We start from the raw sequence: 57671 nt of genomic DNA, 5'->3' as shown, positions 1-57671 counted from the left end.
AGATAGTTTTTGTCGCTTCTTAATAAAGTGAATTTGTTCTTTGAAAACTAAACAAACAAAAACGTCAACAAACAAAAATTATTAGTTTTTTATGAAACTAAGCCAACGTAACAAAATGAGCTAATCAACTTTCTTGGAGAGTTTGATCCTGGCTCAGGACGAACGCTGGCGGCGTGCCTAATACATGCAAGTCGAGCGAACCACTTCGGTGGTTAGCGGCGGACGGGTGAGTAACACGTGGGCAACCTGCCTGTAAGACTGGGATAACTTCGGGAAACCGGAGCTAATACCGGATAATCCTTTTCCTCTCATGAGGAAAAGCTGAAAGTCGGTTTCGGCTGACACTTACAGATGGGCCCGCGGCGCATTAGCTAGTTGGTGAGGTAACGGCTCACCAAGGCGACGATGCGTAGCCGACCTGAGAGGGTGATCGGCCACACTGGGACTGAGACACGGCCCAGACTCCTACGGGAGGCAGCAGTAGGGAATCTTCCACAATGGACGAAAGTCTGATGGAGCAACGCCGCGTGAGCGATGAAGGCCTTCGGGTCGTAAAGCTCTGTTGTTAGGGAAGAACAAGTACCGGAGTAACTGCCGGTACCTTGACGGTACCTAACCAGAAAGCCACGGCTAACTACGTGCCAGCAGCCGCGGTAATACGTAGGTGGCAAGCGTTGTCCGGAATTATTGGGCGTAAAGCGCGCGCAGGCGGTCCTTTAAGTCTGATGTGAAAGCCCACGGCTCAACCGTGGAGGGTCATTGGAAACTGGGGACTTGAGTGCAGAAGAGGAAAGCGGAATTCCACGTGTAGCGGTGAAATGCGTAGAGATGTGGAGGAACACCAGTGGCGAAGGCGGCTTTCTGGTCTGTAACTGACGCTGAGGCGCGAAAGCGTGGGGAGCAAACAGGATTAGATACCCTGGTAGTCCACGCCGTAAACGATGAGTGCTAAGTGTTAGGGGGTTTCCGCCCCTTAGTGCTGCAGCTAACGCATTAAGCACTCCGCCTGGGGAGTACGGCCGCAAGGCTGAAACTCAAAGGAATTGACGGGGGCCCGCACAAGCGGTGGAGCATGTGGTTTAATTCGAAGCAACGCGAAGAACCTTACCAGGTCTTGACATCCTCTGACACTCCTAGAGATAGGACGTTCCCCTTCGGGGGACAGAGTGACAGGTGGTGCATGGTTGTCGTCAGCTCGTGTCGTGAGATGTTGGGTTAAGTCCCGCAACGAGCGCAACCCTTGATCTTAGTTGCCAGCATTCAGTTGGGCACTCTAAGGTGACTGCCGGTGACAAACCGGAGGAAGGTGGGGATGACGTCAAATCATCATGCCCCTTATGACCTGGGCTACACACGTGCTACAATGGATGGTACAAAGGGCTGCAAGACCGCGAGGTTTAGCCAATCCCATAAAACCATTCTCAGTTCGGATTGTAGGCTGCAACTCGCCTACATGAAGCCGGAATCGCTAGTAATCGCGGATCAGCATGCCGCGGTGAATACGTTCCCGGGCCTTGTACACACCGCCCGTCACACCACGAGAGTTTGTAACACCCGAAGTCGGTGGGGTAACCGCAAGGAGCCAGCCGCCTAAGGTGGGACAGATGATTGGGGTGAAGTCGTAACAAGGTAGCCGTATCGGAAGGTGCGGCTGGATCACCTCCTTTCTAAGGATATAAGCTGGACATATGAGCCAGACAAAACATGTTTGTTTGATTGTTTCTTGTTTGTTTAGTTTTGAGAGTGCAATTTCTCTCAAAACATCGTTCTTTGAAAACTAGATAATCGTAATGAAGAAGTCAAGTAAATACATCGAGTAATCGCCATTTTAGTTTTCTCTCTTATTAAATTAAGAGAAACAAACCTTTCAGGTTAAGTTAGAAAGGGCGCACGGTGAATGCCTTGGCACTAGGAGCCGATGAAGGACGGGACTAACACCGATATGCTTCGGGAGCTGTAAGTAAGCTTTGATCCGGAGATTTCCGAATGGGGGAACCCACTGTTCGTAATGGAACAGTATCTTTACCTGAATACATAGGGTATTGAAGGCATACCCGGGGAACTGAAACATCTAAGTACCCGGAGGAAGAGAAAGCAAACGCGATTCCCTGAGTAGCGGCGAGCGAAACGGGACATAGCCCAAACCAAGAGGCTTGCCTCTTGGGGTTGTAGGACACTCAACATGGAGTTACAAAGGAACGGGGTAGATGAAGCGGCCTGGAAAGGCCCGTCAGAGAAGGTAAAAACCCTGTAGTCGAAACTTCGTTCCCTCCTGAGTGGATCCTGAGTACGGCCGGACACGAGAAATCCGGTCGGAAGCAGGGAGGACCATCTCCCAAGGCTAAATACTCCCTAGTGACCGATAGTGAACCAGTACCGTGAGGGAAAGGTGAAAAGCACCCGGAAGGGGAGTGAAATAGTTCCTGAAACCGTGTGCCTACAAGTAGTTAGAGCCCGTTAATGGGTGATAGCGTGCCTTTTGTAGAATGAACCGGCGAGTTACGATCCCATGCAAGGTTAAGTTGAAGAGACGGAGCCGCAGCGAAAGCGAGTCTGAATAGGGCGATTGAGTATGTGGTCGTAGACCCGAAACCAGGTGATCTACCCATGTCCAGGGTGAAGTCCAGGTAACACTGGATGGAGGCCCGAACCCACGCACGTTGAAAAGTGCGGGGATGAGGTGTGGGTAGCGGAGAAATTCCAATCGAACTTGGAGATAGCTGGTTCTCTCCGAAATAGCTTTAGGGCTAGCCTCACGTAGTTAGAGTCTTGGAGGTAGAGCACTGTTTGGACTAGGGGCCCTCATCGGGTTACCGAATTCAGACAAACTCCGAATGCCAAAGACTTATCCGTGGGAGTCAGACTGCGAGTGATAAGATCCGTAGTCAAAAGGGAAACAGCCCAGACCACCAGCTAAGGTCCCAAAGTTTACGTTAAGTGGAAAAGGATGTGGAGTTGCTTAGACAACCAGGATGTTGGCTTAGAAGCAGCCACCATTTAAAGAGTGCGTAATAGCTCACTGGTCGAGTGACTCTGCGCCGAAAATGTACCGGGGCTAAACGTAACACCGAAGCTGTGGATTGACATCTTAGATGTCAGTGGTAGGAGAGCGTTCTAAGGGCGTTGAAGCTAGACCGTAAGGACTGGTGGAGCGCTTAGAAGTGAGAATGCCGGTATGAGTAGCGAAAGATGAGTGAGAATCTCATCCACCGTATGCCTAAGGTTTCCTGAGGAAGGCTCGTCCGCTCAGGGTTAGTCGGGACCTAAGCCGAGGCCGAAAGGCGTAGGCGATGGACAACAGGTTGATATTCCTGTACCACCTCTTTATCGTTTGAGTGATGGGGGACGCAGGAGGATAGGGTAAGCGCGCTGTTGGATATGCGCGTCTAAGCAGTTAGGCTGGAAAGTAGGAAAATCCGCTTTCCGTAAAGGCTGAGCTGTGATAGCGAGGGAAATTTAGTACCGAAGTTCCTGATTCCACACTGCCAAGAAAAGCCTCTAGCGAGATAAAAGGTGCCCGTACCGCAAACCGACACAGGTAGGCGAGGAGAGAATCCTAAGGTGAGCGAGAGAACTCTCGTTAAGGAACTCGGCAAAATGACCCCGTAACTTCGGGAGAAGGGGTGCTTTTTGAGGTGAATAGCCTCGAAGAGCCGCAGTGAATAGGCCCAGGCGACTGTTTAGCAAAAACACAGGTCTCTGCGAAGCCGCAAGGCGAAGTATAGGGGCTGACGCCTGCCCGGTGCTGGAAGGTTAAGAGGAGGGGTTAGCGCGAGCGAAGCTCTGAATCGAAGCCCCAGTAAACGGCGGCCGTAACTATAACGGTCCTAAGGTAGCGAAATTCCTTGTCGGGTAAGTTCCGACCCGCACGAAAGGCGTAACGATCTGGGCACTGTCTCAACGAGAGACTCGGTGAAATTATAGTACCTGTGAAGATGCAGGTTACCCGCGACAGGACGGAAAGACCCCGTGGAGCTTTACTGTAGCCTGATATTGAATTTTGGTACAGCTTGTACAGGATAGGTAGGAGCCTGAGAAACCGGAGCGCTAGCTTCGGTGGAGGCGTCGGTGGGATACTACCCTGGCTGTATTGAAATTCTAACCCGCACCCCTTATCGGGGTGGGAGACAGTGTCAGGTGGGCAGTTTGACTGGGGCGGTCGCCTCCTAAAGAGTAACGGAGGCGCCCAAAGGTTCCCTCAGAATGGTTGGAAATCATTCGTAGAGTGTAAAGGCACAAGGGAGCTTGACTGCGAGACCTACAAGTCGAGCAGGGACGAAAGTCGGGCTTAGTGATCCGGTGGTTCCGCATGGAAGGGCCATCGCTCAACGGATAAAAGCTACCCCGGGGATAACAGGCTTATCTCCCCAAGAGTCCACATCGACGGGGAGGTTTGGCACCTCGATGTCGGCTCATCGCATCCTGGGGCTGTAGTCGGTCCCAAGGGTTGGGCTGTTCGCCCATTAAAGCGGTACGCGAGCTGGGTTCAGAACGTCGTGAGACAGTTCGGTCCCTATCCGTCGTGGGCGCAGGAAATTTGAGAGGAGCTGTCCTTAGTACGAGAGGACCGGGATGGACGCACCGCTGGTGTACCAGTTGTCTTGCCAAAGGCATCGCTGGGTAGCTATGTGCGGACGGGATAAGTGCTGAAAGCATCTAAGCATGAAGCCCCCCTCAAGATGAGATTTCCCATAGCGTCAAGCTAGTAAGAACCCTGAAAGATGATCAGGTTGATAGGTCAGAGGTGGAAGCGTGGTAACATGTGGAGCTGACTGATACTAATCGTTCGAGGACTTAACCAATTTTTAAAGCGAACTCGTAGTTTACAAACACTTCTTCTACATTATCTAGTTTTGAGGGAACGATACCTCAAAGTAAATAGTCTGGTAGCAATAGCGAGAAGGTCACACCCGTTCCCATACCGAACACGGAAGTTAAGCTTCTCAGCGCCGATGGTAGTTGGGACGAAAGTCCCTGTGAGAGTAGGACGTTGCCAGGCTAAACTTTATTTTTTGGCGATTAAGGCGTCAAGATTTAAAGTGGCCCCTTGGTCAAGCGGTTAAGACACCGCCCTTTCACGGCGGTAACACGGGTTCGAATCCCGTAGGGGTCACCATTATTGGAGGATTAGCTCAGCTGGGAGAGCATCTGCCTTACAAGCAGAGGGTCGGCGGTTCGATCCCGTCATCCTCCACCATATATTTTTCTTAAAATACATGCCGGGGTAGCTCAATTGGTAGAGCAACTGACTTGTAATCAGTAGGTTGGGGGTTCAAGTCCTCTCGCCGGCACCACTTTACTTTTCATTTATTCGCGCCCTTAGCTCAGCTGGATAGAGTGTTTGACTACGAATCAAAAGGTCGGGAGTTCGAATCTCTCAGGGCGCACTTTAACGGGAAGTAGCTCAGCTTGGTAGAGCACTTGGTTTGGGACCAAGGGGTCGCAGGTTCGAATCCTGTCTTCCCGACCAGTCCTAACTATTTAATAATTTTGGGGCCTTAGCTCAGCTGGGAGAGCGCCTGCCTTGCACGCAGGAGGTCAGCGGTTCGATCCCGCTAGGCTCCACCTTAATTAAATTTTATATTTGGCGGTGTAGCTCAGCTGGCTAGAGCGTACGGTTCATACCCGTAAGGTCGGGGGTTCGATCCCCTCCGCCGCTACCATATATGTACGGAGGAATACCCAAGTTTGGCTGAAGGGATCGGTCTTGAAAACCGACAGGCGGGTCATACCGCGCGGGGGTTCGAATCCCTCTTCCTCCTCCATTATATTTTTACAAAACAATATTCTATTGTCGCGGGGTGGAGCACGTTCGAATAAGCTTCTTCGAATGATCTACAGCGCAACGATTGAGCCACAGCTTGAATATGCTTTCCGAAATCGGGGCGGTCTTCAAACTAAGGGTATGCACAAAATGTAATATTTTTATTGTCGCGGGGTGGAGCAGTCCGGTAGCTCGTCGGGCTCATAACCCGAAGGTCGCAGGTTCAAATCCTGTCCCCGCAATATGGTCTGGTAGTTCAGTTGGTTAGAATGCCTGCCTGTCACGCAGGAGGTCGCGGGTTCGAGTCCCGTCCAGACCGCCATTTTTCTAGATATATTAAATCTAAATATGCGGGTGTAGTTTACTGGTAAAACCTCAGCCTTCCAAGCTGATGTAGTGGGTTCGATTCCCATCACCCGCTCCATTTAGGGGCCTATAGCTCAGCTGGTTAGAGCGCACGCCTGATAAGCGTGAGGTCGATGGTTCGAGTCCATTTAGGCCCACTAGAAAAGGAAAAAGCGATTGCTATTAAGCAGTCGCTTTTTTTGTGTTTATTTCAATTCAAATTTTAAGCTGCCTCGAGTAGTTCCTTTTCTCTTTCCACTTCTAATGCTGATACAATGTAAGCAAACCCATTCATTAAAAAGTAAATAACATTGGACTGTACCCGTTCAGTTTCTCCTAAATAGGTATTTACGATAATGGTAACAGAGTATAATATGACAAAAAATAAAGCAATTTTATTGAAAATATTCATTCAACCGACCCCTTTTTTAGGATTCTTATTTTAATCATATTTGTTATTAGCGTATCTTATGCAAGCCACATTCCAATTGCCTATTCAACAGCTCAATTTTAATTAAGAAGAAAGGAGCTATTCCAGATGTCATTTTCCTTCGATCACTTAGTGGTATTTCTAAAAAAGCCAGAGGAGGCACTAGTACCTTTATACGAGAAAGGAATTCATGCGATTAATGGGGGTCATCATCAATGGTGGGGAACCTATAACTCTTTATCCTATTTTGGGTTAAGCTATATTGAATTTTTAGGAATTGAAGATTTATCAATTGCGGTGAAACAAAGAAATAATCGATTGATTACAGAAATTGTGGAGAAACTCTCAAAACAAGGGCATGAGGGTCCTGCTAAAATAGCGATTCGAACAAGAGAGATTCAACAATTAGCTACAAAGCTCAAAGCAGAGGGACGTACAGTGTATGGTCCATTCCCTGGTGAACGGGTTCGAGTTGATGGGCAAATAATTAAGTGGTCACTTTTATTTTTAGAAAATAACCCCAATGAACTTACCATGCCATTTTTCATCGAATGGGAAAAGTCTGATGAAGAGAGGTTTTTAGATTTAAAAGAGCAAGAATTAATAGGTAACCCAGCTTTTAAAAGTGTAGGCTTTGTGGTTCATAACTTAGAAAATACCATAACCAAGTGGGGGGAATTATTAAAGCTTCAGCCGTGTGAGGAATTTATTGATGCTGCCATGAATGCTAGATGCCAAAAACTAGACCTTTCAGGCACAAGTCTATTGTTCTGTACACCACTTGGAGAGGGACCAGCCAAAAAGGTATTAGAGGAAAAAGGAGAGACTCCTTTCCTATTAAATCTTGAGGGAACAAGTCAGACTGGTATGTTTGAGATGTTCGGTGGAGTATGGAGGGTGCAATAACCTAGAGGGAGTGTAGAAGGTAAACTAGTATGGTTTGCCTTTTTTGTATGTCCTTTTTTCAAAGGATGGTTTACTTTTTCACAGGAGATACTACAAGCATTCGAGTTGAATTTGAAGGAGTGTCTAAATGGACTTACAAAGTGGAAAGTTTTATTGGGAAACAACCTTACCAAATACCACTACATATCCTGTTTTAGAGGAAGACATATGCTGCGATGTTCTTATCATAGGAGGCGGAAGTTCTGGGGCGCAATGTGCCTACTATCTAAGTGAGACAGACCTAGATGTTGTAGTGGTCGATAAACGTATTATTGGTACGGGAAGTACAAGTGTAAATACGGCTCTTATTCAGTATTTGGGAGATAAAATGCTATTTGAATTAGTAAATACCTTTGGAGAGGAAACTGCAATTCATCATACAAAGCTGTGCGAAGAAGCGATTAATGATATAGAACGAACGTCTCAAAGGATGGATATGGACCCTGAATTTTATAGGAGGGATAGTCTCTATTATGCGAGTGATCGGGCAGGGATAGATAAACTTAATAAAGAGTTCTATTACTTGCAAAAACATAAATTTAAAGTGGATTACCTAACAGAGAGGCAGATTAGTGAACGCTACCCCTTCAAAAAAGAAGCGGCTCTATATTTATATCATGATGGTGAAATTAATCCACTTAAGTATAATCATGGACTCCTTTTAGAAGCTCAGAAAAAGGGAGTTCGGATCTTTGAGAAAACAAGAATCAATGGGAAACAATTTCAAAAAGATGGTGCCACCTTTTTTACTGAAAATGGCTATTCCATAAAGGCGCGACACGTCATTATTGCTGCAGGATACGAGGGATTGGAATTTATGAAAGATAAAAATGCGGTTATATCAAGCTCGTTTGCAGTTGTTACTAATCAGGTAGAGAGCTTTACAGATTGGTATAAGCAAACTCTTATTTGGGAGACAGCACGCCCCTATATTTATATGCGAACGACGGGAGATAACCGAGTGATTATTGGTGGATTAGATGACAATACCACCTATGCTGATGATCGCGATTCTAAGATTATGCATAAGAAAGATAAGTTAATTGAGGAGTTTAACAAACTTTTTCCTACTATCGAGGTATATCCAGAATACTATTTAGGAGCCTTTTACGGTGGGACACATGATGGCTTGCCTATGATTGGGCAATATGATGAGTTCCCCAATTGTTATTTTGTATTTGCAATGGAGATAATGGACTTGTATACAGCGGGGGAATGGCAAAAATTTTGAGAGATGTTATAGCAAAAGGGGCCCATTCTGCTATGAGTCTGTATCATCAGAGTCGATCTGCGGCTGCATTTAATAAAAAATAGCTGTTTTTTCGTAGTTTTAGGTTAGTTTCTCTGTGATAGTTAGTGTAAAATTACACCATATCGGCGAATTTCATAGGTTTATCGGCGAATTCAGGCTGTTTATCAGCGAATCCAATTTAACACCACAAATTTTAAAGGCGAACAGAATACAACTGTTCGCCTAACTCAGCTTCTTACTTTATTTTCGCTACAATCTTCCCCTTCACATGTCGTTCGGAGAGACGGGATAGTGCTTCAGGTACTTGTTCAAGTGTGACTACTTCTTTTAACATAGAAGAAATTTTTCCTTCTGCCAATAATGCCAGCATTTCGTTCCCCATCACTCCTAAATCCTCTTGTGCCTTTCGATCACCGGATTGATGGGCAGGTCCAAGCGCAATCTCATGAAAAGAAATTGCTTTGGTAAAAGGCTTCACCTGTGTGTAATCAGGGGCACCAGAAATATGAACGATATGTCCTAAAAAGGCGAGCATTTCCAATGAATCGGTGGCACTTTGACGGCTAACTGCATCAATAACGGCATCTACCCCACGGCCATTGGTGACTTCCATTACCTGCGCCTTCACATCTTCTTCCCGATAATCGATAACATAGTCCGCACCAAGTGATTGCACATACTCGTGATTATGGCGAGAAGCCGTTGAGATAACTGTTTTACCGGCCCACTTCGCTAATTGAACTGCAAAACCACCTACACCACCAGCACCGCCGTGAATCAGAAGGGTATCAATGTGGTTCATTGGAAGCTTACGGAATAAGGATTGATAAGCAGTATATCCGGCTGTCGGCAAAGCCGCAGCATCTTCGAATGTTACTTGATCTGGAATCCGTGAAACGGTATGAGCAGTTGTCACTGCGTATTCAGCAAATCCGCCTTTTTTCGTCAGGTCACCATGATAGACTACTCGATCGCCTTTTGCCCAACTAGTTACACCTTCGCCTACTTCTGCAACTACCCCAGCAACATCTAATCCTAGAATATGAGGGTATGTCCAATTTGGATTACCGCCTGTTGCCGTTTTATAATCAACCGGATTGAGTCCTACTGCATGAACCTCAATCAATAACTCACCTGCACTTGGTTTCGGAATAACTATTTCTTCTACCTTCATCTCTTTCCAAAGACCTTTTTCATGTATAAGCAATGCTTTCATCAAGATCATCCTTTGTTAAAAATTGTTAATCTAATTTTTCCAACATAGTTAATAATATATACTGTCACAAGAAAACTGAACTTTTCTTAGTTGACTAAAATGATAATCCATGTTAATTTGTATATGCAAATGAAAAGAGGGACTGAGCAATAATGAATGAAGAAGAACAAATATTAATTCATTGTTTATATTTTACAGCAAGCCGTTTTGCTCGTAATATTTCAAAATTGGCAGAGAAGACGTTCGATTTCGGGGAACTTGCACCTTCTTATTTATACATGATTATGATTGTAAAATTCCATCCCGAGATCAATCAAAAAGATTTATGCCATAAGCTTTCCATTGCTCCTTCGACCAGTACGCGGTTTATAGATAAACTAGAAAAACTTAAGCTGGTTACACGAAAAATGGATGGAAAACAAACGCATATCTCTTTAACAGATGAAGGAGAAAAAGTATACCATCAATTCCGTGTTTCATTAAAAGAATTGTTCTTGGGTTATTCCGACATTTTAGGACGAGAATTCAGTATGGATTTAAGCAAGATGCTTCATGAAGCAAGCAATAAGTTAGAAAAAGAACTATAATTTTTTTGCCCTATGATTTGCATATACAAATATAGCTGGTTTAGAAACTTGAATATGGAGGCCATTTTATGAAAGAAAAAGTATTGTTGATTGTCGGTGCAGGGCCTGGAATTAGCTTAAGTACTGCAAAGAAATTCGGCAAGGAAGGCTTTAAAATTGCCCTTGTATCACGACGTATAGATGCTTTACAGAAGTACGAAGAAGAGCTACGAGCTGAAGGAATTACGGCAAATGTCTTTCCGGGGGATGTTTCATCAGAAGTATCTTTAAAAGCAGCAATAGACTCAGTGATTAAAGTTTACGGAAAAATTGATGTTCTATTATACAACGCGGCAGCAGTTAGACTAGGTAAGCCGACAACATTAAGCATAGATGACTTAGTTAAAGATTTTAAAATCAATGTGGCTGGGGCCCTTTCAAGTGTAAAAGAAGTCCTTCCTTACCTTGAAAACGGAACGATCCTTTTAACTGGCGGAGGGTTGGCGATTCATCCATTTGCTGATTATGCATCCTTAGCGATTGGCAAAGCAGGCATTCGCAGCTTAGCACATAGCTTACATCAAGAATTAAGTGTCAAAGGTGTTTATGTCGGAACTCTAACAATTAAAGGGTTTGTTAAAGAAGGAACGTACTACTCACCTGAAAATATTGCAGATACTTTTTATAGCATGTATGAAACAAAAAAAGAAGTGGAAGTAATTTTTGAAGAAAAGTAATATTTTTTTAACCATTCATTTGTATATACAAACATACTGCTAACTAAAACATTGTAAAGAAAGACAAACTAAATTATTCGGATGATAACGGAGACTAAATGATGAAAACACTTGTAATTATTACTCACCCTAATCTTGAGCAATCTAGAATTAATCGTGCATGGATGGAAGAGTTGGAAAAGCATGAAGAGTTAACCATCCATACACTTTATGAAGCATACCCTGATGGAAAAATAAATGTTGAAAATGAGCAAAAACTATTAGAGGCGCATGATCGTATTATTCTTCAATTTCCATTCTACTGGTACAGCACACCACCGTTGTTAAAGCAATTGCTGGATGAAGTGCTTTCCTATGGATGGGCATATGGAGAAGGCGGCGACAAGCTTCACGGAAAAGAACTAGGACTTGCGATTTCTACCTTTGGTCCAGCAGATTCTTATCAGCCGACAGGATACAATCATTTTACGATGGAGACATTAACCACACCTTTACAACAAACAAGTAATTTAATTGGTACACGATTTATGCCGTTATTCGTGTTGAATGGTGTTGCCTATGTTACAGATGAACAGCTGGCACAAAGCGCAAAAGAATACGTAGAATACGTTCTTCAACCGTCATTAATTGAAGCTTAGACCATTTTAATAGAGGTGTTTTGATAAAAAATACCTCACCTATATTTTTTAAACAATCACTTGTATATACAAATATAAAGGAGAATTCATCATGAAGACATTAGTTATTGTCGCACATCCAAACTTAAAAAACTCAGTCATAAACAAAATGTGGGCTGATCGATTACATCAAGAAAAAGATATTACGGTGCATGAATTATACGCAGCCTACCCTGATGGAAAAATTGACGCCGCTCATGAACAAAAACTATTGCTTGATCACGACAGAATTGTCTTCCAGTTCCCATTCTACTGGTACAGCAGTCCTTCTCTATTAAAGGAGTGGCAGGATGTTGTTCTCACTTACGGATGGGCATATGGCTCAGAAGGAACAAAATTACGTGGAAAAGAATTTATGCTGGCGATTTCTACTGGCGGACCGGAAGCAGCCTATCAAGCAGGAGGCTACAATCACTACAGCATGAGTGAGTTAACGAAGCCATTCCAAGCCACTGCAAACCTGACAGGAATGCGCTTTTTACCAACATATACAGCACAAGGTGTCCGTTTCCTAACTAGCGAGCAAGTTCGAGAAAGCGCGGAAAAATTAGTAGAACAGTTAAAAGCTTCATATTAATCTTTTGGCTGTTTTCGCGAAGTTTGTTGTTATTAATATTAGATTCATCAACCCTGTCAGAAGTTGGCTCATGTTCTGATAGAGTTGACCAAAAAATTCATTAACCCAGTCAGAAGTTGGCTCATGTTCTGACAGTGTTGATCAAAAATTTATCAACCTTGTCAGAAGTTACTTTTAAATGAGGAACAAAAATTGATAGAGAGCAACAACGTATACGAAAAGAGGGCTGTTTCATGAAGTATAAATTACTAGGCAAAAGCGGATTAAGAGTATCAGAGTTAGCATTAGGTACAATGACGTTTGGGGAAGATTGGGGTTTTGGTGCGTCAAAGGAAGAAAGTCAAAAAATCTTTCAAGCATTCGTAGAAGCAGGTGGGAATTTTATCGATACGGCAGTAAATTATACGAATGGAACCAGTGAGAAATATGTGGGAGAGTTTATCCGCGAACAACGAGAGCAATATGTAGTGGCAACAAAATATACACTCAACACTCGTCCAAACGATCCGAATGGGGGCGGAAACCATCGGAAAAATCTTGTCCAATCCGTTGAAAAGAGCTTAAAGCAGCTTCAGACAGATTACATTGATTTACTATGGCTCCATGCATGGGATTTCATGACTCCTGTAGAAGAAGTAATGAGAGCACTTGATGATTTAGTTCGTTCAGGAAAAATCCTTTATATCGGAATCTCAGATACGCCTGCTTGGATTGTTTCTCAAGCCAATATGTTAGCCTCCTTACGTGGATGGACTCCATTTATCGGCTTGCAGGTAGAATACAATTTATTGCAACGGACTCCAGAAAGAGATTTATTACCTATGGCGCGAGCACTTGATATAGGTGTGACTGCTTGGGCGCCGATGGCAGGTGGTGCATTAACAGGAAAATATAATAACCCTTCCGCTGAAAACGGTAGATTATCTCCGCAAAGTACACGATTAAATGAAAGAAACCGAGCGATTGCTGCAGTCGTGGAAGAAGTGGCGAAGGAACTTAACGTTTCACCTGCCCAAGTAGCATTAAACTGGGTGCACCAGCAGTCAGGAACTGTGATTCCACTAATTGGGGCAAAACGCGAAAAACAAATGAAAGATAATTTGGGAAGTTTATCCTTCCAGCTTTCAGATGAACATCTTAGCCAACTAAGTGACGCAAGCAAAATTGAACTAGGGTTTCCTCATGATTTCCTTGCATCCGAACCTGTGTTAAATGCGATTCATGGCAAAACGTATGGGAAAATTGAAAAAAGAACTTACTAATTAGAATAGTTTAAGGGGAGAATTCCATGAAGGGGAAAACTTGTTTAATTACAGGCGGTAACTCAGGGATAGGCAAAGCAACAGCAATGGAATTAGCAAAAAAAGGGGCAACGATTGTTCTGTTGTGCCGAAATGAAGAACGAGGACAAAAAGCGCGCCAAGAAATCCTTGAAAATACAGGCAACAGCCATGTAGACCTGCTTTTTGCAGATTTATCCTCTCAACTTTCAGTTAAACAAGCTGCAGAAGATTTTAAGAAAAAGTATAACAAGCTAGATGTACTCATCAACAATGCTGCTGTCTTTTTATCAAAGCGTTCTGAAACAGAAGATGGGATTGAAACGACCTTTGCCACGAATTATTTATCCCATTTCATCCTCACACATCTATTACTAGATTCGCTTGAAGCAAGCGGTGAGGGGCGCATTATTAATGTAGCATCTAAACATAATGGGATTAAAATGAACTTTGATGACCTCATGACCAAGCAAAACTATGCATTTTTCAGAGCGGTCGGTCCGACAAAGTTAGGATTAATCTTGTTTACAAACGAGCTTTCGAAACGCCTTGCAGGAAAGCCTATTACCGTCAACAGCCTGCACCCTGGAATTATTCGATCCAATCTTATGCATGACATGCCATGGGGTCTTCGGACATTATTCAAGACACTCTCAGCTAGAGCTGAAAAAGGTGCAGTGACACCTGTCTATCTTGCTTCCTCTCCCGCTGTTGAAGGTGTAAGTGGAAAGTTCTTTTTCAACTGTAAAGAAGCAGAAACCACTGATGCTGCAAAAGACCAAGAATCAGCACGGAAACTGTGGGACATTAGCATGAGCTTAATCAAGCCTGGAATTCTCTAAAATAGGAATTGTTTATTTCAAATGTTGTCCTTTTGGGAGTTTTTATAAGTATTGGTATTCGGACAGAGCAAGCAGAAAACAACCAAGGATAGTCTGAATGCAAGGGTTATTTGGACAGGGCAAGTGGAATGAGTAAGATAAACTAGAGAAAGTGACATCGAGAAAAAAATTCTGATGGCACTTTCTCTTTACATATCACTTTACAATCCCAGAAAGAATCAAATTCCAAACAATCTCAAATTCCTGCTCAATGGTAGGTGAGGCCCATTCTTTTGCAAGGGCAGGATGATGGAAACGAGCCGTTGCCATAAAGACACCATTAGCTGTGCCTGCAGCATCCGATGATTTAAATTCTCCACTAGCAATTCCAGCTTCGACAATGGGAATGATTTGTCCAATCAATTCTTGAATATGGGTATCGACGGCTTCCACCGACTCTTCCACAAGCATCGAGTACATGGCAAATAACGCCGGGTCTTCCTTCACCTTGGAATGTTTAATCTGAATCAGCGTCTTTACCCATAAATATAAACGCTCGGTTGCAGAGCAATTCTGTTTAAAAACAGCCGCTAATGGTTCCGAAATACTATGAAGCCATCTTTCCGCCACCGCTTCCTTTAATGCTGCCTTACTAGGATAATGACGATAAATAGTTCCGTGACTAACATTTAATGCCCGAGCAACATCAACCACACTGGTTTTCTCAGGACCAAATCGGCGAAGGACTTCCTCCGCCGTATCTAGGATCGTTTCTTTGGTTAAGATTTGATCAGCCACTTTATTCTACTCCGAGTTGGTTCATTTGTTCTGCAGCATAACGAGTGCCAGCAACGGCTTCTGGTGGAACAGCCGCTTTAATTCTTTCGAGGTCAGCAGGACTTAACTTTAAGTTCACCGCATCAAGGGCATCTTGAAGCTGAGACTGTTTACGCGCACCAATTAACGGAATGACATCCTCTCCGCGTGAAAGAACCCAAGCGATCGCAAGCTGTGCTACGTTGGTTTGTTTTTCCTCAGCGATTACACGCAACGCCTCAACTAATGCTAAATTCTTATCTAAATTTTCACCCATAAAGCGTGGGGCGAAAGAACGGAAGTCAGGTGCTCCCTGGCGCTCCTTCGACCATTTTCCACTTAATAATCCTCGTGACAAGACACCATATGCGGAAAGACTGATCCCTAGTTCACGTAAGGTTGGTAGTATTTCTTTTTCAATACCACGGCTAAATAGGGAATATTCAATTTGGAGCCAACTAATTGGATGAACAGCATGTGCACGACGAATTGTGTCTGCATTTGCCTCTGAAAGACCAATGTTTCTCACATAGCCCGCTTTCACCATGTCAGCAATTGCACCTACAGTTTCTTCAATAGGAACATTCGGATCGACACGTGCTGGTTGATACAAGTCAATATAATCCACGCCTAAACGTTGTAACGTATAGGATAAGAAGTTCTTTACGGCCTGCGGACGGGTATCAACGCCAACCCAACCTCCATCCGGAGAACGCATGGCACCAAACTTAACCGCAATAAAGGCATTATCGCGTTTTGTTCCTTTTAGTGCTTCGTTTAAAAGTAATTCGTTGTGACCCACCCCATAGAAATCCCCAGTATCAAACAGGGTGACTCCGGCTTCAAGTGCAGCGTGAATCGTAGCGATACTTTCTTTCCGGTTAGCTTTCCCATAAAGGTCGGACATTCCCATACAGCCTAGTCCTATAGCAGAAACGGTTGGACCATTTTTTCCAAGTTGTTTATTTTGCATAAGTTACATACCTCCACTGATAAGTTGAATTTATTCTAGCAAAATCAATGACAATAATCAAATGACAAATTATGTTTTTTGTCATTTTTTTATTAGGGATTGAAACATTTATTTTTCAAAACAAGCAAATCTTATCTATTTTTCGTTCAAAGTGTAAGAAAATACAATGTATAATAAATCCCCTTTGAATGGAACAAGATAATTGATAAGTAAAGGAAATAAGCAAACATCGAAGGGGTCAACTTGAATGGTTTTATTCTTTTATATCGTCTTAAATGTGCTTGCTATATTTCTTTTTATCAAAAAAAAGAAGATGCTCCATATACTTGAAATCATCGTGTATTGGATGATCAGCACCTATCTCTATCAAAACTTCTCCGCGATATGTTTTATGAATTTTAAAACATTGATTGTCCCTGAAAAACAGAGCCTGGAGTTTTCCCATTTTATTAACCGTACAGTTCTTTTTCCTCTACTCATGGTCATCTTTCTTCACTACTTTCTTTTTTTAACAACATATTGGAAAAAGTTTCTGTTATTCGGTAGCTTCGTCTTCTTTTTAACAGGATTGGAATACTTATCAGACCTATTGGGTGTTCTGATTCATAAGAACTGGCGGGTTTGGTGGTCATTTGCTTATTGGGTGGCAACTCTATCGGTGTTACTTGTTTGTATGAAGGTCTTTCGCAGGATTCTTTATAAAGGGGGTAACCATCTATGAATTTTACCTTCGATTGGAATGATTGGTATTTCATTTTAACCACAGCTGCTATTATTGCTTTATTTTTACCTATTCGTAAATACTTTCCTACTGTTATTATCATTATTATTTGGGTATTCAATATTGGCTTTGTATCAACCATTGACTATTTCCTTTTAGCTACTCCCTTCAAACTATATATTTATGGTGATAATCCTACCTATGAGGCATCAGGTGCACTGTTTCATCTTTTTATGTATCCATGTGCCTCGTTACTCTTTTTATATGGCTATGACAAGTTTCAACTCTATGGAAAGAAGACATTTATGTATATTATAGGCTGGACTGGATTTTCACTGTTATTTGAATGGATTACTGTTAAAAATCATGCCCTAACCTATACAGGCTGGAAGCTCTATTATTCCATTCCTTTCTACCCGATAACAGCTGTTCTATTAATTCTTCTTTTTCGCTTTACAAAAAAGAAACTATTGGTGCTTCCGCTTCAAAATGATAATTAGTTGCAATCCTTTTTATTATTCTATTTAATATAGGCGTAATGAAAAATTCTACAGAATGAGGTAATACAATTGAAAGCACTTGTGTTTAATACATTTGGAGGGCCAGAAGTTCTGGAGTATGCGGAAATCCCTAATCCGGTCATCGGCCCTAATGAAATTTTGGTGAGAATGAAAGCTATTGGCTTGAACTTTGCTGATATATATAGAAGAAAAGGAAATTACCATCTTGCGGGAGAACCTCCCTATATTCTAGGGTATGAAGGAGCAGGCATCGTTGAAGAAATCGGGGCGAATGTTCAAGGAATTCAGGTTGGCGATCGGATTGCTTTTGCGGATGTGCCTTATGCGAACGGTGAGTTAGTAGCGGTACCATTTGAAAAAGCAATACCAGTACCTGAATCGATTTCATTTAATGAAGCGGCATCCGTCATGCTACAAGGCTTAACTGCCCACTATTTAACACGTGATAGCTATGTCGTGAAAAAGAATGATGTGGTTCTAGTCCATGCGGCAGCAGGTGGGGTTGGACAACTACTTATACAAATGGTCAATTTGCTCGGAGGAAAGGTCATTGGCTTAACATCTTCTGCTGAAAAAGTAGTTGTAGCAAAAGAAGCTGGAGCCTCCAAGGTTTTCTTGTACAAGGATGATTGGAAGAAGCAAATACTTGAGGCAACAAACGGTAAAGGTGTAGATGTAGTCTATGAATCAGTCGGATCGACGCTTCAAGATAGTTTTGAAGTGACACGTATTGGTGGGACGGTAGTATTTTACGGAATGGCAGGGGGAGACCCAGCTTTGGTTGACCCAAGAATGTTAATGGATACATCAAAAACCTTGACCGGTGGGGATCTATGGAATGTCCTTACTTCTCGTGAAGAGCGGGTAGCTCGTTCAAGTGAGCTGTTCAGCTGGATGCACGTTGGAAAAGTACGATTAGCAGAGCCAACAACCTTTGCACTAAGCGATGCCCAAGAAGCACACCGTTATCTAGAGAGCCGAAAAAGCACCGGCAAAATTGTATTAATTCCTTAGGGAAAGAGGAGAAGCAATGATTCAATTTAAAAATGAACACATCACTGTGTTTCAAAGTGCACTCTACCAGACGACATGTACAGTTGTAGATACGAAGGATTTTATTCTCGTGGTAGACCCAAATTGGCTGCCTCTGGAAATTGAAGAAATACAAAGACATGTTGTTAGCATTCAAGGGGAAAAAGAGCTTTACCTTTTATTTACACATGGAGATTTTGACCATGTCATTGGGTACCTCGCTTTCCAAGGGGCTAAGGTCATCGGTAGCAAAGGACTACAAGAGCATCCTGATAAAGAGAAAAAAGTAGATATGATTCGTCAGTTCTATAATGACTATTACATACACAACCCTTATCCGATTGCCTTTCCAGAGGTGGATATTGTAATTGGTGAAAATGGGCAGAAGCTTGTCATTGGAGAGTCAACGCTCACCTTTTATCTGGCGCAGGGACATACGCATGATGGGTTATTTACAGTGATCGAACCGCTTGGTCTTTGGATTGCGGGGGATTATCTTTCTGATTTTGAATTGCCGTTTATTTATGATAGTGCTAAAGCATACGAAGAAACTCTTCAAAAAGCAGAGCAAATTCTCGTAAACCATAAGATTTCTGTATTGGTTCCAGGTCATGGTAAAACGACAACAAATCACCAAGAGATTCAGCGCCGGATTCAAGTATCTCAAGATTACCTAGAGCGATTGATTACGTCTGTGACGAAAGAAGATGTAGAGGCAATGACAGCCTTAGAAGAGGAAATGGCTTTTCCATCTAACTTTACGAAGCAATGCCATAATGACAACATAGCGATTGTTCGGAAGGAATACTTGTAAGAGGGGTATCATATTTTGGTAGACGTTTTTACAGAGATAATCATCGACTGCCCCGTTGGGCAAGTTTCACAGTATGCAATGGATCCTGACAATGCCCCCGAATGGTATGTTAATATTCAGTCCTCTGAATGGAAAACGGAAAAACCCCTGGCCATGGGTTCACGAGTGGCCTTTAAGGCTCAATTTCTTGGGCGAGAGCTTGCCTATATATATGAAATTATTGAGCTTGAGCAGGAGAAAAAGCTGGTGATGAGAACCTCACAGGGTCCCTTTCCAATGGAGACGACCTATACATGGGAAACTCTAGAGGGCAATCGAACACGAATGACATTAAGGAACAAAGGAATTCCAACAGGCTTTTCCAAAATCTTTGCACCGTTTATGGCTCCTATGATGAAAAAGGCTAACGAGAAAGATTTACAAAAAATAAAAGAGATACTTGAATCGTGTAGTAAGTAATAGAATGAAAGGGGTACCCGTAAAAAGTGGGTGCCCTTTTTGTGTCCGAAAAAACTAATCAAACGTTTGATTAGTTTTCTGAATTTTTAGATCGGAACAAAGATACATTTGGCGAGTAAAATGGAGTTATTGACGAGTAAAGTATGAAGGTTGACGAGAAAAATAGAAAATAGACGAGTAAATCAAATATTTGACGAGTAAATCATCGAAAGTGACGAGTAAGAAAGGAAATCATATTAAAAAGGTAATTTTAAAAGTACTTCAAGAGGTGATCAACAAATAATTTGAAAGGAATATACTTGGGCCAGGCTAAACGCCTGGCTTTTTTAAATAAAAAGGAGAACAACGTACAATACGTAGTTCTTCCTGCTTAATTAATATTGCCTCATCATTACATTATAGCTCTTTTCTAAAAGTGCATGATAAAGCTGTTCAATATGTTCGTGATTTTTTGTTTCTATCGAAATCTCGATTTGGGCAAAACCAGGATAGATATTTTTCCCCATCCGATGGAGATTAACAGATTGAACATTGGCGTCGAGATCAGTAATCGTGCTAAGGACTCTTTGAAGCTCACCAGGTTTATCTTTTAAGGTAATGGTAAAATCAGCATACCTGCCTGCCTCGACCATACCACGTTCTATGATTCTTGAGATAAAACTCATATCCACGTTTCCGCCGCTCAAAATGGCGACCACTTTTTTCTCTTTCAGCTTTACTTTTTCGAAAAGCAGGGAGGAGAGGGAAGTAGCCCCGGAACCTTCTACCAGCAACTTGTTTCTCTCTAAAAGCATCAACATCGTTCGGGCAATTTCCATTTCATCGACACAATAAATATCGTCCACGTACTTCTGAACAATCTCAAAGGTTTTCTCACCTGGTTTTTTAACAGCAATTCCATCGGCCATCGTGGGTGACGACTGAACCATTACAGGTTTATTCGCTAATATGGACTCTTTCATGCTGGGGCAGGCAACTGTTTGAACACCATAGACAGATACATGAGGATTCTTCTCCTTCACTGCCATCGCAACCCCGGCTATTAGTCCGCCGCCGCCAATAGGACAAATAATGGCCTCAACTTCTGGTAGTTGTTCAAGGATTTCTAATCCGACTGTTCCTTGTCCGGTAATAATGGCTTCATCATCAAAAGCATGAATAAATGTGGTTTTCAGTTGGTCCTTCAGTTGTAGTGCATACGCGAGGGCATCATCAAAAACCGCACCTTCTAAAATAACCTCGGCCCCATATTGCTTAGTGGCTTCTATCTTACTAAGAGGAGCGCCTTTAGGCATGACAATTTTACAAGGAACGCCTAGCATCTGACTAGAATAGGCAACGCCCTGAGCATGGTTCCCAGCTGACGCTGCGACGACCCCATTTTTTAATTCATCTTTTGAAAGGGAGGTCAGCTTATTGTAAGAGCCTCTCACTTTAAAGGATCCTGTTTTTTGAAGATTCTCTAGCTTTAAATAGACTTCATTATGCGAGAGCCGGCTAAATGTCTTGGAATAGTCAAGGGGAGTGGTGTGGACAATTCCCTTCATCTTCTCCCGAGCAATGATAATATCATCTAGATTCACAAGTACAACCTCCTGTTTACTCTACTGATGAAAGAGATCTTTCATGGATTGATTTTATTAAGTGGAAAAATAGTATCGTGCATGGCTGGACTATTAAATAAATAGGTAGGGAATAAATGGGTTTCCAGCTGCTATATTTTAAATATCCAATGTAGCTTGAACCTGTGAGCCATTCGAATCCAATACTTCCAATCGATAGTATGACTATAAATAAAAGAAGGATAACCCCGTTCAATTGGAATTTGTCATAGAGATAGATAAAGACATATCCAAACGGGGCATAAGGCACATAGCACAACAAATCAAAAAGCTCAAAGTCCCCCGAGTCCATGATATCGTAAAGATCAACATGTGGACCTGCGATCACATGGTCAACAACCCTTGCTACTGTTACCGTAAACATTAGTAATAAGATAGTGATAGAGGTTGGAAATCTCTTTGGCAGTTTATATAATAAGATCACTAAAGCCAGGATATGAAAGAGAATAAACCATTCATTTGCATCGAATTTTTCCGGTAATGGTAAAATTGTCATTTACTAATCCCCTCTTTAAAAAGGATCCGGCAAAAAAGACCTTGCAGGATTTGGAGGAAAGATAGAAAGGTGAACCATACGATAATGGAACCCCAAACCTTCCACTTTTCATAGGTGAAAATATGAACATGGCTTAAAATCGCCTCTACTCCAACTAAAACACCTACCCAAAAAACACTTATCATCAGTTTTTTTGAGATGGAAGACCCTCTTTTAACCAATTCTATGTACCAAAGTAGCAATAAGGGAAAAACCACAACCTCTGTTACACGAAACATAATAAGGTATCTAGTACTCTGTGTGACAGTCCATAGCTTGGCATTGTCTACAATAACAGAGATAAAACTGGTGAAGAAGAACTCTATTACCATCAATAGAAAAATAAGCGTTAAGGTATGAGTAGCTTTTTTTATCGTAAAAAATGAAATAATACCGATTAAGGTGAAAGAAAAGAAGAGTGAAACGGCTATCATATTGACCTCATTTTAACCGACATATATTCTTTTTAGCTTTATCTTTAACATGGAGTCCTATTCAAATGAATACTACGAAAAGCCCCAACCAGCAAAAGGTTAGGGCTAAATCTTTTATAGGATTAAAGCTTACGTTCCCAGAAACGAGCCTGGGCAATGCCTTCGATAAATGGTTGGATATCTGTTTTTGTTAAATCAAAGACACCAGCTTCATCTAATTGAATGCGGCTGTACTCAAATCCAATAGGTTCACTGACAGAAATCGCCAATGGTTTAAAGTGTTTGTAGGTTGTTTCAATGAACTCCAAAGCAGGTGTAGGAAGGTTGGATTCACTGCTAACTAATAATGCGGCATCAAAAAGGCTTGAGTCGACTGTATCAAAGGTGTCCGTTATTTTAAGAACAGCATTTAATGGTTGGACCTTATTAGCAACGATACTATAATTCAGGTTATGCTGTGCTAATACTTTAATCCATTCAGTTAATTGGTCTGTGTTAGGTGCGCCAGTTACTAGAATAGCTACACTTTTGGTATCTGTTTTCTTGATTGTGTTAGCCATGCTTAGTGCCGCTGATTTCTTATCAGATTTGACTTCGAGATTCTCTTCTGGCAATACCGCCCCTATATTTTCAGCCACTTCTTGGGCCATGTTTCGATCAATACGGTTAAGAAGGGCAACCGCATTATTTTTTACCAAATCGGAATGACACTTGCCAAGTTCAAAGCTAAGAGCGTCTTTTATATGCTGCTGTTCATAGGGAGCCTGACTGTTATAAAATAATTTCGCTTGCGAGTAAAAGTCTAAGAAGCTTTCACTCCGACCTCTGATTTTACGTCCATCCACTTTTTCTTGATAATGCTCAAATCCTCCTTGCTCGACAGGCACTGGCTCCGGTTGATTGGCATTTAAACCGTTTCGATGATAGCTTGTTTGACCACGGTGAATGGCCATTTGGTGCATACCATCACGCTGGTTGTTATGGAAAGGACACACCGGTTTGTTGATCGGAATCTGATGGAAGTTAGGACCGCCTAATCGAGAAAGCTGGGTATCTGTATAGGAAAATAATCGACCTTGTAAAAGTGGGTCATTTGAAAAATCAATCCCAGGTACCAAATGGCCAGGGTGAAAAGCCACTTGTTCGGTTTCGGCAAAGAAGTTGTCGACATTGCGGTTTAATGTCATTTTACCGACGATTTTTACAGGGACCACTTCTTCAGGCCATAATTTAGTGGGGTCTAAGACGTCAAAATCAAATTTAAATTCATCCTCTTCGGAAATTAACTGGACACCAAGTTCCCATTCCGGATAATCGCCTTTTTCAATGGCTTCATATAGGTCTTGACGATGGAAGTCAGGGTTTTTACCGGCAATTCTCTGTGCTTCATCCCAGACAAGAGAATGCATACCAAGGACAGGCTTCCAGTGGAATTTGACAAAATGTGCTTTCCCCTGTGCGTTGACAAGACGGAAGGTATGGACACCGAATCCCTCCATCATACGTAGGCTACGTGGAATCGCTCGGTCACTCATTGCCCACATGACCATATGGGCAGATTCAGGATTTTGCCCGATAAAATCCCAAAAGGTATCGTGTGCACTGGCTCCTTGCGGGATTTCAGTATGTGGTTCAGGTTTAAGTGCATGGACAAAGTCAGGGAATTTAATCGCATCCTGGATAAAGAAAACAGGCATGTTGTTTCCAACTAAATCAAAGTTTCCTTCATCTGTATAAAATTTGGTCGCAAATCCACGAACATCGCGAACGGTATCACTTGATCCTCTCGAACCCTGTACGGTCGAGATTCGTACAAATACCGGTGTTGTTTTCGAGGTGTCAGTAAGAAAATCCGCTTTTGTGTACTCTTGTAAGGATTCATAGAGCTGAAAGACACCGTGAGCTCCTGTGCCGCGTGCATGAACAATACGTTCAGGAATCCGTTCGTGGTCAAAATGGGTCATTTTTTCGCGAAAGTGAAAATCCTCCATAAGAGTAGGACCGCGTAGTCCTGCTTTTAAAGAAATCTCATCTTCCGCCATTTTCAATCCTTGGTTAGTAGTCAAACCAGCCTTTTGCTCGTTGTCGATTTTTGATTGCTGTAATTGCGCCATCTTCTTATTTTCCATACGTTTCCCTCCTATGTAAATGTTATCTACCTACTGCTCTCGATACCCCATTTATTAGATGGCGAAACGAATTTTGAGATACAAATCTTTTATCGTATGAAATTCGTTGTTTGTTATTCAAACTGTTGTACAATAGGTAGTATCATGACATCTAGGAGAAATCGAAATGGATATAAAAGAGCAATCATTACTGAATTACTACTATAGAAAATTGACAGAAGGTACCTTTGATGAGAAGGATATCTATGGATTTTTACTTTTAATCAAAAATCAAGGTAAGGAAATACGCTGGATTAATGAGGTCACTGAATTTGTCTTAAACCGTGGCAAGTATAATGGGGTTATGAAGGAGTACCTTTATGAGACAAGGAAAAAGTTTGAAAGTCTTGGTCGGACGAAAGCTGCGCTTAGAATCGAAGATGTGTTTTCCTTCAAGGAAATTAGAGCGGGGTTGAATAAAGTTCTGGCAGATTGTCATCTGGAGGGGGTAGCTAATGAGAAAATCAATCATTTTGTTACCTGCCTAATTTCAATTTTACAGCAGATTTCCATTACGGATGAAAATGATAGTGAGATAGGAAAGCTTTTCTTTGCAATCTCCAATAAAGAAATTATTTTGATGGCCGAGATCGAGGTTGCTCAAAATCTATTCAAAAAGACCAATGCAGTTTTCCCAGTGCTAACTGCTAATAATAGTTATGCGGATATCAAAAAGCAAGATAGGTTCGATACGCCATATTTGTTTGTGGACAAGGTGGTCGAAGTGACCAGTAAAGAAGGAAAGCTGGAGATTATCATTCCTTAATCATTGGGGACAGTCCCTCACTGCTTTAACGCAGCGGGGGGCTGTCCCCTTGATTTTGCGGAATCATCGACCCAATGACACTCTTAAACGTTTTTTGGGTGGCAAAAAACAGGGAGAATCCCATTAAGGCCAATACAGGAATTAATAGGGAACCGTAAGCATTGTTAACCCCATGATGTTCAGCAATCCATCCTAGAAGCGGAGCCCCGATGGTTACGGCCCCTTGATTAATGGTTTGTCTCATGGCTGCCATCCGCCCGTAATAGCCGGGTTCTGTATACACCTGTTGAACGGATTGCATCAATACTCGGACCCAAGTGGTACCCAATCCAATCAAGAGGATTGCGATAAAAGCAGCGATATTATTTCGAGTAAACATCATCAATAACAAACCAACGGAAGTGATCCCGAAAGACAGACCAGTAACATAGTTTTTGCTTTTATATAATATGGAGGTTGCTGTTACACCGGCAATAATGGCTCCAATGGAAGTTGCACATTCTAAAATTCCATAAAGAGTACTTGTGCCATGTAAGTGAGAGCTTGTGTACACGGATAACATACCTGCACAAGTATGAACAACAAGCTGACCAACAAACATAATTAATAATAAGGAATACATTAGGCGATTTTTATGAACATAGACAAAACTGTCCTTTAGGTCGGTCCAACCTGACTTTAAACTATTGTTTGAATGATTTTCTCTAGGAACATATTTAATTAGCATCATACACACGGTGCCAACAGCAAAGGTAAGGCAAACAAATAACATCACAATACTGGCTGGAAAAATAGTTAACATAGCGCCGCATAATGAGGTACCAATTAAACCACCGACAGAAACAGCCGAACCCGTTTCACTGAAGATACGAGGAATGTCTTCTTTCTTATAAAGTTCTGTGATGAAGGCTTGTTGAGCTGTTCTAAACAGTGATGAAAAGGTCTGAACAATCATGTGTACAAGGATAATCATCCATGGTCTGAGGATATTTCCAGTCATGGCTAATAGAAGCATGATCATGGCAATGGTGACAATACCAAGTGATATGACCGTCAGTTTCTTACGATTTTGTTTGTCTACTATTACTCCGAAGACTAAATTGAGCACTACTCCAGGCAGGAACCCCATGCCGACCATCAACCCTGTATAGGTTGCATTGGAGGTCATCTTATATAAAATCCAGGCAACGGCGATAAAATACATAGAGCTGCCAAGTGAAGATAAAGTGGAAGAAATCATTATATTCCAGTACTTACTGTCTCTCATGTGATAACCTTCTTTTTTTTAATTCCTATTTCGTCTTAATCATAACCTGAAGGGTCGTTTAATAAAATTTACATTTTTTTATGTTTTGGTATAAGATTTTCTTATGTGTGAATTTTAATAGGCATGGTTACCTGTCCACTTTTGTCGGTTTAGGTAGAATTATTTTTTCTTGAATTTAACAAAATGTGTAACAAATTTCCTGTTTTATAGTAAAATTAGCATATGAAAAAGGGGGTGCTAGATGAGATATTCGGGGAGAATTAGTATTGTTATCATTTATATCACTCTAGTTTTAGGCTGGCATTCTTTTTATTTTTTAATAGACTATGAAGGTTCCTATGTGTTTATGATAGAGAATGGTCAATATAAATGGGACTTAGTCTTTATTCCCTTGCTTTCTCCGTTTTTTTGGTGGTTAGGATTTCAATATGATAAAGCGAAATTTCTTTCGCAAAAAGATGCTTTGACAGGTCTATATAACCGGCGTTTTATCTCACAAAGTGCCCCAAAGCTTTTAGCAAAAATGGATAAAAAAATAGGTAACTTAACGATTTCAGTAATTGACTGCAATAACTTTAAACAAATAAACGATCAGCATGGGCATAAAATCGGGGATTTGATTCTCACGAGGATTACCAAAGTTCTTTTAAACAGCACCACTGAGCAAGATATTGTCGCTAGATGGGGCGGAGATGAGTTCCTTATTGTATCGCCGTATTCAGACTCGAAAAGAACGAGAGGCATTTCGAAAAAGATTGAAGCGGGTTTGTTTCAATTATCTAAAGAAATGGGAATGGATATTTCTGTTTCCATCGGAACAGCCGTTTATCCAAGTGATGCTTGTGAAATGAAGGAACTATTGATTATTGCGGATCGAAATATGTATAAACGCAAAAGCGGAGTAAAGACACAAGTACAAGGCTAAAGTAGCGTGATAGACCTTCAATAACTGAAGGTCTATTTTATTTTATTATCTGGGACAAAGTGGTTACGAGAAAGAGGGGGATGGTCGCATAGGAAACAAGTCCGAAAAAAATAGCGAACAGTACGGCACTGTTCGCTAAAGGTCTTATATACCAATCGTATCCAAGGATAGGCGTAGTCCTTCCATCGCAAAGCCCCCAATATAGCGATAAACAAATAAGGCAATGATCGGTGAAAAGTCAATCGGTCCTAGAGGCGGGATAAACCGTCTGAAGAGACCTAAATATGGTTCAACTAGCTTGTAAACCCACCCACCAATTTTTGAAGTTTGAAATTGAGGAAACCAGGAACCAAAGATTGATATGAGAATAAGCCAATAATATGCTTCAAAAGCATAACTTCCTATAAGTAAAATCGTAGAACCCACTATAAATCACCCATCTATTATTATTTTTATTATCAGATAAACATTAGTGCCTATATGAACATACGTATGAAGCCACTTTAAGGTTTCAAGATAATCAAAGTTTTTATGTGAAATACCCTAAATAAAATATCTATTTTTCTTGTAGCTCATTTACAGTTACAAAGGTATACCCTTGATCTGTAAGTGCTTTTAATATTCCCTCAATTGCTATGAGTTCTTCACCAGTTTGATCATACATCGGATGCATCAGAATAATCGAGCCCGGGGTTATATTTTTTTTTACATAATTTATTTTATCAGTTGCTGAGGAGAAATAGCTATCTGGTTCAAGATTCCACATGATGGTGTCTCTATGATGCTTGCTAAGGTAATAAGGGAATCCAATCAGCTTTTTACCATTCGGCGGGCGAACATCAATTTCATCCTTATATCCTGCTTCACGGATTAGTGAATCTGTTGTTTCTATCTCTTTCTTAATATAGGACGGTGTTTTGAACACCATTCGATTATGCGAAAATGTGTGATTTCCTAGCTGGTGCCCCGCTGCAGCTATTTTCGCCGCTTCCTCTGGATACTGTTCCATATCTTGACCAATGAGGAAAAAAGTAGCCTTTGCCTTGTATTGTTCCAATAATGGAAGAATCGAATTCGCATTTTTCGATGGTCCGTCGTCAAAGGTTAAAGCAACTACCTTCTGATTGGTCTCCACTTTATCCGTAAGTCCGCCAAACACCTGGAAACTTCTCGAATTCATTAACTTATATGTACCAAATAATACAAGGAAAATAATCAAAATTCCAGTCGCTACAAATAGTAATCTTTTTTTCATAATAAAATGCCTTTCAATTCATAATATAAGCCCTCTGTCATTCTAATTATAGCAAATAGAATGCTGTTTAATTCCATCTAAACAGTTCTACAATGAACTTTTGTTATCGGTATATTTATATGGATTTATTAATAAGAATAGGACGAATGCAGTTTTTTCTGGGGGGATACGTATTGATTGGGGATGAGAACGTATTACATGCTGACACGGGTGTAACATCTGTATTGTTTGTTGAGCGATCGTTAAATGAAATACGATTTTGGTCTAGAATTATGAAAGAGCATTCTTTATTTCTTCGTTTAGGTTTTAGAGCAGAGGATACTCAATTAATTCAAGAGGCTAATCAATTTTACCGGTTGTTTGAACACATTGAACAAACTGCACATGCCTTTACTAATCAAACTGATCCAGAACAAATAAGAAGATTTAATTCAGAAGTACAACAAGCTGCAACCAATATTTTTGTTTTTAAACGAAAAGTACTAGAACTGATTCTCACATGTAAATTGCCAGGGGCAAATAATTTTCCACTGCTAGTTGACCATACAAGTAGGGAGGCTAACTATTTTAGAAAACGATTATTTGAATTAAATGAAGGTAAATTAAACGCTCTTCCGGATGCTATTATTAAAGAAAATGTTTTCTTCTTAAGGATTATGGCAGACCACGCTAAATTTATTGGTCATCTGTTGGATCCATCAGAACGGAAACTAATTGATGTAGCCAGAAATTTCAGCAATGACTTTGATCAATTGTTGTATCAAGCAAGGGACTTGGAATCTATGAAGCCACAATCTCAAACCGTACCTCTTTTAGATCAATTCCTGGATCAAAATCGTGTGTCAGTCTCTTCTCTTCGTGATTTCAAGAAAACGGCTCGTGATCTAATTGAGCAATGTAAAATTAAGAGTATCATTCATCCGCTTTTAGCTGATCATGTCTTCCGTGAAGCTGATAGATTCCTTGAAATTATTGATATGTTTGATGCGCATCTTACGAGTGGTAATCCACAACCTAGATAGTAGACAATTTTAGAATATAGAGTAAATGGACCATTACACAATGTGGTCTTTTTTTTATGAATCTCTCTAAAAATATTTTTCCCTCGTGAAACATTCTTATCTAAAGCCTACTTATATAAGTCCGCGCAAAAAGGTTGCTCTAGACCCACCCATAACATGGTTGATATGATATGGAAGGAATTTGTGGGGAGGTCAGGAAAATGGATGACCAGAAATATAAAGACCTTAAATTAGGGGAACGAGGCGCAATGGTTAGTATTGTTGCCTATCTTATTTTATCAGCCGTAAAACTAGTTATCGGATATATGAGTGATTCAGCTGCCTTAAGAGCTGATGGACTTAACAATACAACAGACATTATTGCATCGATTGCTGTCCTTATCGGGTTAAAAATATCGCAACGACCGCCTGATAACGATCATGGATATGGCCACTGGAAGAGTGAAACCATTGCCTCCATGGTGGCTTCATTTATTATGATTGCGGTTGGTATCCAGGTGCTGACGGATGCCATTCCCTCAATGTTCCTGGGGAGGAATGAGTCTCCTGATATGATTGCTGCTTATGTAGGGGTAGCTTCCGCGATCGTCATGGCTGGTGTTTATTTTTATAATAAAAAATTAGCAATAAGAATTAATAGCAAAGCCGTGATGGCCGCTGCCAAAGATAATCTTTCCGATGCATGGGTAAGTATAGGAACGGCTGTGGGGATCATAGGGTCACAATTACATATGCCTTGGCTTGATACATTAACGGCAATTATTGTCGGCGTTTTGATTTGTAAAACAGCTTGGGGCATTTTTTTGCAAGCTTCTCATGAACTTTCAGATGGATTCGATGAACAGAAGATTCAACTCTACCAGGAGGTCATTACAAAACTAGACGGCGTGAAAGGCATTAAAGAATTGAAAGGGAGAAACTACGGCAATAATGAAGTCATAGATGTGGTCATCCTCGTTCAGTCAACATTAGATATTCGAGCCGCACATGACATTGCCACCCGTGTAGAAAAAGTTTTGATGAGAGACCATGGTGTCTATGATGTTCATGTCCATGTAGAGCCAGATTATGAAAAGGTTCGGGGATAAAGGGCGAGCAGTGAAAGATACTGTTCGCCCAATTCTATTTTACTTACAATAGCGCGCAGCTTTCTTGAATATGCATAACCCAAAGAGAAGAAAAGCAAGGAAGCCGATTAACGCAATAAGGATATTTAAAATATGACCAAAATATCCTAGTTTAAGTAATTCGAAGAAATCAGAAATGACCCCTAAAACTGCAAGTAGCAACCATATCGCACCAGTTAAAAATCCAAGAAAAACACCAAAAATACTACAGTGAGAATGACATTTACCATGATCCTGTCCCATAGTGACTCACCTCCTGTCAATGGTTGTTCAACATTATCGTATGCGTGACATTAAGTGCTTGTTTATAAGAACAATAAAATGAGGCTTGTATACTTTTAGGGATTCTTTATTATCATCTCAGGAATATCTAAAGTTGCCTTAAGATTGTTATAAGTATAATAATTACAACATTAATGAAACCTATTGAAGCAAAACACAACCTGAATTAGAATGATATCTATTCCTTAAATATTTATAACATTGTTATCCTTGTATAATATCAGTGTCGTTGGTCTGATAGTTTCTACCTGGCAGCCGCAAAATGCCGGACTACAAGGAAGTATGAAGAAACGTAGTCTTATGTCAGGTTGGCTTAGATGAATGGGTTCTGTAAAAAAAACAGTCCTTACTTTTTCATGCTTTCTGTCTGGTGGCGGAAGGTATGAAAAGGGAAGGACTTTTTCTATTGGAAATAAACGTTTTGGGAAATGATAAACAAAAGGAGTGAGTAGCGTGTATTTTTTGTTGAATGTAGTTGGAGTACTAGTTGTTATGGGCCTCGTTTATTTATGCTCACCTAATAAAAGAAACGTAAAATGGAAGTCCATTTTGACCTTGTTGGTTGCTGAATTGGCGATTACGTGGTTTATGTTATCTACGAAAATTGGGTCATGGATTATTAATAAAATAGCTTCTTTCTTTACCTGGTTAATTTCTTGTGCAAACGAAGGGATTTCTTTTGTTTTCCCATCTGTCATGGCGAATGAACATGTAGATTTCTTTTTTAGTGCGCTAATGCCGATTATTTTCATTATTACGTTCTTTGATATTTTAACTTATTTCGGAATCTTAACCTGGATTATTGATAAGGTGGGCTGGGTCATATCAAAAATATCCGGCTTGCCAAAGCTTGAGAGTTTCTTCTCCATCCAAATGATGTTTCTTGGAAATACGGAGGCACTGGCTGTCATCCGTCAACAAATGACTGTTTTAAAAGAACATCGCCTATTAACATTTGGAATCATGAGTATGAGCAGCATCAGCGGATCGATTATCGGGGCGTACTTAACGATGGTTCCAGCCACCTATGTATTCGTGGCCATTCCGTTGAATTGCTTCAATGCGCTTTTGATAGCAAACATGCTGAATCCTGTTGAAGTGAGTAAAGAGGAAGACATCGTGTATGTTCCTTCTAAGGAAGAGCGGAAAGATTTCTTTTCAACCATCTCTAACAGTATGCTTGTCGGAATCAAAATGGTTATTGTTATTATGGCGATGGTCATTGGTTACGTGGCCTTAACCGCTGGTGTAAATGGAATATTAGGATTTATTGTGAAGGGCTTAACCATTCAAAAAATATTCTCGGTTATCTTTAGTCCATTTGCCTTCTTGCTTGGTTTAGGGGGAGATGATGCGATGTATGTGGCACAGTTAATGGGAATCAAGCTTGCTACTAATGAGTTTGTTGCAATGATGGACTTAAAGGGTAAGCTAAGTGGATTGGCTCCGCATACGGTGGCGGTGGCGGTCACGTTCCTAACATCATTTGCAAACTTTAGCACAGTCGGTATGATCTATGGTACGTTTAACTCCATTCTGGGTGAAGATAAATCAAATATCATTGGGAAGAATGTGTGGAAGCTACTAGTAAGCGGTGTAGGCGTATCCTTACTAAGTGCAATGATTGTTGGATTATTCGTTTGGTAATAAGGATTTTGGGGACAGTCCCCTACTGCGTTAACGCAGTGGGGGACTGTCCCCTTTTTTTATGTTATGATTCAAGGATAGACGCTATAATGATGCAAGTTTGTTTGTGTCTAAGGCAAGGATAAATATGATTACACCTTATTTTTATGTGGAGGATTTTTCTTGATTACTCTCATCAAACCACTGATTGTTAACATTACGATATTATTATCTTTTACTTTTAATATGAATTTGTTTTTTCCGTTTCAATCGAAAGCTCCTCTATCACTAAAACAAAAAGTCATTTATGGGTTGGTGGGTGCCTTAGGAGCACTTTTCTGTATGTTTTATCCCATTCGTACCTTAGGTGAGACGCATTTTGATCTCAGGATGGTTGCCATCATCATCCTTACTTTATATGCTGGCTGGCTACCTGGTAGCCTTATTTTAGTTAGCACCTGTTTGATCCGTTATTTCATTGGTGGAAAGTTTTTTTTCACGGGTATCCTAGTATGTGTTGTCGCTTTTTTCTGTGCGTTAGTATTTAGGTGGATGTTTTTAAAAGCAAAGGCTAGACTTGCGGCGGGATCAATTGTCATTGTTTGCTATCTTGTTGTTTATATTACCATTCTGTATTTTAGTGTTCATTTTTTAGAATTACACTTTTATTTAACTTACTTTACTGCCTTTTATTTAACCACCATAGCCCTAATCTTTGTGATTGAAAGTCTGATAAAAATTAATAAGCAGTTTGAAGAAATGGTGTATATGGATAAGCTGACTATGGTTGGCCAGCTTACGGCTTCGATTGCACACGAAATTCGAAATCCACTGACAACCGTTCGAGGTTTTATACAATTTTTAAGTACAGATACAAAGGATGAGCAATTGAAGAAATACTCCCCCTTAATTCTTGAAGAACTTGACCGGACGAACAGTATAATTACTAACTATTTGAAAGTGGCGAAGCCTGAACCCTTTCAATTAACTGTTGTCTCCTTACAAGATGTCTTAAGTGATTGTGTCCAACTATTGAGACCCCTTGCTTCGTATTCAAATGTCATCATCGACTATGAAAATACACAGCGATTCTATATCAATGGAGATGAACCGCATTTAAAGCAAGCGCTTATGAATGTCATCAAAAATGCAATTGAGTCCATCGTTAACCAAGGAAAGATTAAGATTGTGCTTCAAGCAGATTACATGAAGAATCAAGTGGAAGTTAGAATTGAAGACAACGGAAGAGGGATGACACCAGAGCAGTTAAAACAAATCGGGCTACCTTTTTATACAACCAAAACAAAAGGAACAGGCCTTGGCAGTATGGTAACCAACAAACTCATTCGCGAAATGAACGGCTCCATCGAGTATAAAAGTGAACTCAACAAAGGAACTACCGTTACAATCGTCTTTCCATTACATAAATAAAAAAAAGGTGCCTGTCCCCCATCGCTTTAAAGCGTTGGGGGACAGGCACGTTTTTATAATATTGGCGACAGTTTGTGGAGGATGTCTTTCACCATGCAGTGTATTTCTTTGTGATTTATGTTTATTAATAATTCGGGTCGTAGCACTTGGAAGCATTTCGCCAAGAAGTAATCATATAGAGCACGTTCTAAGGTCAGTTCCTCATCCATTAAAAACGAGGTATTGATTAGCTTATTTAAGACGGTTTCGTCTTGCATCATAAGAAGGGTAGGATTTAATTCATTAAAGAATCCTGCCTCCATTCCATTTTGATAAAACGTATGAATGGTGGCCATTTGTTCTTTTCGCGCCTGCTTCTTTTTTTCATAAAGTGACATGCAACTAATCTGAAGGTCTTTCAAAAAAATCTCAGATGAAAAGGCAGCTGACAAAACGGCATGTTCGAAGACCTTTTGAAGACGTTGGGAATAGGAAAGCTCTGTATTTGAAATCATTTGACCTGCTTCATAAATATAGGAAATGCAAAAATCATTTAACTCCATAAGGATGTCTTCTTTTGAAGAGAAATAGTTATACAGAGAGGCTCGACTCATGTTCATCAACTGAGCAATTTCTTGGATAGATAAAGATAAAAATCCCTGAGTACGAATCACTTTTAGTATCTTCTTAATATGGGATTGTCTCATTAGTAATCGATCTTCAGTTGATATTTTTCTCATAGTCCACACTCTCTTTCCATCAAGAATTATAACATAAACCAATTGGGAAATTCTTTACATCGAAGCCGAGTTTTTTTAGTTTACAAAAATGAAAAAGAGGAGTAAAGTATTCCATTGTTAACACTTTAGACGTTAAGTGATTATTTTGTCTAAAATAAAATCAGTAAAATACTTTAAACCCATGGAAGTTAGAGAGCTTGGGCAAGATAAGAATAGATTATATTACATTCACATGAACAGAAGAGGAGAATACACCTATGACTACAGCTACAGCATCAAGACAACTCATAAATGACTTTAACCAAATTCTTAAAGGTCGCCGGTCTATTAAAAATTATGATAAATCAGTAAAAATTAGCCATGAGGAAATGACTGAAATCATAACGTTAGCTACACTGGCTCCATCTTCTGTAAATATGCAGCCATGGCGCTTCCTTGTAATTGAAAGTCCTGAGGCAAAAGCTACACTGGCACCACTTGCTAAATTCAATCAAACACAGGTTGAGAGTTCATCAGCTATCATTGCTGTATTTGGTGATTTGAACAATTTTGAAAAGGCGGAAGCTATCTACGGAGCAGCGGTAGAAAAGGGATTCATGCCACAAGATGTAAAAGAGCAAATCCTAACATCTTTCGCCGGGTATTATGAAAACATTTCACGTGAAGATATGAAGGACGTCGTGTTAGTTGATGGTGGCCTTGTCTCCATGCAGTTAATGCTAGCAGCTCGTGCGTTTGGATATGATACAAACCCTATTGGCGGTTATGAAAAAGACCAAATTGCAGAAGCATTCGGTTTAGATAAAGATCGTTATGTTCCAGTTATGCTTATTTCCATCGGAAAAGCAGCAGATACTGGGTATCCATCCGTACGTCTCCCAGTCGATCAAGTCGCACAATGGAAGTAAGGAAAGAGACTAGACCATTAATAAATGAGAGGATGACCTAACGATGATTATTATTCATGCTACATTTCATATTAATCCGTCTATGCAGGATCAATTTTTAGAAGAAATTCAACTGTTAATTGCTGCATCAAGAGCAGAAGCGGGAAACATCTCCTACCGTCTTCAAAAGGATGTAGAAAGTGAAAACATCTTTACCATGGTGGAAGTGTGGCAGGATAAAGAGGCCGTAGCAAGTCATAACGCAAGTGAGCCGTTCACCACATTTGTGGCAACGGTAAAAAAATACCTCACTGCACCACTAGATGTAAAAGCATTCGAAGGGCAACCACTAAAATAAAAAAAGGTGCCTGACCCCCGCCGCGTTAACGCATTACCACGCTGGGGGTCAGGCACCTTTTGTCATATCTAATCATCTTCTGTATAGGCTTCAGTAGTCGTGTCCATGCATTCCCAACATTCACATCTGTTCCTCTCAAATTTAGACAATTCCTTTCCACATGAAATACAAACATCCATATCCATCGGCATATCTCCTTTCTAGTGTTTTCTATCTCTATATACCCATTTATATTCATTTGAAAGCTTGTTAGAGAACTTGTTTACGCAATAGCTGTTAATTAATTTATAAAGCTGTCTGAAATAAGCACAGCTTTAAGTATAAATATCTATAGATACCGTTCAGTTGAAATTAACCAGTCATAGTAACTTTTGAAAGGGATACGCTATAGAAAAGAACTTTAACTGTTAGGGGCAAATAAAATGAAGGTTCTATCGATGATCCAACCATGGGCAAGTCTTTTTGTACTTAGAGAGAACCAATACGAAACCAGGTCATGGAAGACAAATTATCGTGGCCCAATGGCCATTCACACTAGTTTAAAAATAGATAAGGCTGTGTGCAAACATATTGCCATTCAGAAGTTGCTTGGTAAACATGGATACACAACTGAAAATCTTCCAACCGGAAAAATTATTGCTATATGTGAACTCGTCAATTGCATAAAAGTAACGGAGAATAACCAAACATGGGCCGTCCTGGAGGATGGACGAATCGTAGAAGGAAATGACTTTTTTCTCGGGGACTTTCGAGTAGGTGGATATGCCTGGGAAGTGAAAGAGATGAAACTACTAGAAGAGTGGATCCCAGCAAAGGGAAAACTAGGATTATGGGAGCATCCAATTTAGGCTGCCTGTCCCCCGCCGCTTTAACACATTAATAGGCCGGGGGACAGGCACCTTTTTTGGGCCAAGTTGGAACTTATTTTGTTTTCATTCGTATAAATAGTACAAAGATTAAAGGGAGTTGTGGAATTTTGTTCTTAGCAGAACTGAAGCCTGAGGAGAAAGAGGCGTTTCTTGAACTTGCTACGCTGATATCAACCATTGATGGCAAATTATCTATATATGAACATACAGTTCTAAAAAAGTTTAAGAAGGAAGTTGGGCTTGAGGATTATAAAATAAAAGGTCAGGAAATTGAGGACGTTTTAGCGATATTTCAATCCGAACGATCTAAAAACATCGTCTTAACAGAACTCTTGAAATTGATTTATTCAGATGGAGTATTTCATGAACATGAAAGTGAATCTGTCCGCATCATTAAGGAGTACTTCGGCTTCGATCCACATGAATTTGGAAGCTTTAAGGATTGGATTGGTAAAATTAATGAGCTATCTGGTAAAGATCCTCATTCAGTGTAATTAACACTCTAGCTTATATCCATATAAATGAAACGCTCAGAGCAAAATTTCTCTCTGAGCGTTTTATTCTATTTTTCCTGAATTGAAGCTTATACGAAACCTATACGCTGCCCTTTCGTTAGGGATGCAGTGTATTAGGGTGAATCATGGTTTGCCCTGATTTGTATCTACGGTCATGGATGAGTCAGCAGGTCTCTCCCCATTCTGTAAGTCGGCAACTGTCAAACCGAAATCCATCTGTAAATGAGGATAATCTTTAAATTGAGCCCAATCACCGCCCCAATCAAACCCTAAAGCTTTTGCCATTACTACAACCTCAGTCCAATCGGCTTTCCCATTCTTATTTCCATCATAGTTCATATCCCAAATGACATTCCCTGAAGGATCCTTTAGCGCAAAATCAATGGCAAGACCAAAATTGTGATAAGACTCTCCTCCTTTTGCATACGTTACAATAGTTCCTTCGGTCGATCGGCCTTGCTCATATAGCCGATCCTGATCTTCCGCACTTCGAAAACCATCCGTAATCACGACCCTAATTCTTTTACGTGCCGATTTTTGAATTAATTGATCGCTGCGTTCCTTTACAATTGGATGGAGTTCAGTTGGAAAAGAAACAGACTGGTTTGTATTCAAATCGGATATAGGATTCTCTTCCATAAAGAGAAGGATGATAATAAGAGCAAAAGAAATGATAAACAATAAACTTCCTATTCGTTTTAATTTCAAAACTGTATTCCTCTCGTATATAAAATGTCTTCATATCTAAGACGTAAAGCACAGCACCATTGTTTCATGTTTTTATTTACCAACTTTTGGGATCGGTCCCCCGATGCATTAAAGCGTTGGTGGGGAACTGTATTTTTACTTAGTGATAGATGATTTAGTATACTAATTCTCAACGATTAACAGAGGGGAATGATGTCCATTTCCTGAATGAATGTAGAGATTACTTATAAAGGAGAAATATATGGAGGTTGATGATGGGCTATATTGAGGAGTTACGAGAAATAATTGGAACCCGGCCGCTCATTTTAGTTGGCGCTGTTGTGGGTGTAGTTGATGAGGATGGAAAAATTCTTTTGCAAAAAAGACCTGAAGGCGTCTGGGGTCTTCCAGGTGGTTTGTTAGAATTAGGGGAGTCTGTTGAGGATGCTGGACGAAGGGAAGTTTTTGAAGAAACAGGCGTTGAAATTGGGCAACTTAAGTTAGTGGAAGTTTTTTCGGGTGAGCAGTATTTCCGAAGGCTTGCTAATGGCGATGAATTCTACCCAGTGACGATTGCTTATATATCAAAAGATATTAAAAGTAGTACTATTAAAATTGATGGGGAAGAGTCGATTGATGCTGGATTTTTCCCTTTACACCAATTACCGGACAGTACAACTCCTTTAGTTAGGATGATGATTGAAAATTTTCTACGATCCTCTAATGGACCTTTCGAATAGGAAGGTCTTTTTTCATGGCTGAAAAACCTAATCAAACGTTTGATTAAATCGCTGGAGGCCATGGTACGCAAGGGCTGAGAAAACTAATCAAACGTTTGATTAAATCGTCGGAGTCCATGGTACGTCGTTTGATTAAATTGCAGGAAGTTATGGTGCGTATGGGCTGAAAAAACTAATCAAACGTTTAATTAAATGAATGGAGACCTTGAGGCTGGTAGGACTTATCAATTACAAACAATCCTTCTCGAATAAATAGACTTTTCTTAGCAACAGCTCAACAAAATATCGGATATTCGCTAAACAAAAAAGGTTTTTGCCCGATTTTCTTATCTAACTATTTTCATGTAATTTCATATGAAAAAGTCTAATTTAATAAAATATGAGTATTATTTTAAAAAGAAGAGGAGGGGATTTAGTGAAATCAATTGGAATCTTGGGCGTAGGCCAAGCAGGCGGGAATATAGCTGAAATAGCATCAAGTATGGGCTTTGAAACAGCGCTTATCAATACGAACCAGCGAGATGGCTTAGTAAATACGAGGGTGGAAAAGAAGTATTTCATCCCAGGGTATAATGGTGCTGGGCAGGATCGATCAATAGGATTAAAAGCGGTTAATGAAAACTATAAAGAGATCATTGACTTTGTACAGCGGTCCTTTAAGAACATAAGGCTTTTGTTGGTGGCCTTTTCTACGGACGGTGGTACTGGATCAGGTATGAGCCCGATATTAATAGATCTGTTATTAGACCAACTCCCAGGTGTCAACATAGGTGCTATTGCGATTGTGCCTGATCGTAATGTATTGGCTGGTAATCGAATCAATGCGGTTGAATGTATTGAAGAAATTTCTAAGATTGACTCGCTTTCATCTGTGTTCCTTGTAGACAATGATCAGATGCGCAAGTTGAACCCACAATCCAGTAAACATGAAATCTACCTTTCTTCTAATCATCAAGTCATGGAGGCCATTAAGAACGTACTGCAAGTAACGAAAAAGAGTTCCTTTTACGGAAACTTCGATGAAACGGATCTTATGAATATACTGAATACAAGAGGCGTCACGATTATATCTTCAACCACGCTTACAGACGCTAAGACGACCACAGAAGTAGCTAGTAAAATTGAACAATCTTGGGGAAACTCGATATTTTGTCCTGTTGAATCAATAGGTGTGATTCGAGCAGGTTTAATTTATGAAGGTCCAGAGAAAATGGCAAAGCTAGTTAACGTCCCATTGGTTTTTGAAAGGGTGGGAGAACCTCTTGAATTGTTCGAAGGAACCTATATCTCAGAATCAGACCCCACAATAACCTCGATTTTAGCGGGACTTTCATTTCCTACCCGCCGGATGAGGGCTCTTGAGGGATCACTTGAGAAGAATAAAGAGCGTTTACAAAGCCTAGTTAACAAGGAACATACCCAGAAATATGATTCAAAAATATCATGGGCATCCAACTTAAAAGCGAAAACACCTCAAAGACAGACCGGATCGGTAACTTCCAAGTTATCGAAGTATAAGAGATAATGAATGAAAGGGTCAGCTCCCTATCGTGGTAAAAGTGATGGGGGCTGACCCTTTGTGCACGATGCATGGCTAAACATATTTTTAGTATCATTTGAACTAAATTGTAATGTTTTAAATATCTATTTATTAGAGTTAACAGGATCCAATTGATTTGAATAAAACAGTTAAAAGAATTCTCTGAAAATTATTGACATTAAATAAAAATCCCAATATAATTCAGTTAAACGATTAACTAAAGAGATGGTGAAGAAATTGAAAGATGCCACACTGAAAGAGGTTGCCCAACTTGCTAATGTATCAACAGCAACAGTGTCCAATGTTATTAATAATACTAAACATGTAAGTGAAGATTTGAAAAAAAAGGTTTACGAATCAATGAAAGTGCTTAATTACAAACCCAACGAAATCGCTAAAAGTCTCAAGGTCAAACAATCAAGGTTAATAGGAATATTGATTTCAGATATTTCAAATAGCTTTATTTCAAAAGTAGTAAAGGGAATTGAAAGTACATTGTCCGAGAAAGGATATAATGTTCTTTTATGTAGTACAGATTCAGATGTGGAGAAAGAAAAAGAATATCTAAAGGTATTAATGGGGAAAAGGATAGATGGTTTAATCATTTCTTCTTCAGGGGGAGGAAATCATTATGATGATTTATTGAAAGCAAAAGTTCCTCTTGTTTTTTTAAATCGCTGTCCGGAACATCTTCCTTCTAATATGGTCATGACGAATAATATTAAAGGGGCCTACATGGCTACTGAGCATTTAATTAAACATGGGTATAAAAAAATTGCTATTATTACAGGGCCTATGCAGTATAGTACTGGAAGGGATCGATATATCGGTTATAAAAGAGCACTAGAGGATTATGCTATTTCCTACCATGATGAGCTTGTGTTAGAAGGTGATTTCACTATTGAAAGCGGTTACGAATTAACGAAAGAAATAATAGAGTCAAAAATGAAAATAGACGCTATTTTTATTTCTAATAACTCTATGTCTTTAGGATCATATAAATATATTAAAGAACAGGGCTTAAAGATTCCTCAAGATATTGCTTTGTATGGGTTTGACGATCCAGAATGGGCGGATGTTGTTGATCCACCATTATCTGGTATAACACAGCCTGCTTTTGAGTTAGGTGTATATGCTGCCCAAAAGATGATAGATACTATACAGGGTACGTGTCCAGAAATAAGAGAAATTAAGTATCTAGACCCAAACATGATAATAAGAAAATCATGTGGGTGTTGAACATTGCTATTTAAACGTTTAACAATATTTTTTTAAAATTATAGTTAAACGTTTAAATATATATATAGAAAAAATAAGGGTGGGGTAAAAATGAAAATAGCTATTGGCGGGGATCACGCAGGTTTTCCATTAAAAGGACATGTGATTGATGTTTTAAAGGAATTAGGGCACGAAGTAACAAATTGTGGTAGTTTTGATCCAAATCCAGTCGACTTTCCGGATATTACAAAGGTCGTATGCGAAAAAGTCCGAAGTGGCGAAGTGGAAAAGGCGATTCTAGTTTGTGGAACAGGTGTAGGCGCTTCAATTGCAGCGAATAAAATTCCTGGCATTCGCGCTTCGGTTTGTCATGATATTTATTCTGCTCATCAATGTGTTGAGCATGATGACGTCAATGTAATGTGTATAGGTGCTCAAATTATTGGTCCAGCCTTAGTGAAGGAACTAGTTCATTCTTTTTTAACTGCTGAGTTTAGCACAGCTGAAGAATTCAGACGCAGAGTAGAAAAGCTTAGCTTAATGGAAAAGGAATATGCCAATCAATTAGTAGAAGTAAAAAAATTTAGGGGGATAAAAGAATGAAGATTAAGAAAGCGCTAACATTTGTTGCTAGTTCTCTATTAATGTTGAGTTTAGTTGCATGCAGTGAAACACAGGAATCCTCTACAAATTCAAACTCTTCAAATGAAAAATCTGATGAAGTAATGAAAATTAAACTTGCTCACGTAACAAATGATCAATCTGCTATTCATAAGGGTGCTGTAAAGTTTGCAGAATTGGTGAAAGAAAAATCGGATGGTCAGATGGAAGTTGAAGTTATACCTGGCGGACAGTTAGGTAGTGAAAAAGATCTAATTGAAAGCACGCAAATAGGAACTGTTCAAATTACAATTCCTTCGTCTGCTGTACTTTCTAATTTTGTACCTAAAGCTTCTGTATTAACATTACCATATGTGATAAAAGGTAATAATGAACGTGAAAAATATCAAACTTTTGTTAAACTCGCTAAGACAGATGCCTATAAAGAAATTGGCACTGAAGCAGAAACCGTTAATTTGGTTGCATTTCCTGAAGCAGTATGGTGGGTAGGCGATCGTCATGTAACAACTAGTAAAAAACCTGTAAAGACACCTGAAGATGTAAAAGGATTAAAGATCAGAACGCCTGATGCAACTGCCCATACAGAGCCATTTAAGATAATGGGAGCAAACGTAACTCCGATGAATATTTCTGAAGTATATATGTCATTAAAGACAGGGACAATCGAGGCTCAAGAAAACTCCATAAATCAAATTTATACCAATAAATTTTATGAAGTACAAAAGTACGTTAATTTGACTGGGCATATGACACAAAACGAACTTCCAGTTGTTAGTTTGCAATGGTGGAAAGGCCTTAGTGATAAGCAGAAGAAAATTGTAACTGAAGCAATGAATGAGTCTGGAAAATATATGTCAGAGCTCCAATTAAAAGCTAATGAAGAGGAATTAAATAAATTAAAAGATGCAGGAATGGAAGTAGTAGAAGTTAATTTAAAGGCCTTTAAAAAAGCAACAGCGGATACCTATAAAACTTTTGAGGATAAGGCAGGAAAGGGATATTACGAAAAAATTATTGCTGCTCAAAAATAAAGAATATACATCATTTTTGGAGTGATTGAAGTATGAAGAGTGCGAAGTTATTAATAACAAATATCGAGGAGATTTTAAGCAGTTTCCTTTTTATCATCATGTGTACCTCGGTAGCCCTTGGAGTATTTGCTAGATTCTTTGAACTAGCTTTAGTTTGGACAGATGAGTTGGCTCGGTATACTTTTATTTGGTCAGTGCTCCTAGGGACTGTGGTGGCATTTAAACACAAAAAGCATATAGCTATTGATTTAATAGGAAATGTATTTTCAAAATCTATTAATCAAATAATCTATGTTCTCATTCATGGGGCGCTACTTATCTTATTTTTCACTCTTGTAAAATATGGATGGACGTTAACTCTGCAAACATGGAACGTGCCTACAACCAGTTTACAGATACCAACAGGGCTTATATATATGTCAGTACCATTATCAAGTTTTCTATTGATTATTTATACGATCAAAGATCTTTACCAAACCACCTTCAAGAGGGATAGCAATCTAACATAGGAAGGAAGAACAATTGAATGCTGATTATACTTATTATTTGTTTATTGGCTCTTCTACTTGTTGGTGTTCCTGTTGGATTCTCTCTAGTTGGAGCATCTTTACTAACAATTTTTTTACAAGATACGATTCCTTTGCAGGCCATTCCACAGAGACTCGCCTTGGGCTTGGATTCTTTTCCGATGCTAGCTATTCCACTGTTTATTTTGGCAGGGACGATAATGGAAGCAGGCGGTATAACAAAACGCCTGATCCACTTATCGGAAGTGCTAGTGGGGCATATAAGAGGAAGTTTAGCACATGTTTCGGTCGTATCAAATGTTTTTATGAGTGGGGTATCGGGGTCTGGGGTAGCGGATGCCGCCGCCACTGGATCTGCGTTAATTCCAACCATGGTAAAAAGAGGTTATGGGAAAGGGTTTGCGGCAGCAATCTTAGGTGCAAGTGCAACGGTAGGTCCGATTATTCCTCCGAGCATTCCGATGATAATTTATGGGAGTCTTGCAGGTGTGTCTATAGGTAAGTTGTTTCTAGGCGGTGCCCTTCCTGGCATAATGATGAGCGGTTCATTAATGATCGTTTCCTATTTTATTGCAAGAAAAAGAGGATTCGAAAAAAGACAGAGAGCCCAATTTAAGGAGATTGTAATAGCGTTAAAAGAATCCTTTTGGGCACTACTTATGCCAGTTATCATTGTTGGAGGGATATTTTCGGGCATATTTACAGCGACTGAATCTGCCGTTATTGCTGTTATTTATTCGTTAATTATTGGACTTTTTGTTTATAAGGATTTAAAGATAAATGAATTACCAAAAAAAATATTAGAAACTGTAACAATGTCTTCATCAATAGGAATTATTATTGCCGCTTCTGCACCGTTTGCTTGGGTTCTAGCATACGCACAAGGTCCTGCAAAAGTATTGGCCATGTTTCAGAATGTTGCCAATTCCACCAACGTTGCTTTGTTATTATTAATGTTAATTCTTCTTATATTAGGGTGCTTCTTAGATGGAATGGCTATTATCATTATTACCACTCCAGTGATCTTACCATTATTAACCCAATATAACATAGATCCCCTGCATTTCGGTGTTATTTTAGCTATTAATGTGATGATTGGAACAGTTACACCGCCAGTAGGTACGATTATGTATGTAGCTATAAGCATAGCTAAATGTTCGGTAGTTGAATTTACAAAGGAAATTTGGCCGTTTTTATTAATGTTAATAGCGTTACTAATTCTATTTGCATTAGTTCCTGAAATTGTTCTTTATGTACCTAATTTATTGATGAAATAAGAAAGGGGCCTGTTTTTGGTACCCTTTTTCTTTTAATACAAATTTATTCTCTCGAATGCAAGGTGGTTAAAATATGAAAAAGCCTATCATTACTGTAATTGGAAGTTTAAATATGGATCTAGTTACTGTTACAGACCGAACGCCTTTACAAGGTGAAACAATAACTGGTCAATCGTTTTCAACATATCCTGGTGGAAAAGGGGCCAATCAAGCTGTTGCGGCAGCTAGACTTGGAGCAGAAGTTCATATGCTCGGAAAAGTAGGTAAAGATCTTTTTGGAACGAAACTTAAAGAAGTACTTCAGCAAGAGGGTGTGAATGAGGAATCTGTTGAAATTGCCACTATTAAAGAAACGGGTACTGCTTCTATCATTATTTCTGGACAGGACAATCGAATTATCGTAGTACCAGGAGCAAATAGTGAAGTAACACCTGAATGGGTTATAGCACATGAAGAAACAATAATAAATAGTAATTTATTATTGTTACAATTAGAAATCCCATTAGATTCGGTCATAAAAATAACAGAAATTGCAAATAAGTATCAAGTTCCTGTCATTTTAAATCCTGCTCCGTATCAAAAGCTACCAAAAAAACTCATAGATGGAGTCACATACCTCACACCAAATAAGCATGAGTATAGTCAACTATTAGATGAAGCCTCAGGAGAAGAGAAAGATCAAATTATAGCAAAAAGTATCGTGACAAAAGGGGAAGATGGGGTTGAATTTCAATTTCATAACCAAAGAATTACATTGAATGGGGTGAAAGTGGAGGTTGTTGATACAACTGGTGCAGGGGATACCTTTAATGGGGCTCTTGCAGTGGAACTTAGCAAAAATAAGAATCTAAAGGACGCTGTTTTATTTGCCACAATGGCTGCAACCATATCAGTCACGAAAATGGGAGCTCAAACGGGAATGCCATATGTTGAGGAATTGGAAAAATTTTATGAACTGAATGCATCAAAACTGGTGTTATAAAAAATCTAAACGATTGTAACAAAAAGAAATTCCCATGATAGTTAATTGCTGATTACTTACCCCCGATACGTTAATGCATTAACGTATCGGGGATCAGGCACTAAATAGAACGGTTTTGCTGAAACAAAAGTTGTTCACACACATTTCTAACTTTATTTTTGTAGTGTTGATTTCATATTGGGCAAAGGCCATTTCCATGGAGATTTGGTAGAAGTTACCGTGCTTCTGTTTTTTTGATTTGTTTGCTTCTTAACTGTCCGCACGCGGCATCAATGTCTGTTCCATGTTCTTGGCGAATTTTACAATTAATCCCGCCCTTTTTCAACGTATCATAAAATGACAGTACCGATTCCTGTTCACTTCTTTGATATTGACTATGTTCATCGACCGGATTATATGGAATTAAGTTTACATAGACTTTCTGCCCTAGAGGACGCAGAAGTTCTGCGAGCTGCTCGGCTTCTTGCTTATGGTCATTGACATCTCGCAACAGAATATATTCAATCGTAATCCGACGGTTGGTCTTATCTACATAATACACCATCGCCTGCATCAATTTTTCAATCGGAATCGCACGGTTAATTTTCATAATACGCGTCCGAAGTTCATTATTTGGCGCATGCAAGGAAACGGCCAAATTTACCTGCAGCCCCATATCCGTGAACTCAATGAGCTTGTCCGCGAGCCCGCTGGTGGATACGGTGATCCGTCTAGCAGCAATCGCAAGCCCTTTATCATCTTTAATCACCTTGATAAAGTCTATGAGGTTTTCAAAATTATCAAAGGGTTCACCAATCCCCATCACAACCACATGACTGACGGTTTCACCTTGAACCTTTTTATCCAGGTGCAGTTGAACGTTCATAATCTGCTCGACGATTTCCCCACTGGATAAATCCCGGCTTTTCGCTAATAAACCACTCGCGCAAAAACTGCAGCCGATATTACAGCCTACTTGCGTTGTCACACAAACGGAAAGGCCATATTTTTGGCGCATTAAGACCGTTTCAATCAAGTTGCCATCCTGCAACTTGAACAAAAATTTAATCGTTCCATCGGCTGATTCTTGCTTGATATGCTCCTGTAAGGTTTGGATTGCGAAGTTTTCTGACAGCAATTGAACACAAGCTTGATTTACATCCGTCATATCCGAGAAAGCTGTTACACGCTCTCGATAAAGATATTCCCAAACTTGTTGTGCTCTTGACTTTTTATGACCGTGCTCGATAAGCCATGCTGTCAATTGATTTATAGTTAATCCATATATGGACTCTTTATTCATACGTTCCCCTCATTTCATAAAAATAAAACTTACATTTACCAATCAGATTCCTTTATATAAAGTGAATAGGCTCTATATGGAGCTGAATCAATTACAAACGATCACTTCTCGAATAAATACACTTTTTTTCGCAACCGCACGATCTATAATAGAAAACCCAGCTTTTATCAGAATTTCATCGATGGGTTCAACGGTCACCACGACTACTTTTTCTGCAATCCTTCGTGCACTTTGGAGCATTTCCAATTGTACTTCGGGGGATATCACCGAACACAAATTATAAGGCAAATCAATAATCGCTACATCATAATGACCAGTAATATCGCGAATATCTGCTAAGGTTATTTCTCCATCAAAACCAAAGTGTGCGATGTTTTCTCGAGCGCCAGGGAGAATCAACGGATTTCGGTCGCTTCCAACCATATCAATTCCCATTGAAAGTGCTTCAACTAGGACAGTTCCAATTCCGCAGCAAGGATCGATGGCCTTAATTCCTTCTGGTTTTGGGATGGAAATGTTTACGACCGCTCTAGCCACACGCGTGCTGAGTGCAGTGGAGTAGCTATTGGGTTTCTGCTGATGTCGAAACCACACCGACTCACTTTTCTTATATTCACCGAATACCCATCTGCCATTGACCTTCATCACGCAAAACAATCGATCGGGATGACGAAGGTCGGCCTTACCAACGATGTGTAATCCAATTTCTCGTTCAATTGCACGTCGTTTCTCGAATCCGTCTCTTTCACTTTTTTTCTGACCGCTATTTTTCACATAAGTGACTTTAAACGTGGCCCCGCATAGTTGTAAAGTATTCACCTGTATAAAAAGATCCTCAAGGATTTCTGCTTCAAATAACAGAGTAATTCTTTCCTTAATAAAAGGGCTTCGGCTAGGGTTAATTTTTACGATGCTTTCCAAGACATGTGATTGAGACTCCTCTCCGAATAATGAGCGCATTTCCAAAGCACACAAGGAGCGTTCATCCTCAGAATAGGCGTAAGTGTATATATAGGTCGTTCTTTTTTTTTGGGTAATATCTAATTCGTTATCATACTTTAATCTTTCTATTTCAACGTCACCTCAAGTGTTATCTGAAAAACATTATCTATTATACCAAGAAAAAACGCATTATTAAAAATTACCTATAATCGGGTGCCTGAAACCGTTTTATGTAAGTTGTATATACATGTTATAATTGAATATGATTTATGTAGCAAAATTTAGGTTAAAGAGTGGATTATAAGATGAAAAGTATGAAGAAATGGTTTTTACATTTGAACTTAAGATATAAGCTAGTAATCTCATTCTCCAGTTTACTTATTTTATCTTTTACGATTATTGGTGGAAGTTTGTCTTGGTTATTTGTCAATTCTAATAGGGATATGTTATTGGATGCGGCTGTTGAGAGCAATCGACAAATTGTCAAAAACATTGATACCGCACTACATCCATTACTTTCCTTATCAATGTATCCACTACAGGATCAACAAATTTATCAGATTATGGGAAAGGATTACTCAACGTTTAAGTATCCCTTATACGAAAGGCAACGGGATTTTTCCACTGTTAATGGTAAAATTCAAAGTGATTTCTTTTTATATAGTAAAATCATAGACTCTGCATTTATTTATCAGAGCAAGAATCACTTCATTGTAGGACGGAGTAACCTGGAGTACATGGACCACGCTTATTTTGAAAAGGAGTTCATCAAGGAGCCCTATATACAAGAGATAGTAAAAAAGGGAGGCGTATATGTTCCCGTTGGAGTTCATCCTAATAAACTCTTTTCTTACAAAGATGAGCCAGTCGTTTCTATTGGACGAGCAATTGTTAATCCTTATACCAAAGAGAAGTTAGGTCTAATTATCATTAATATAGGTATCGATAAGCTAAAGAACTTGTGGAGTGATATACACTTTACGAAACATACAAAATTTTATCTAGTGGATGACCAAAAAAATATTATCTATAGCAAAAATAAAAATGAGATAGGAAGCAAGGCTGCTACTATATTAGGGGAGAATTTTAAGTATATAGATGGATTTAGAAAGGAAACAAAAGAAAATAAGGACTCGTATTTAATTACGGCTACTTCCAACACATCCAAATGGAAAGCAGTAACTATTATTCCAAAAAACGAATTGTTTGATTATCTTTCCACCATGTTAAAGATCATCGTCATTACAAGCGTTGTCTTTCTATTACTAGCCGTGTTGATGTCATTTTACATAGCGACAAGCATTACAAAGCCATTATCCATTCTAGAGGGAAAAATGAGACAAGTTTCTGATGGAAATATGAATGTGAAAATGGACATTGAGCATGGTGAAATCGGTAAAATAAGCAAGACGATCGATATCATGTTAACTGAGATTCGAGTGTTAATTGGAAAAATCTATAAAGAAGAGGAAGAAAAAAGAAGGTTGGAATTAATGGCACTTCAATCGCAAATTAGACCTCATTTTATGTATAACACCATCAATGTCATAAAGTGGATGGCCAAAATTCAGGGAGCCAGCGGTATTGAAGAGGCTTTAAGTGCTTTTTCTTCTGTCATTAGGCTGACAGCTAAAACAGTAAATGAACGGGTGACAATCAAAGAGGAAGTAGAATTTATTAAAAATTATACTAAGATATTGGAATTTCGATATTTTAATAAGTTTGAAGTTTCATTCGAGATTGAACCTTCTGTATTGGAATATAAGACCATCAAATTTCTTCTTCAACCATTAGTTGAAAATGCTGTCTTTCATGCTTTTGATGATATTGATTATAAAGGAAAAATAACTATTCAGATTTATGAAGATTCCCAAGACATTGTTATGAAGATTTGTGATAATGGCAGGGGGATAACAGATGGTGATTTCGACAATGAACTGTTGAATAAAGAAGGTAGTGACCAGTTGAATTCAATCGGGGTAAGTAACATTAGAAAAAGAATTCAGTTGAATTTTGGAGAAAACTACGGATTATGGATAACCTCCCAAGAGACAGGCGGGACATTGGCCAAATTGATTGTTCCAATAATAAAGTAATCTTTTTAATAGAGGATTAGAAAAAGGTGATTTTTATGAGAATCCTAATTGTAGATGATGAACCTTTAGTACGGATCGGAATAAAGTCGTCAATTGATTGGCAGTCGTATGGAATAAGTATTGTTGGCGAAGCAGGAGATGGGGAGGAAGCTATTCAGCTCATGCTGGAGCAAAATCCAGATCTTGTTTTATTGGATATAAAAATGCCTAAAAAGGATGGATTGGAAGTTTTAATAGAGATGAAAGAACGAGGAATCCATTCCAAAGTGATCATATTAAGTAGTTTTGATGACCTCGAAACGGTAAAAAAGGCAATGAAATTAGGGGCCGATGATTATTTTCATAAACCGAATATGAATGATCAGCAAATTTTGAAGGTGGTTTCCAAAATACAAGAAGAATTGTCGGTCGAACAAACGGAGAAAGAAAAAAACTATGACCATGATTCAAAACCAATGGAAGCCAGTATTAGAAATTTACTAATAGGAAAACAAAAAGCAGTGGAGCAGTTGAACTTTAAAGGGAATAACATCTTAGTCGTGTTATTTAAGGTGAAGGAATATAAAAAAATCCTTGAAAGATATCGTGAAAATGACGCAGCATTATTGCAAAATTCGATTCTGAATTTGTTAAAGGAACTGTTAGTTAAAGATAAGGAAGTAGAATTTTTACAAATAGAGCATAACTTGTTTTCACTCATTTTCAGTAATAGTGACATAAAAAGTGCACAAAACACCTACACAATCATTTATGAAAAAGTACATCACATAAACCAATCATTAAAGAGATTCTTGAATATTGAAACAGTATATGGAATCAGTAAGCCAGCAGATAAGTTTAGCAATATAAAACACGCATTTAAACAGGCGAAACATGCACTCGACCATGCATTTTATAACTCGGACCAGTCAATCTTATATTTTCAAAACTTAGAGGATGTAAGTGCCGATGAGCAGGAAGAAGCCTTCATTAAGAAAATGAAAAAAGAGTTAAGAGAAGAAAAATTTAAGCAATTTTTTAACACAGTAAAAGAATGGGAACAGTACCTTCAAAACAAGAAGACCATTAGTAAGGAAGAGGTCAGAAAAATATATGAAGGGTTATTGTTCATGATGGAAGAAACAGATAAATATCTAGGATATATTGATAAATTTGAACCAATCGAATCGTTTGCCGAGCTGTCAGGTTTATATCATCAGGTTTTTGAGGAAATCCTCTCAGGTAGGGTAACCTTTAAAAATAAGGGATATAGCCCCATCATTAAAATTATCCTTGAGTTTCTAGAACTCAATTATCATGAATCCATTTCATTAAAGAGTTTGGGAGAAGAATTCCATGTCAGTCCCAATTACATTAGCAGATTATTTAAGAAAGAGACAGGGATAGGATTATTTGATTACCTTAATGAGATACGAATTCAAAAATCAAAAGCTCTTTTAAAAGACTATCAATATAAAATTTATGAAGTTGCAGAAATGGTTGGTTTTAAAAGCCAGGTTCATTTTGCGATTGTCTTTAATAAGTATGAAGGGATGTCTCCGAAGGATTTTAGAAAAGAGAGAGTGTGATTTAAATAAAGAAAAGTACATTTCCTTAAAGACTGTAATTTTGGCTGAATAAAGAATAGAGTGAAAGTGTTTTTTTCTTAAATTAATCATAATATGATTAATTTTTTTTTGAGAATGAAAGCGTTATTATTTCCTTATCAAATAAACACTTAGCAATAAGGAGGATATAAATGAAAAGGTTTGCAGTAACTCTATTAGTTATTTTGACATTAGTTATCTCTTTAGTAGGCTGTGGAAAAAGTGAAACTGCTTCCGGCAGCGGAAATAAATCCGGTGGGAAAACTACTATAACATTTGGATTTTGGGGTGCAGCAGAGGATTTAAAAGTATATACAAAAGCTGCTAAGGATATTTCAAAAGAATATCCCAATATTGAGCTAAAAGTAAAACAGTATCCAAGCAGTGAACAGTTTTGGAACAACCTTCCTGGTGAAATTGCAGCAGGAGTAGCACCTGATTTTATTAAAATCTCTAACGAAGGTGCGTATGAGTATATTAATAAAGGCTTATTTGCATCACTGGATGATTTAACAGCATCAGCTAAGGTAGACATGAAGCGTTACAATCAGGCTGGAGCTGATATTTGGAAAGTTGATGGAAAGCAATACGGTCTTCCATTTAACCAGATGCCTGCTATGTTCTTTATCAATACAGAAATGTGGAAGAAAGCAGGCCTTGGTGGATATCCAAAAACATGGGATGAAGTTGAGGCAGCTGCTAAAAAGCTTAAAACAAAAGATGTTTATGGACTTGGATTGAATCTTCATCCATTACATATTACCAACGTAACAAAAAGTTACGGTGGTGACTGGGGTAATGGGAAAACAATCAATTCGCCTGAAAATATTGAAGGCTTACAAAAGGTCTTAGATTTATACAAAAAAGGTTTAGCTGTAACGCCGAAAACATTAGGGTATGGCTGGGACGGTGAAGTGTTCGCTAACGGTAAAGCAGCAATGACAACTGGCGGTAACTGGTATAAAGGGTATTTAAAAGATGCAAATCCTAATTTGAAATATGCTGTTATCCCTATTCCTAAAGGGACTGTAAATGCAAGTACGATGATTTCTGATGCATATGTAGTGTTAAAAGATACAAAGCATAAAAAAGAAGCACTCCAGGCTGCTTACTATTTAACAAACGAAAACGTTCAGAAAGATTTCATGAAGACTGGTGTTAACCCATCTATTCCTAGCTTGTCTGCCCAATACTTTGTAGAAAATCCAGAGTTTAAGGAAGTTCAAAAAGCGATTGAGTATAGCACAGACTTCGGTTATCCAAAGGAAACTAAGAAATTCAATGACGAATTGATTAAGCAGCTTGAGGATGTTATTTTAGGCGGTAATGATAAATCTGCTAAAGAAATACTTGATAGTATACAAAAACAATTTTAGTCATATTGAGTTCCCGATTCCACACTGGCATCGGGAATACTTTTATCATCTATACAAGAGGATGTTACTGAAAGCTATAGGAGGATTAAGATGGCTAACAATACAAGTAGTAGTGTAGGAGTAAACATCAGTGGACATATAAACAGCAAAGAAAAGATAAAAAAGTCATGGTTCCGCACTGCAGCTGATTCAGATCAATTTGTTGGATGGGTGTTCACACTGCCGTTTTTAGTGCTATGGGGATGGTGGTTTTTCTATCCGTTTATTGAGTCTTTTATCAGAAGTTTTCAGGATGTGAATTTTGCAGCTCTTAATGAGGCGAAATTTATCGGCTTTGGAAATTATATTAAGATTTTGAACGATCCTGAATTTTATCGAGCCGTTTTAAACTCTTTGAAGATTGTTGTTGTAGCTGTTCCAGTACAAACGATTCTTGGACTATTAATGGCTTTACTTGTGAATCAGAAAATTAAAGGAAAGGGTCTTTTCAGGACTGTTTTCTTTATCCCGTATATTACTTCTCAAATCGCAATTACAACAGTGTTTATGATGCTTTTTAAAGAAGGAACATTTGTAACAAAGTTTTTCTCTATCTTTGGATTTGGTAATACCACCTGGTTCGCAGATACACATTATGCATTGTTATTTGTCTGTATATTATTTATTTTCCAACAGGCTGGATTTAGTATGATTGTGTATTTGTCTGCACTTCAGGAGGTTTCGAAAGAATTATATGAAGCAAGTGAAATGGACGGAGCTTCTAAATGGAATCAATTCCGGTACATCACCGTACCATCATTAAAACCTATCACCTTTTTTGTTGTCTCCGTTTCTACTATTCTAGGATTCCAGATATACGACCAAATCGCAGCGATTTCGAGGTATGGTGCATTAGGATCGCCAGCAGGAGCAACTAGTACGGTTGTTACTTACTTTTATCAGCATGGTATTCGCTATATGAATATTGGATACGGCTCCGCGGCTGTTATCTTATTCTTCTTCATTATTATGTTTGTTACGTTCCTGCAAAAAAAATTCCTGGATGAAAAGGAGTGACATCATTGGAGACAAGAGCTAGATTCTTTAAACTGAGTAATTACACGATCATTATCATATTAGGACTCTTTTTTATCTTGCCATTCTTATATACTATCTACACTTCGTTCTTGAAGATGGAAGACGTTAATAAAGTGGTCGGAGTCGGACGCTGGACTATAGATAATTACAAAACCTTCTTTACAAACGATGCTTATAATGTGCCCAAGTGGCTGCTTAATACGGTCATCATGACGGGTGTGGTTATCATCGGTAACCTGATTATTAATCCAATGGCGGCCTTTGCACTAGCAAAGTTAAATTTCAAAGGAAAAAAGGTAATCGAATGGATTGTCGTTGCTACGATGATGATTCCGTATCATATGATTTTAATCCCTGTATATGTAAATATGGCGAAAATCGGCTGGTTAAACACCTTTTTAGCGTTGACGGTGCCATTTTTATACCAAAGCCTCTATATCTTTATGCTTAGACAGTTTTTTAGAAGTGTGCCGAACGAGTTAATTGAGGCAGCTAGAATTGATGGTTTAACGAAAATGGGGGCTTTTTGGAAAATTGTCTATCCATTAGCCAAGCCATCTCTGATTACCATGTCCATTCTTGCGTTTGCGGGCACATGGAACAGTTATCTTATTCCAAGTACCTTAGCGAATGTCCCTGAAAAATATGTATTAGTGGTTGGATTAAATAGTGTGAAAGATATGGCTTTTGAAAATACACCATTAATAATGGCTGGAGTTGTTCTATCCACGTTACCGATTTTAATCTTTTTCTTTATCTTCCAAAGACAATATATCGAAGGTATATCAAACTCTGGGATTAAAGGTTAATTTCGATGAATTGAATTTTCCCCTTTTCGAAAAAATTTTTTAATAAAGAGGTATAGAAAATATGGATTATCAAGTGATTAAAGAAGGCGATTTTTTTGTCCTTACTGATAAAAACGGCGATATTACAGGCTATGATGACAAAGGCAACGGTTTATATACTAAGGATACCCGCTTTTTAAGCCGCATGGAAATTACTATTGATGGAGAAAAGCCTTCACTGCTTTCGTCAACAGCAGATAAAAGCTATGTAGCCACCTTCAGATTAATTAAGGACAAAAAGGATGACGGTGCGATTGAGATTATAAGAGACCGTTTGATTTATGATGGTGTGCTGTATGAGAAGCTTTCCTTTACTAATTTCTTCCCACGTACAACAACCTTTGATTTCTCAATAGCTTTTGATGCTGACTTCCAGGATATGTTTATCGTTCGAAAATACCGTACGGGTAATGTAGGCGAAATTATCAGTAAAGAAGTGGATGCGCAGGCTTGGTCTATCCGATATCAGGGGGCTGACGAGGTACTAAGAGAGACGAAAATTCATTGGAATAAAAAAGATGCACAGATTGATCGTGATGGAAATATTCATTTTTCGCTTACCCTGGAGCCAAAGGAAGAGGAAAGTATCTGCTTTTTCATTGTCCCGATTATCAACGGAACATCTGGCAGTGTCCTGTCCTTTGAGGAAGCCTATCGACAGCTGGAAAATTCATATCAAAAATGGTACGAGGAAACTACATCGGTAACGACGAATTCCCCAGTTTTCAACGAATTGTACAAGCGCGGAAGCCAGGATTTACGGATGTTAATGACGGATGTTGGTTACGGTGAAACACCTGTAGCAGGACTACCGTGGTTTGCGGTCCCATTTGGCCGGGACAGTCTCATTACATCTTTATTTATGCTTCCACTAAATCCGGAAAAAGTAAAAGGTACCTTGAGAACATTAGCAGCCTATCAAGGATCTAGTACAGACCTTTGGAGGGATGAGCAGCCTGGTAAAATCATGCATGAAATAAGATTTGGGGAGCTCGTGAATACTAATCAGTCACCCTTTGCTCCTTATTATGGATCTGTCGATGCTACCCCATTATTCCTTGTATTGGCGGGAGAATATTACCGCTGGACAGGTGACTTGTCACTTATTAAGGAATTAATGCCAAACATTTTACTTGCCTTGGAATGTATGGATGATGTGATGAAAGAGTCTGGCTTCTTAACGTACCATCAAGAGGCGGAGAAGGGCTTCCCTAATCAGGGTTGGAAGGATTCAAGCAATTCTGTTGTTCATCAAACAGGTGAATATGCGAAGTCACCGATTGCCTTAGCAGAGGTTCAAGGGTATGTATATCAAGCCAAAAATGGTCTTTCACCTATTTTTAGTTTATTGGGTGAAGAAAACCTAGCGGAAAAATTAGCACGAGAAGCAGAGGAATTAAAAAGTGCATTTGAGAATGCCTTCTGGATGGAAGAAGAGCAATATTACGCCATTGCCTTAGACAGAGCTCAACAGCAGGTAAAATCCGTAACATCTAATCCGGGTCATCTTTTGTTTTCTGGTCTTCCAAGTTCTGTTCGAACAGATAAAATTACGGGGAGATTACTTTCCAGCGATATGTTTAGCGGATACGGTATCCGGACAATGAGTACGGAAGCAACTGGTTATTATCCAATGAGCTATCATAATGGAAGCATTTGGCCGCATGATAATGCGATGATTCTGCTTGGATTAAGCCGCTTAGGCTATCAGGCTGAATCCAGCATGGTGATTACCGGCTTATTAGAGGCTTCTAAGTCATTTGAATATCAGCGGTTACCTGAACTTTTTTGCGGGAATGAATCAGAGCTGGGATACCCTGTTCCATATCCTTCAACTTGTTCACCGCAAGCGTGGTCAGCAGGAACCTCCATTGTATTATTACAAGCAATGCTTGGGATTACCCCAAATGCATTAGAAAAGGAAATTACCTTAGCTCCAGTGTTACCGGATCTTATAGATGAACTATTGGTTGAAAATATACATATTGGAGCCGGCTTTCTCTCATTAAAAGTATTCCGCAATAAAGAGGAACAGAATCTGTTTACCGTAGACATTCTTCAAAATACTACCGGTTTTGCTGTCAATT

52 protein-coding genes, 12 tRNA genes, 3 rRNA genes, 1 pseudogene and 1 riboswitch (1 of these 69 running past the window's edge) are annotated in these 57671 nt (G+C 39.4%); of the genes and pseudogenes, 52 read left to right on the top strand and 16 right to left on the bottom strand.

What is annotated here, in order from left to right; genetic code table 11:
- Positions 1-130 precede the first annotated feature (130 nt).
- The 15 genes from RCG25_RS23785 to RCG25_RS23715 all read left to right on the top strand — a co-directional run bounded on the left by RCG25_RS23785 (position 131) and on the right by RCG25_RS23715 (position 6267).
- Positions 131-1667, top strand: a 16S ribosomal RNA gene (locus RCG25_RS23785).
- A gap of 203 nt (positions 1668-1870) precedes the next feature.
- Positions 1871-4802, top strand: a 23S ribosomal RNA gene (locus tag RCG25_RS23780).
- Positions 4803-4882: 80 nt separating this feature from the next.
- Positions 4883-4999 (top strand): 5S ribosomal RNA (rrf, locus tag RCG25_RS23775).
- The 16S, 23S and 5S rRNA genes sit together here with 12 tRNA genes alongside, the layout of an rRNA operon.
- A gap of 42 nt (positions 5000-5041) precedes the next feature.
- A tRNA-Glu gene (locus RCG25_RS23770) sits at positions 5042-5116 on the top strand.
- 5 nt (positions 5117-5121) lie between these two features.
- Positions 5122-5197, top strand: a tRNA-Val gene (locus tag RCG25_RS23765).
- 21 nt (positions 5198-5218) lie between these two features.
- Positions 5219-5294: transfer RNA gene (locus tag RCG25_RS23760), tRNA-Thr, on the top strand.
- A 19-nt stretch (positions 5295-5313) separates the two neighbouring features.
- A tRNA-Arg gene (locus RCG25_RS23755) sits at positions 5314-5387 on the top strand.
- A gap of 6 nt (positions 5388-5393) precedes the next feature.
- A tRNA-Pro gene (locus tag RCG25_RS23750) sits at positions 5394-5470 on the top strand.
- 22 nt (positions 5471-5492) lie between these two features.
- A tRNA-Ala gene (locus RCG25_RS23745) sits at positions 5493-5565 on the top strand.
- Positions 5566-5586: 21 nt separating this feature from the next.
- Positions 5587-5663 (top strand) — tRNA-Met (locus RCG25_RS23740).
- Between the two features lie 9 nt (positions 5664-5672).
- Positions 5673-5765, top strand: a tRNA-Ser gene (locus RCG25_RS23735).
- Positions 5766-5932: 167 nt separating this feature from the next.
- Positions 5933-6006: transfer RNA gene (locus RCG25_RS23730), tRNA-Met, on the top strand.
- Between the two features lie 3 nt (positions 6007-6009).
- Positions 6010-6086 (top strand) — tRNA-Asp (locus tag RCG25_RS23725).
- A gap of 28 nt (positions 6087-6114) precedes the next feature.
- Positions 6115-6188, top strand: a tRNA-Gly gene (locus RCG25_RS23720).
- A gap of 5 nt (positions 6189-6193) precedes the next feature.
- Positions 6194-6267 (top strand) — tRNA-Ile (locus RCG25_RS23715).
- Positions 6268-6332: 65 nt separating this feature from the next.
- Here the strand turns inward: RCG25_RS23715 and RCG25_RS23710 are convergent.
- Complete coding sequence (locus tag RCG25_RS23710; protein ID WP_308081275.1) at positions 6333-6521, bottom strand: hypothetical protein; 189 nt, start codon at positions 6519-6521, stop codon at positions 6333-6335.
- A 126-nt stretch (positions 6522-6647) separates the two neighbouring features.
- Between RCG25_RS23710 and RCG25_RS23705 the strand changes: the two genes are divergently transcribed.
- Positions 6648-7445, top strand: coding sequence for a VOC family protein (locus tag RCG25_RS23705; RefSeq protein WP_308081274.1), 798 nt, complete (start codon positions 6648-6650; stop codon positions 7443-7445).
- Between the two features lie 127 nt (positions 7446-7572).
- Positions 7573-8798 (top strand): annotated as a pseudogene (locus RCG25_RS23700) (NAD(P)/FAD-dependent oxidoreductase).
- Between the two features lie 173 nt (positions 8799-8971).
- Here the strand turns inward: RCG25_RS23700 and RCG25_RS23695 are convergent.
- Complete coding sequence (locus RCG25_RS23695; RefSeq protein ID WP_308081273.1) at positions 8972-9952, bottom strand: zinc-binding dehydrogenase; 981 nt, start codon at positions 9950-9952, stop codon at positions 8972-8974.
- A 152-nt stretch (positions 9953-10104) separates the two neighbouring features.
- On the opposite strand from RCG25_RS23695, the gene RCG25_RS23690 reads away from it, so the two are divergent.
- From RCG25_RS23690 to RCG25_RS23665, 6 genes are all read left to right on the top strand, one after another.
- The gene (locus tag RCG25_RS23690) at positions 10105-10539 is read left to right on the top strand and encodes a MarR family winged helix-turn-helix transcriptional regulator (protein ID WP_308081272.1); all 435 of its coding nucleotides are present in this window, start codon (positions 10105-10107) and stop codon (positions 10537-10539) included.
- 68 nt (positions 10540-10607) lie between these two features.
- Complete coding sequence (locus RCG25_RS23685) at positions 10608-11255, top strand: SDR family oxidoreductase (RefSeq protein ID WP_308081271.1); 648 nt, start codon at positions 10608-10610, stop codon at positions 11253-11255.
- 101 nt (positions 11256-11356) lie between these two features.
- Positions 11357-11893 carry an NAD(P)H-dependent oxidoreductase gene (locus RCG25_RS23680; protein WP_308084264.1) on the top strand — a complete coding sequence of 179 codons (537 nt, stop codon included), beginning with the start codon at positions 11357-11359 and terminating at the stop codon, positions 11891-11893.
- A 91-nt stretch (positions 11894-11984) separates the two neighbouring features.
- Positions 11985-12509, top strand: coding sequence for an NAD(P)H-dependent oxidoreductase (locus RCG25_RS23675; RefSeq protein ID WP_308081270.1), 525 nt, complete (start codon positions 11985-11987; stop codon positions 12507-12509).
- A gap of 233 nt (positions 12510-12742) precedes the next feature.
- Positions 12743-13771 carry an aldo/keto reductase gene (locus RCG25_RS23670; RefSeq protein WP_308081269.1) on the top strand — a complete coding sequence of 343 codons (1029 nt, stop codon included), beginning with the start codon at positions 12743-12745 and terminating at the stop codon, positions 13769-13771.
- Positions 13772-13797: 26 nt separating this feature from the next.
- Complete coding sequence (locus RCG25_RS23665; RefSeq protein ID WP_308081268.1) at positions 13798-14631, top strand: SDR family oxidoreductase; 834 nt, start codon at positions 13798-13800, stop codon at positions 14629-14631.
- Between the two features lie 195 nt (positions 14632-14826).
- Here RCG25_RS23665 and RCG25_RS23660 read toward each other — a convergent pair whose 3' ends face one another.
- Positions 14827-15408 (bottom strand): TetR/AcrR family transcriptional regulator, encoded by a 582-nt coding sequence (locus tag RCG25_RS23660; RefSeq protein ID WP_308081267.1) that lies wholly within the window; start codon positions 15406-15408, stop codon positions 14827-14829.
- A 1-nt stretch (position 15409) separates the two neighbouring features.
- Positions 15410-16399, bottom strand: coding sequence for an aldo/keto reductase (locus tag RCG25_RS23655; RefSeq protein WP_308081266.1), 990 nt, complete (start codon positions 16397-16399; stop codon positions 15410-15412).
- A 247-nt stretch (positions 16400-16646) separates the two neighbouring features.
- Between RCG25_RS23655 and RCG25_RS23650 the strand changes: the two genes are divergently transcribed.
- The 5 genes from RCG25_RS23650 (at position 16647) to RCG25_RS23630 (ending at position 19946) form a co-directional block, all read left to right on the top strand.
- Positions 16647-17120, top strand: a complete 474-nt coding sequence (locus RCG25_RS23650) for a hypothetical protein (RefSeq protein ID WP_308081265.1) — start codon at positions 16647-16649, stop codon at positions 17118-17120.
- Positions 17117-17620 (top strand): hypothetical protein, encoded by a 504-nt coding sequence (locus RCG25_RS23645; RefSeq protein ID WP_308081264.1) that lies wholly within the window; start codon positions 17117-17119, stop codon positions 17618-17620. The genes RCG25_RS23650 and RCG25_RS23645 overlap by 4 nt, the downstream gene beginning before the upstream one ends.
- 69 nt (positions 17621-17689) lie before the next feature.
- A complete protein-coding gene (locus RCG25_RS23640; protein WP_308081263.1) occupies positions 17690-18655 on the top strand; it encodes a quinone oxidoreductase family protein in 966 nt (321 codons plus the stop codon).
- Between the two features lie 16 nt (positions 18656-18671).
- A complete protein-coding gene (locus RCG25_RS23635; protein ID WP_308081262.1) occupies positions 18672-19487 on the top strand; it encodes an MBL fold metallo-hydrolase in 816 nt (271 codons plus the stop codon).
- A 15-nt stretch (positions 19488-19502) separates the two neighbouring features.
- Positions 19503-19946: an SRPBCC family protein gene (locus tag RCG25_RS23630; RefSeq protein ID WP_308081261.1), complete on the top strand. Its 444-nt coding sequence runs from the start codon at positions 19503-19505 to the stop codon at positions 19944-19946.
- A 374-nt stretch (positions 19947-20320) separates the two neighbouring features.
- Here the strand turns inward: RCG25_RS23630 and ilvA are convergent, their stop codons facing one another.
- The 4 genes from ilvA to RCG25_RS23610 all read right to left on the bottom strand — a co-directional run bounded on the left by ilvA (position 20321) and on the right by RCG25_RS23610 (position 24666).
- Positions 20321-21493 (bottom strand): threonine ammonia-lyase, encoded by a 1173-nt coding sequence (ilvA, locus tag RCG25_RS23625; protein WP_308084263.1) that lies wholly within the window; start codon positions 21491-21493, stop codon positions 20321-20323.
- A gap of 52 nt (positions 21494-21545) precedes the next feature.
- Positions 21546-22064 (bottom strand): hypothetical protein, encoded by a 519-nt coding sequence (locus RCG25_RS23620; protein ID WP_308081260.1) that lies wholly within the window; start codon positions 22062-22064, stop codon positions 21546-21548.
- Positions 22061-22537 (bottom strand): hypothetical protein, encoded by a 477-nt coding sequence (locus RCG25_RS23615; protein WP_308081259.1) that lies wholly within the window; start codon positions 22535-22537, stop codon positions 22061-22063. The genes RCG25_RS23620 and RCG25_RS23615 overlap by 4 nt, the downstream gene beginning before the upstream one ends.
- 122 nt (positions 22538-22659) lie before the next feature.
- On the bottom strand, positions 22660-24666 hold the full coding sequence (locus RCG25_RS23610) for a catalase (protein ID WP_308081258.1): 2007 nt from the start codon (positions 24664-24666) through the stop codon (positions 22660-22662).
- A 166-nt stretch (positions 24667-24832) separates the two neighbouring features.
- Here RCG25_RS23610 and RCG25_RS23605 point away from each other — a divergent pair, with 166 nt between their 5' ends.
- Positions 24833-25471, top strand: coding sequence for a hypothetical protein (locus RCG25_RS23605; RefSeq protein WP_308081257.1), 639 nt, complete (start codon positions 24833-24835; stop codon positions 25469-25471).
- Positions 25472-25496: 25 nt separating this feature from the next.
- Here RCG25_RS23605 and RCG25_RS23600 read toward each other — a convergent pair whose 3' ends face one another.
- Positions 25497-26738 (bottom strand): MFS transporter, encoded by a 1242-nt coding sequence (locus tag RCG25_RS23600; protein WP_308081256.1) that lies wholly within the window; start codon positions 26736-26738, stop codon positions 25497-25499.
- Positions 26739-26979: 241 nt separating this feature from the next.
- Here RCG25_RS23600 and RCG25_RS23595 point away from each other — a divergent pair, with 241 nt between their 5' ends.
- Positions 26980-27663: a GGDEF domain-containing protein gene (locus tag RCG25_RS23595; RefSeq protein WP_308081255.1), complete on the top strand. Its 684-nt coding sequence runs from the start codon at positions 26980-26982 to the stop codon at positions 27661-27663.
- 144 nt (positions 27664-27807) lie between these two features.
- Here the strand turns inward: RCG25_RS23595 and RCG25_RS23590 are convergent, their stop codons facing one another.
- Together RCG25_RS23590 and RCG25_RS23585 are read right to left on the bottom strand one after the other, a co-directional pair.
- Positions 27808-28089 (bottom strand): YggT family protein, encoded by a 282-nt coding sequence (locus RCG25_RS23590; protein WP_308081254.1) that lies wholly within the window; start codon positions 28087-28089, stop codon positions 27808-27810.
- 130 nt (positions 28090-28219) lie between these two features.
- Positions 28220-28918 carry a polysaccharide deacetylase family protein gene (locus RCG25_RS23585; RefSeq protein WP_308081253.1) on the bottom strand — a complete coding sequence of 233 codons (699 nt, stop codon included), beginning with the start codon at positions 28916-28918 and terminating at the stop codon, positions 28220-28222.
- 173 nt (positions 28919-29091) lie between these two features.
- On the opposite strand from RCG25_RS23585, the gene RCG25_RS23580 reads away from it, so the two are divergent.
- Together RCG25_RS23580 and RCG25_RS23575 are read left to right on the top strand one after the other, a co-directional pair.
- Positions 29092-29940, top strand: coding sequence for a DUF2935 domain-containing protein (locus RCG25_RS23580; RefSeq protein ID WP_308081252.1), 849 nt, complete (start codon positions 29092-29094; stop codon positions 29938-29940).
- 200 nt (positions 29941-30140) lie between these two features.
- Entirely contained in the window at positions 30141-31028 is an 888-nt protein-coding gene (locus tag RCG25_RS23575; protein ID WP_308081251.1) for a cation diffusion facilitator family transporter, read from the top strand.
- Positions 31029-31067: 39 nt separating this feature from the next.
- Here RCG25_RS23575 and RCG25_RS23570 read toward each other — a convergent pair whose 3' ends face one another.
- Positions 31068-31310 (bottom strand): ABC transporter, encoded by a 243-nt coding sequence (locus tag RCG25_RS23570; RefSeq protein WP_308081250.1) that lies wholly within the window; start codon positions 31308-31310, stop codon positions 31068-31070.
- Between the two features lie 229 nt (positions 31311-31539).
- Positions 31540-31642, top strand: a riboswitch (purine riboswitch).
- Between the two features lie 160 nt (positions 31643-31802).
- Between RCG25_RS23570 and RCG25_RS23565 the strand changes: the two genes are divergently transcribed.
- Both RCG25_RS23565 and RCG25_RS23560 read left to right on the top strand, forming a co-directional pair.
- Positions 31803-32996 (top strand): nucleoside transporter C-terminal domain-containing protein, encoded by a 1194-nt coding sequence (locus RCG25_RS23565; protein ID WP_308081249.1) that lies wholly within the window; start codon positions 31803-31805, stop codon positions 32994-32996.
- Positions 32997-33158: 162 nt separating this feature from the next.
- Positions 33159-34406, top strand: a complete 1248-nt coding sequence (locus tag RCG25_RS23560; protein WP_308081248.1) for an ATP-binding protein — start codon at positions 33159-33161, stop codon at positions 34404-34406.
- A 53-nt stretch (positions 34407-34459) separates the two neighbouring features.
- Here the strand turns inward: RCG25_RS23560 and RCG25_RS23555 are convergent, their stop codons facing one another.
- On the bottom strand, positions 34460-35125 hold the full coding sequence (locus RCG25_RS23555; protein ID WP_308081247.1) for a TetR/AcrR family transcriptional regulator: 666 nt from the start codon (positions 35123-35125) through the stop codon (positions 34460-34462).
- A gap of 257 nt (positions 35126-35382) precedes the next feature.
- On the opposite strand from RCG25_RS23555, the gene RCG25_RS23550 reads away from it, so the two are divergent.
- The 4 genes from RCG25_RS23550 (at position 35383) to RCG25_RS23535 (ending at position 37733) form a co-directional block, all read left to right on the top strand.
- Positions 35383-36033: a nitroreductase family protein gene (locus tag RCG25_RS23550; RefSeq protein ID WP_308081246.1), complete on the top strand. Its 651-nt coding sequence runs from the start codon at positions 35383-35385 to the stop codon at positions 36031-36033.
- A 43-nt stretch (positions 36034-36076) separates the two neighbouring features.
- On the top strand, positions 36077-36370 hold the full coding sequence (locus tag RCG25_RS23545) for a putative quinol monooxygenase (protein ID WP_308081245.1): 294 nt from the start codon (positions 36077-36079) through the stop codon (positions 36368-36370).
- A 422-nt stretch (positions 36371-36792) separates the two neighbouring features.
- Positions 36793-37218, top strand: a complete 426-nt coding sequence (locus RCG25_RS23540; protein ID WP_308081244.1) for an ASCH domain-containing protein — start codon at positions 36793-36795, stop codon at positions 37216-37218.
- 128 nt (positions 37219-37346) lie between these two features.
- The gene (locus RCG25_RS23535; protein ID WP_308081243.1) at positions 37347-37733 is read left to right on the top strand and encodes a tellurite resistance TerB family protein; all 387 of its coding nucleotides are present in this window, start codon (positions 37347-37349) and stop codon (positions 37731-37733) included.
- Between the two features lie 144 nt (positions 37734-37877).
- Here RCG25_RS23535 and RCG25_RS23530 read toward each other — a convergent pair whose 3' ends face one another.
- Complete coding sequence (locus RCG25_RS23530; RefSeq protein WP_308081242.1) at positions 37878-38462, bottom strand: M15 family metallopeptidase; 585 nt, start codon at positions 38460-38462, stop codon at positions 37878-37880.
- 254 nt (positions 38463-38716) lie between these two features.
- Here RCG25_RS23530 and RCG25_RS23525 point away from each other — a divergent pair, with 254 nt between their 5' ends.
- From RCG25_RS23525 to rbsK, 8 genes are all read left to right on the top strand, one after another.
- Positions 38717-39181, top strand: a complete 465-nt coding sequence (locus RCG25_RS23525) for an NUDIX hydrolase (protein ID WP_308084262.1) — start codon at positions 38717-38719, stop codon at positions 39179-39181.
- Positions 39182-39596: 415 nt separating this feature from the next.
- Entirely contained in the window at positions 39597-40706 is a 1110-nt protein-coding gene (locus tag RCG25_RS23520) for an FtsZ/tubulin family protein (protein ID WP_308081241.1), read from the top strand.
- Positions 40707-40958: 252 nt separating this feature from the next.
- A complete protein-coding gene (locus RCG25_RS23515) occupies positions 40959-41960 on the top strand; it encodes a LacI family DNA-binding transcriptional regulator (RefSeq protein WP_308081240.1) in 1002 nt (333 codons plus the stop codon).
- Between the two features lie 90 nt (positions 41961-42050).
- Complete coding sequence (gene rpiB / locus RCG25_RS23510; protein WP_308081239.1) at positions 42051-42542, top strand: ribose 5-phosphate isomerase B; 492 nt, start codon at positions 42051-42053, stop codon at positions 42540-42542.
- Entirely contained in the window at positions 42539-43591 is a 1053-nt protein-coding gene (locus RCG25_RS23505; protein ID WP_308081238.1) for a TRAP transporter substrate-binding protein, read from the top strand. The genes rpiB and RCG25_RS23505 overlap by 4 nt, the downstream gene beginning before the upstream one ends.
- Before the next feature lie 32 nt (positions 43592-43623).
- Positions 43624-44100, top strand: coding sequence for a TRAP transporter small permease (locus RCG25_RS23500; RefSeq protein ID WP_308081237.1), 477 nt, complete (start codon positions 43624-43626; stop codon positions 44098-44100).
- A gap of 17 nt (positions 44101-44117) precedes the next feature.
- The gene (locus tag RCG25_RS23495) at positions 44118-45395 is read left to right on the top strand and encodes a TRAP transporter large permease (RefSeq protein WP_308081236.1); all 1278 of its coding nucleotides are present in this window, start codon (positions 44118-44120) and stop codon (positions 45393-45395) included.
- Between the two features lie 73 nt (positions 45396-45468).
- Positions 45469-46377 (top strand): ribokinase, encoded by a 909-nt coding sequence (gene rbsK, locus RCG25_RS23490; protein ID WP_308081235.1) that lies wholly within the window; start codon positions 45469-45471, stop codon positions 46375-46377.
- 214 nt (positions 46378-46591) lie between these two features.
- Here the strand turns inward: rbsK and rlmN are convergent, their stop codons facing one another.
- Together rlmN and RCG25_RS23480 are read right to left on the bottom strand one after the other, a co-directional pair.
- Entirely contained in the window at positions 46592-47659 is a 1068-nt protein-coding gene (rlmN, locus tag RCG25_RS23485) for a dual-specificity RNA methyltransferase RlmN (protein ID WP_308081234.1), read from the bottom strand.
- 87 nt (positions 47660-47746) lie between these two features.
- Positions 47747-48625, bottom strand: a complete 879-nt coding sequence (locus tag RCG25_RS23480; protein WP_308084261.1) for a TRM11 family SAM-dependent methyltransferase — start codon at positions 48623-48625, stop codon at positions 47747-47749.
- 281 nt (positions 48626-48906) lie between these two features.
- Here RCG25_RS23480 and RCG25_RS23475 point away from each other — a divergent pair, with 281 nt between their 5' ends.
- The 6 genes from RCG25_RS23475 to RCG25_RS23450 form a co-directional block, all read left to right on the top strand.
- The gene (locus RCG25_RS23475; protein ID WP_308081233.1) at positions 48907-50697 is read left to right on the top strand and encodes a sensor histidine kinase; all 1791 of its coding nucleotides are present in this window, start codon (positions 48907-48909) and stop codon (positions 50695-50697) included.
- A 35-nt stretch (positions 50698-50732) separates the two neighbouring features.
- Positions 50733-52265, top strand: coding sequence for a response regulator transcription factor (locus RCG25_RS23470; protein ID WP_308081232.1), 1533 nt, complete (start codon positions 50733-50735; stop codon positions 52263-52265).
- 170 nt (positions 52266-52435) lie between these two features.
- The gene (locus RCG25_RS23465) at positions 52436-53659 is read left to right on the top strand and encodes an ABC transporter substrate-binding protein (protein ID WP_308081231.1); all 1224 of its coding nucleotides are present in this window, start codon (positions 52436-52438) and stop codon (positions 53657-53659) included.
- Positions 53660-53749: 90 nt separating this feature from the next.
- The gene (locus RCG25_RS23460) at positions 53750-54715 is read left to right on the top strand and encodes a carbohydrate ABC transporter permease (RefSeq protein ID WP_308081230.1); all 966 of its coding nucleotides are present in this window, start codon (positions 53750-53752) and stop codon (positions 54713-54715) included.
- Positions 54716-54720: 5 nt separating this feature from the next.
- Positions 54721-55545 (top strand): carbohydrate ABC transporter permease, encoded by an 825-nt coding sequence (locus tag RCG25_RS23455; RefSeq protein WP_308081229.1) that lies wholly within the window; start codon positions 54721-54723, stop codon positions 55543-55545.
- A gap of 61 nt (positions 55546-55606) precedes the next feature.
- Positions 55607-57671: the 5' portion of an amylo-alpha-1,6-glucosidase gene (locus RCG25_RS23450; protein WP_308081228.1), read on the top strand. The gene runs 32 nt beyond the window's last position; only the first 2065 of its 2097 coding nucleotides appear in the window; it begins with the start codon at positions 55607-55609; the stop codon falls past the right edge of the window.

Source organism: Neobacillus sp. PS2-9 (genome assembly GCF_030915525.1).
GTDB lineage: Bacteria > Bacillota > Bacilli > Bacillales > Cytobacillaceae > Neobacillus.
The sequence above is the reverse complement of the archived record's forward strand: the minus strand, read 5'-3'. Positions and strand labels throughout refer to the sequence as shown.

What these genes read in the sequence shown, in the direction of transcription:
- RCG25_RS23710 (WP_308081275.1), bottom strand. Translation starts at nt 6,521, where the DNA reads ATGAATATTTTCAATAAAATTGCTTTATTTTTTGTCATATTATACTCT.
- RCG25_RS23705 (WP_308081274.1), top strand. Translation starts at nt 6,648, where the DNA reads ATGTCATTTTCCTTCGATCACTTAGTGGTATTTCTAAAAAAGCCAGAG.
- RCG25_RS23695 (WP_308081273.1), bottom strand. Translation starts at nt 9,952, where the DNA reads ATGAAAGCATTGCTTATACATGAAAAAGGTCTTTGGAAAGAGATGAAG.
- RCG25_RS23690 (WP_308081272.1), top strand. Translation starts at nt 10,105, where the DNA reads ATGAATGAAGAAGAACAAATATTAATTCATTGTTTATATTTTACAGCA.
- RCG25_RS23685 (WP_308081271.1), top strand. Translation starts at nt 10,608, where the DNA reads ATGAAAGAAAAAGTATTGTTGATTGTCGGTGCAGGGCCTGGAATTAGC.
- RCG25_RS23680 (WP_308084264.1), top strand. Translation starts at nt 11,357, where the DNA reads ATGAAAACACTTGTAATTATTACTCACCCTAATCTTGAGCAATCTAGA.
- RCG25_RS23675 (WP_308081270.1), top strand. Translation starts at nt 11,985, where the DNA reads ATGAAGACATTAGTTATTGTCGCACATCCAAACTTAAAAAACTCAGTC.
- RCG25_RS23670 (WP_308081269.1), top strand. Translation starts at nt 12,743, where the DNA reads ATGAAGTATAAATTACTAGGCAAAAGCGGATTAAGAGTATCAGAGTTA.
- RCG25_RS23665 (WP_308081268.1), top strand. Translation starts at nt 13,798, where the DNA reads ATGAAGGGGAAAACTTGTTTAATTACAGGCGGTAACTCAGGGATAGGC.
- RCG25_RS23655 (WP_308081266.1), bottom strand. Translation starts at nt 16,399, where the DNA reads ATGCAAAATAAACAACTTGGAAAAAATGGTCCAACCGTTTCTGCTATA.
- RCG25_RS23650 (WP_308081265.1), top strand. Translation starts at nt 16,647, where the DNA reads ATGGTTTTATTCTTTTATATCGTCTTAAATGTGCTTGCTATATTTCTT.
- RCG25_RS23645 (WP_308081264.1), top strand. Translation starts at nt 17,117, where the DNA reads ATGAATTTTACCTTCGATTGGAATGATTGGTATTTCATTTTAACCACA.
- RCG25_RS23635 (WP_308081262.1), top strand. Translation starts at nt 18,672, where the DNA reads ATGATTCAATTTAAAAATGAACACATCACTGTGTTTCAAAGTGCACTC.
- ilvA (WP_308084263.1), bottom strand. Translation starts at nt 21,493, where the DNA reads ATGAAGGGAATTGTCCACACCACTCCCCTTGACTATTCCAAGACATTT.
- RCG25_RS23620 (WP_308081260.1), bottom strand. Translation starts at nt 22,064, where the DNA reads ATGACAATTTTACCATTACCGGAAAAATTCGATGCAAATGAATGGTTT.
- RCG25_RS23615 (WP_308081259.1), bottom strand. Translation starts at nt 22,537, where the DNA reads ATGATAGCCGTTTCACTCTTCTTTTCTTTCACCTTAATCGGTATTATT.
- RCG25_RS23610 (WP_308081258.1), bottom strand. Translation starts at nt 24,666, where the DNA reads ATGGAAAATAAGAAGATGGCGCAATTACAGCAATCAAAAATCGACAAC.
- RCG25_RS23605 (WP_308081257.1), top strand. Translation starts at nt 24,833, where the DNA reads ATGGATATAAAAGAGCAATCATTACTGAATTACTACTATAGAAAATTG.
- RCG25_RS23600 (WP_308081256.1), bottom strand. Translation starts at nt 26,738, where the DNA reads ATGAGAGACAGTAAGTACTGGAATATAATGATTTCTTCCACTTTATCT.
- RCG25_RS23595 (WP_308081255.1), top strand. Translation starts at nt 26,980, where the DNA reads ATGAGATATTCGGGGAGAATTAGTATTGTTATCATTTATATCACTCTA.
- RCG25_RS23585 (WP_308081253.1), bottom strand. Translation starts at nt 28,918, where the DNA reads ATGAAAAAAAGATTACTATTTGTAGCGACTGGAATTTTGATTATTTTC.
- RCG25_RS23575 (WP_308081251.1), top strand. Translation starts at nt 30,141, where the DNA reads ATGGATGACCAGAAATATAAAGACCTTAAATTAGGGGAACGAGGCGCA.
- RCG25_RS23570 (WP_308081250.1), bottom strand. Translation starts at nt 31,310, where the DNA reads ATGGGACAGGATCATGGTAAATGTCATTCTCACTGTAGTATTTTTGGT.
- RCG25_RS23555 (WP_308081247.1), bottom strand. Translation starts at nt 35,125, where the DNA reads ATGAGAAAAATATCAACTGAAGATCGATTACTAATGAGACAATCCCAT.
- RCG25_RS23550 (WP_308081246.1), top strand. Translation starts at nt 35,383, where the DNA reads ATGACTACAGCTACAGCATCAAGACAACTCATAAATGACTTTAACCAA.
- RCG25_RS23545 (WP_308081245.1), top strand. Translation starts at nt 36,077, where the DNA reads ATGATTATTATTCATGCTACATTTCATATTAATCCGTCTATGCAGGAT.
- RCG25_RS23540 (WP_308081244.1), top strand. Translation starts at nt 36,793, where the DNA reads ATGAAGGTTCTATCGATGATCCAACCATGGGCAAGTCTTTTTGTACTT.
- RCG25_RS23525 (WP_308084262.1), top strand. Translation starts at nt 38,717, where the DNA reads ATGGGCTATATTGAGGAGTTACGAGAAATAATTGGAACCCGGCCGCTC.
- rpiB (WP_308081239.1), top strand. Translation starts at nt 42,051, where the DNA reads ATGAAAATAGCTATTGGCGGGGATCACGCAGGTTTTCCATTAAAAGGA.
- RCG25_RS23505 (WP_308081238.1), top strand. Translation starts at nt 42,539, where the DNA reads ATGAAGATTAAGAAAGCGCTAACATTTGTTGCTAGTTCTCTATTAATG.
- RCG25_RS23500 (WP_308081237.1), top strand. Translation starts at nt 43,624, where the DNA reads ATGAAGAGTGCGAAGTTATTAATAACAAATATCGAGGAGATTTTAAGC.
- RCG25_RS23495 (WP_308081236.1), top strand. Translation starts at nt 44,118, where the DNA reads ATGCTGATTATACTTATTATTTGTTTATTGGCTCTTCTACTTGTTGGT.
- rbsK (WP_308081235.1), top strand. Translation starts at nt 45,469, where the DNA reads ATGAAAAAGCCTATCATTACTGTAATTGGAAGTTTAAATATGGATCTA.
- rlmN (WP_308081234.1), bottom strand. Translation starts at nt 47,659, where the DNA reads ATGAATAAAGAGTCCATATATGGATTAACTATAAATCAATTGACAGCA.
- RCG25_RS23475 (WP_308081233.1), top strand. Translation starts at nt 48,907, where the DNA reads ATGAAAAGTATGAAGAAATGGTTTTTACATTTGAACTTAAGATATAAG.
- RCG25_RS23470 (WP_308081232.1), top strand. Translation starts at nt 50,733, where the DNA reads ATGAGAATCCTAATTGTAGATGATGAACCTTTAGTACGGATCGGAATA.
- RCG25_RS23465 (WP_308081231.1), top strand. Translation starts at nt 52,436, where the DNA reads ATGAAAAGGTTTGCAGTAACTCTATTAGTTATTTTGACATTAGTTATC.
- RCG25_RS23460 (WP_308081230.1), top strand. Translation starts at nt 53,750, where the DNA reads ATGGCTAACAATACAAGTAGTAGTGTAGGAGTAAACATCAGTGGACAT.